Origin of the sequence: Cupriavidus sp. SHE, from assembly GCF_000812445.1 — a bacterium.
In the GTDB taxonomy this organism is placed as follows: domain Bacteria; phylum Pseudomonadota; class Gammaproteobacteria; order Burkholderiales; family Burkholderiaceae; genus Cupriavidus; species Cupriavidus metallidurans.
This window is the reverse complement of sequence record NZ_JWMB01000027.1, coordinates 57672-114568: the sequence shown is the minus strand read 5'-3', so window position 1 is coordinate 114568 and position 56897 is coordinate 57672. Positions and strand designations below refer to the sequence as shown.

Genomic DNA, 56897 nt, shown 5'->3' with positions numbered 1-56897 from the left:
AAGGCGATGCCGGCAGGCGCCTGCGTGCCGCCGAGATATGCCGGCGGGATCGTCCAGAACACCGGCAGCGCCGCCAGGCATGCCGCGGCGCCGATTGTCATGCATAGCACCGAAGGCACCAGTTCATCGCGCACGATACCCATCAGCAGGAAGCTGGCCGCTGCCACCAGGAGGCAGCCCGCGACGTGCCAGCGCCGTTCCAGGTGGCGATCCGAGCTGCGCGCCAGCAGGTACATCGTCACCAGTCCGAATACATAGGGCAGTGTGGAGATCCAGCCGATGCGTGTCACCTGGGCCTCACCAAAGCCCTGGATCAGCGTGGGCATCCAGTACGCGATGGTATTGGTGCTGGCATAGATCGAAAGAAAGGTAAGGCCGATGACGTAGATGCGTGGATCCTTGAGCAGGGCCTTGATCCCGCCGTGTTGTTGTGCGTGGACCTCTTTGCCAAGATCGCTGGCAAGCAGTGACTTCTCTGTCGGACTGAGCCACGCCGCCTGTGCCGGACTGTCGTCGAGGAAACGATAGGCGACGAGGGCGAGCAGCACCGCAGGGATGCCTTCCACCACAAACAGCGCCTGCCAGTCTCGCAGCCCCATCCATCCGTCCAGGTGCAGCATGATCGCCGCGGCCAGCGGGCCGCTGATCATTCCGGCGAAGGTGCCAGACATCAGGAACAGCGAGGTGATCCGTCCACGGCGCTGGGTCGGGAACCAGTAGGTCAGGTAGAGGATGACGCCCGGAAAGAAGCCTGCCTCGGCCACGCCGAGCAGGAAGCGCGCGACGTAGAGCGCTTCCGGCGAGCTGACCTGGCTGGTGGCGATCGTCACGAGGCCCCACAGCAGCATGATGCGTGTGATGGTCAGGCGCGCGCCGATTTTCTGCATATACAGGTTGCTTGGCACCTCGAACAGGATGTACCCGGCGAAAAAGGCCGCCGCACCGATGCCATAGGCGGCATCCGAGAGTCCGAGGTCGCTGGCCATGCGCAGTTTGGCGAACGAGATATTGATGCGGTCGATCGTGTTCAGCACGTAGGCAACGAACAGGAACGGCAGCAGCCGCCACATGATCTTGCGATAGATGGCGGCGAGCGTGTCGGCGTCCTGAGGGAGCGATGCTGTATTGCCTGCAGTGGGGGCGATTGGATGCACGGCGTACTCCTGGGCTTTGCGGGAAGAGGCCGGCAGATCCGGCCCCGGGGTCAGGCCGCGGTTTCCCGCATGGCGCGGTCGAGCATCGGCACCGCGAGTTCGCAGGCCTCGATGCCTTGCAGGCTGACGATCTTCAGCACCGCCAGGATCTGCGCGCGCGTGGCGCCGAGCCGCAGCGCGGCTTCGATATGCCGCTGGGTGCCGTGGCCGTACATGTGGGTGATCGCGGCATCGCCGGCAATGCAGAGAAACTCGATCCACAGCGGCGGCAGGATGTTGTCCTTCCACAAGCCGAAGCCCATTGCGAGGAATTTCTCAAGGTACTGGGGATCCCAGCGATAGAGCGTTTCCCAAAGAGGATTGAACATGCCGTTGGCACGCACCGCGTCGCACACCGGCGTGGCGCCGGGCGTCACGGGGTCATCGGGAATGCCAGCGCGCGCCAGTTCTTCGGCCAGCGCCGGCACGCCAACCGCGCAGGCGTGGATGCCGACCACGCTGGCCAGCTTGAACACTTCCAGGATCTCGGCGCGGGTGGCGCCCAGGCGGATAGCCTCGCGCACGTGGCGGGACACACCCGGCCTGTACAGGTGGGTGGCGGTGACATCGAGATTCAGGCGGATTAGCGCGACCAGCTTGGGGTCAAGCACATCGTCAGCTTGCGCATCGCGCGCCAGTGCGACCCACCCAGCGATCCAGCCGGGATCCCAGTCAGTCAGCGGATCGAGCTCGCTGCCGAGCACACCGGTATCGCGCAGCGCCTTGTAGTGTGGAAAAAGATTGAGTTGCATGGTTTTCGAAGTCTGAAGGCGGGCTCAGATCACCGAGCCGCCATTTGGGCTGATGACCTGGCCTACGAGGTAGTGCTCGTCACTGGCGAGGTGCAGCACGGTTGCGGCGTACTCCTCCACGGTGCCGAAGCGGCCTGCTGGGCAGCCTTGCCAGAGCCGGTTGCGGCCGTCCTCGCCGATCCTTTCCAGAAATTCGTTGAAGGCCGGCGTCGCGACGCCGCCAGGTGCCATCGCGTTGACGTGGATGTTCGCCCCGGCCACTTCCAGCGCCACGGAGCGCGTGAAGGCCACCACGGCGCCCTTGGTGGCGCTGTAGTGCGGGCTGTGCGCGCTCTTTGACGAGATCCCGGCGATCGAGGCGATATTGACGATGCGACCATAGCGTTGCGGCTGCATCAGCCGGAGCGCTTCTCGGGTGCAATAGAAGGTGCCATGCACGTTTACGCCCCAATATCGCAGCCATTCTTCGTCGGTGATCTCGCTGGTGAAGCCGAGCGACGCGCGTGGCAGCGGCGTTTGCAGGTACGTATAAAGCTGGTTGCGGCGCTCGGTGTCCACCGGGCGGTTGGGGGTCAGCGCGGCATTGTTGACGAGTATATGTACTGTGCCGAAGGTCTCGCGCGCCTGCGCAAACATGTCGGCCACTTGCTGGCTCGACGACACGTCGCAAGCGACGGAAAGGCAGCGGCGGCCCTCGGCGAGGACCGCCTCGCGCGCGGCGGCCAGCGACGCCGGGTTGATGTCGCAAATCACCAGGTCGGCGCCTGCGCGTGCCAGTGCCACGGCGATGCCCTGGCCCAGGCCCGGACCAACGCCCGTCACCAAGGCGATCTTGTTGTTCAGCTTCATGATTGGTCTCTGCCGGAAACTGTATTCGGAGGTAAGCATCACGCGCAGCGCGGAGCGCCGCGCGTGACGTGGCGGCATGGCTGTGCTCAGACGCTGCCCGGCACCGTGAAGCCGCGCTGGCCTGGTTTGCGGTTCGGCGCCATGCCCAGCTGGCGGATGGTTTCGTCGGCGCTGTCGTACCACTCGTCGATCTTGTAGATGCGGCGCGCTTCCTTACCGTTGGCTACCTCGCGGCCCAACTCGCGCGCCAGACGCACGGTCTGCTCGATTTGCTGCACCGAGGTCATGCGTTCGCCTTTGCGGCCCCACAGGTTGTCCTCGATGCCCACGCGCACATGCAGCCCCAGCGCGATCGCCATGGCGTTCATCGGCAGCACCGCGCGCATGGCGCTTTCGATCGTCAGCACCGCGCCGTCCGGCGTGCGGCGCGCGAACTCGATCATGTCAGCAGGGTGCAGGCCGGCCGCGCCGCCGCCGATGGCGACATAGTTCAGGATCAGCGGGCCGCGATACAGGCCCTTGCGGATCAGGCGCTCAACGGTCTCCAATTGGGCCACGTGACCGAGCATGAAGTGCGGCTGGATTCCGGCCCGGCTCAGGCGCTCCAGGTGCTCGATGAAGAACGACGGCTTGGAGTCGACCACCATCTCGCTGTACGCCTTGAAGTATTCAGGCTTCTCGAGGATGGTGCCTTTGACGTCGTCGGCGGTCAGCATCTCGCAGATATTCATCTGGCTGGTGTTGATCGCAATGGTCACCTGGTCCGGCTTGGGATCCAGTTCGGCCAGCATATGGCGACTGTCATAGTCCAGCCATTCGGCGGCCTTGCCTTCGCCCTCCGGCGCAAACGAGATCGAGCCGCCGACCTGCAGCACCATGTCCGGAACGGCGGCACGCAGACGGGCCAGCATCTCGTTGAACATCGACAGGCGCTTGGAGCCCTTGCCGTCTGCCTCGCGCACATGCACATGAAGCACCGTGGCGCCGGCGTTATAGCAATCGACGGCCTTCTGGATCTGAGCATCCATGCTCACCGGAATGTCGTCCGAATCGGATGGCAGAAACTGGGGGCCGTAGGGCGCGACCTGGATCACCAGCTTTTCCTGGTTCTCGGGAAGCAGGCTGTCGTCGAGAAAATGCATGAATAGTCTCCTGAAGGTGAAGCCCTTTGCAGTGGGGGCGGTGCAGGTATTCTGGACAGCTGTCCGATCCTGCGTTTATCCTTCTGTCACTATTTTTTATCTGACGATCACATCTGGTGAAAACCCGAACCTTGAAGCCCGAGAGCCGCTCCGTGCCAGTCGGCACGCTTGCGCGGGTGGTCGAAGTTCTTCAGGCGCAGGGCGACGATCCCTGGCCAATCCTGGCGCGTCATGGGATCGGGCACGCGTCGCTGCATGAACCCATGGCACCCCTGGCGCTACAGGTATGCGGCCGCATCCTGGCTGATGCGGCGGACGCGACCGGCCGGCCCCATCTCGAAGTGCTGGTCGGCGCGCGCGCCAATATGGAGAACGCCGGCCCGCTGCGCCTGCTGCTGTTGTCCTCTCGGAGCGTGCGCGATGCCGCGGAGGGCCTGCTGCGCTATGGTCGGATCTGGTACCGGGGCATCAACACGGCGCTGACCGTGCGCGACGGCTACGCCGTCTTCTCAATTGAGATCGACGGCGTCTTTGCTGGCCGTGAGGCGCTGCTGACGGCCTACCTGGCAGCCAACCTCCAGTTATTCCGCCTGGTGCTCGGCAAGCTCTGGATGCCGGCGGCTGTGTCCTTGTCGCGGCCGCCGCCGTTGGAGCTTGGCCCGTATGCGGCGCACTTCGGTTCCGATGTCCGCTTCGGCCAGCCGCGTGACGAATTCGTGTTTCCGGCCGCCACGCTCGAGCAACGATGCGGCGTCGGGGGTGTGGCAGGCGAGGCGGTGGAGTCCTCCGTGGTGCGCTACCTGGGCGAACTGGAGTCGCATGTCGCGCCGGATTTCCTTGGGCAGGTTCGGCATGCAATCCGCGACCTGATGCTGCTGGGCGAATGCACCGCACCGCGGCTGGCCGCGCTGTTCGCGGTTCACCGCTTTACGTTGCATCGCCACCTGCAGGATCACGGCACCTCGTTTGCCCAACTGCTGGACGAGGAGCGCGATACGCTGGCGCGACGGCTGCTGGCCAATACGGACATGCAGCTTGGCGATGTCGCGCGGGCATTGGGGTTCAAGACACAGGCCGGCTTTAACAAGGCCTTCATGCGCTGGCAGGGCGTCGCGCCCGGCACCTTGCGCGCCGGCCAGCGGCGCCGGCCCCGGCTCACCTTGCAGCGTGATTGATCTGGGCCAGTAGCCCTTGCCTGTCGCTTCACGACCCAATCGCACCAACTCAACGTTCTTTCAACGTTCTCAACGCAACCGTCCACTTCACCCCGCACGCAACACCAGAATGCTCCCGAGCGACCGGAGACGCACGACCTCTTCAAGCGCCAGGCCGCCGGCTTGAATGATTGCCTTCCATTCGGTCAACGTGCGTTCGCGCCCCCGGCTGCCGACGAACATCTGCATGTCGAACGATGCGCTGGAGATGTCGGCGCCTTTTTCCGGAACAACGATCTCCAGGATTGCCACGCGGGCGCCGCTTTTGCCGATGGCTTCGCGGAGCCGTCGTAACGCCTGCACGCAGGTAGGGTCGTCAAAGCCATGCAGGACGGCCGAGTACAGGTAGACATCCTTCGGACCAGCGGCAGGCAGGCTTTCAAACAGGTTCGCAGCCTGAAATTGCAGGCGTTCGAGGCCATCCGCATGGTGCTCTGCCCAGTAGCGTTGAGCTTCCTCGATGACCTGGGGCCGATCCACGATCAGTGCCGTCAACCTGGGATGGCGTCGCAGGATCGCCAGCGACTTGGTGCCCCGTGATCCGCCAACGTCGATGATGCGGTCGAACCGGGCCCAATCCAGATCCGTGGCAAAGCCGTCGCCAGCCAGTGCCTCGACGCTGTTCATGGCTTCCGAGAAAAGCTGGTCGAAATCGGCGTGATGGTCCAGGTAATCAAACAGGTCCTCGCCGTGGCTGAGTAGAAACGGTGGCGTGCCACTGCGGATGCCGGCCTCCAGTTGCTCGAACCATGGGCGGCTCATGGTTTCCGAGTTGTGCATCAGGATCATGGCCCGGACGCTTTGGGGATCGTCACTCGCCAGGCACCGGGAGAGCTTGTTGTTGCGGAAGACCATGGGGGCCGTTTCCTCGAAGATGCCCATGGCTGCAAGCAATCGCATCAGGCGTCCGAGCGCATCTTCATTGGCGCCGACGCGGCTGGCCAGCGCAGATGCCGTCAGGGTTGCCGTTCCCAGGACAGTCGCCAGGTCCAGCTTCGCCGCCACGTAGAGCGCTTTCGATTGCCAGTAGGCCGAGCCGATCTGCACCAGCCGGAAAGGTGCTGGCGTCATCCTCTCAGTGATCGATTGAAGCCAGGCGCCGAACCTCATGGCCTTGGCGAATCGGCGCACGGCACCTGCGTTCATCTGGAACGTCATGCTCATTCTCCTTGGCGAATTTGGGCAATGCGGCGGGTCGTGACGTGGTGATAGTCGTCGGCGAGGACGCCATCCAGTGCGGCCTTGATCAAGCGGATGCGGACGGATTCTGTAGCGTTCTGATCTTTCACGACCGGCTCGGGCGATTCTGACAAAGGTAGGTTATCAGCCGCAAGGGTGCGAGCAGAAGCGCTTTCGTCAATCATTTCCGGGGAGAAGATCGATATCGCGGTGGGCACGGACCTCGGGGTCGGACGTGACCTCCACGTTGATCGGGGCTTCCAGATGCGCGATGTCGAGCAGGCGGGCGGTCACGTCGGTGGCTACCCGTTGGACAGGGCTTGCGATGTGCCCGATTGCAAAGGTCGAAGAGGTAGCGGATGCTTGCGTCTGCGCCTGAAAAGGTGGAACAGGAAACAAGGGGTAAACAATGTCAGAAATCACGATTCGCGATGCCACGCCGGACGACATGGAAGCGGTTTGCGCGATCTATAACGATGCGGTGGCGAACACCACGGCGATCTGGAACGAAGTGCTGGTCGACGTGGACAATCGCAAGGACTGGCTGGCCGCGCGCCGCAAGGCGGGCTTTCCGGTGCTGGTCGCGCAGGACGAGGCGGGGGCCGTGGTGGGCTATGCGTCGTTCGGCGACTGGCGTGCTTTCGACGGCTATCGCCATACGGTGGAGCATTCGGTCTATATCCGGAACGACCAGCGGGGCCGGGGCATTGCCGGGCTGATGATGCAGGCGCTTATCGAGCGCGCGCGCGACCTGAACAAGCACATCATGGTGGGCGCCATCGAGGCTGGAAATGCCAGTTCGATCCGCCTGCACGAGAAGCTTGGCTTCGAGCAGGTCGGCCTGATGAAGGAGGTCGGCATGAAGTTCGGCAAGTGGCTCGACCTGGTATTCATGCAGCTCAATATCGATCATCGCAGCACCCCGGACGTCGCCCAGCGGTAATCCCGCAGGCTCGGATCGAACACAACCGTGAAACGGGGATCCGCTCAATTCTCGCCGGTGCTGACGATCGCCATCGCGCAGTTGTTTGGCACGTCACTCTGGTTCAGCGCCAACAGTGCCGCCGACGACCTCGTCCGGACGTGGGGGCTGACGGCAGCCAATATCGGCACGCTGACGGCGGCGGTCCAGGCCGGGTTCATTCTCGGCACCATGGCTTTCGCCTTGCTGGGGCTCGCCGACAGGTTCTCCGCGAGCCGGATCTTCGGTCTGGCGGCCCTGCTCGGGGCAGGGTTCAACGCGTGGTTCGCCTGCCTGTCCGGTGATTTCTCTGCCGCCATCGCGCTTCGGTTCGCGGTAGGGGTGTGCCTGGCGGGCATCTATCCGATCGGCATGAAGCTGATCATCAGTTGGGCGCCGGACAGGGCGGGCGCGGCGCTGGCGTTGCTGGTGGGAATGCTGACGCTGGGGACCGCGCTGCCACACGGCTTGCGTATCGCGGCTGCCCAGTGGCCCTGGCAGTACGTCATGGCGGGCTCGTCGGTGCTGGCGTGCGCGGCGGCGGTGCTGGTGCTCTGCCTGGGCAATGGGCCGCATCTGCCGGTGCGCCGGCATGGTGCGCCAAGCCCCGGCAATCCGCTGCGCGCCTTTCGCGATCGCCGGTTCAGAGCGGTGGCGGTGGGCTACTTCGGGCATATGTGGGAGCTCTACGCGTTCTGGACGGTATTGCCGATGCTTGTCGCCCGCTCGTCGCTGCCGTCCGTTTTCGGTGGACTCAGTATTTCCACGCTGGCATTCGCGATCATCGGCATCGGCGCCCTTGGCTGTATTGCGGGTGGCCTGCTGACCCGCTGGGTGGATAGCGCCGGTGTGGCGCTGGGCGCTCTGGCGATCTCCGGCGCGTGCTGCCTGCTCTTGCCATTCGCCGCCGATGCGCTCTCGCCGGGTTGGCTGCTGTTCTTCTTCCTGGTCTGGGGGGCGACCGTCATCGCGGACTCGCCACAGTTCTCGGCCCTGGCGGCCAGGGCCTGCCCGCCAACCTTGGTTGGGGGCGCGCTTGCCATTCAGAACTCGATCGGTTTCGCGCTGACCGTGGTGTCCATTGCGCTGGCGTCCACTTACCTCGGCGAACTGGGGTTGAAGACGTCCTGGATTCTGCTGCCGGGCCCGATACTGGGCATTCTGGGCTTCCTGTTACTTCGTCGCCGCCCGGCGTGAGTGGCAACCCACCCATGCGGCGGGATCAAGGGCGGACACCTGAGCGCGGTGCGACCACGTTTTCTTACCTACACTTATTTCGAGCAGCCGCCGTGTGCTGTCACGGGCACTCCAAGGAGCCGTGCTGCTAGCCGTTCCGGTCGCAGGACCAGAGCGAATCACCATCGCAGTCTTGCCACGTGGATACGACGATGCTGGCCGCTTCAGGTCATCAGGGCTCCGAGGGCAACGACCGAACCTTGCTGTACTTTGGTTGGCTGACCCTGTTCATCTATCTGGCGACGCCGGCTGGCGCGCTCGTCGATATCCAGACGTCGTATGTCCTCAAGAACGAGTTGCACGCGACGGCAACGCAGATCTCCACATTTCGGCTGGTGACGGGCATTCCCGTCTACGTGGCGTTCGTCTTTGGACTGGCGCGGGACCAATGGAACCCGCTCGGGTTACGGGATCGCGGCTACTTCCTGATATTCGCGCCGATGACCGCGCTGGCCTGCGTCTGGATGGCGTATTCGGGGTTCTCGTACACCGGGCTGTTGGCCGGGACACTGATGGCCATGCTGGCATTCCGGTTCGTCGCGGCCGCCTATCAGGGGCTGATCGCCCTGGTCGGCCAGGAAAAGCTCATGTCCGGCCGCCTGAGCGCGCTGTGGAACGTGATCGGGTCTGTTCCGGTCGTGGCGGGCGCCTTTGCTTCCGGCTATGTTTCCGACCATCTGGCGGCGGCGGAAGCGTTCTTCCTGGTGGCGATCGTCAATCTGCTGATCGTCGCGCTGGCGCTCTGGAAACCCCCGTCGGTCTTCGGCCAGATCTATGACAGGCCCCTGGCCCGCGCCACCGATTTCGTCGGGAACGTCAGGCGGCTGGTCAGACACAAGGCCGTCTATCCGGCAGTGCTGATCTGCTTTCTGTGGAACTTCGCCCCGGGCTCCGCCACGCCGCTGCAGTTCTACCTGACCAACGAATTGCACGCGTCGGACTCCGTCTACTCGTACTACAACGGCATCTTCGCTGCCGCATTTGTGCCGACGTTCCTGCTTTATGGCTATCTGTGCAAGCGGGTGGCGCTGAACAGGCTGCTGTGGTGGGGCACGATCATCGCCGTGCCGCAGATGGTCCCGCTGGCGTTCATCCATTCCGCCGACCTTGCGCTGGTGCTGGCCGCGCCAATCGGGCTGATGGGCGGCATCGCCACGGCAGCCTATCTCGACCTCGCGATGCGGTCGTGCCCGCCGGGCCTGCAAGGCACCCTGATGATGCTGGTGGATGGGGTGCTCGCGCTCTCGGGGCGCGCTGGCGATCTGCTGGGCTCCTGGATCTACAATAGCGTGCCCTCGCACGGATTCACCTATTGCGTGATTGCCACCACCGCCGTGTATGGGCTGATCCTGGCCGTGATCCCGCTGGCGCCGAAGGCGCTGATTGCCACCCGGGATGGCGAGCCAGCCTTGACGGCGCAAGCCGAGGCCTTGAACGAGAGTCGGGAGAGTCTATGAACATTACCGTTGAAACCACTGTTTCAGCGCCTGTCGGAAAGGTGTGGCACGCCTATACGACGCCGGAAGACATCAAGCAATGGAATGCCGCGTCCGACGACTGGCACACCACAGCCGCCACGGTTGACTTGCGGGAGGGGGGTGCCTTCTCTTCGCGGATGGAGGCCAAGGACGGCAGTATGGGTTTCGATTTCGCCGGTACCTACACGAAGGTCGTGGAAAACAAGCTGATCGAATACGCGTTCGGGGACCGGACCGCCAAGGTCGAGTTCCTCGAGGCACCGCAGGGGGTCACGGTGCGGGTGAGCTTCGTCGCCGAGACGGAGTACCCGGTCGAGCAGCAGCAACAAGGCTGGCAGGCCATCCTGAACAACTTCAAGCGCCACGTGGAATCGCATTGAGATGCGTCTGCAACGCCGTTGGCGTTGCTCCACGGACCTGGCACCTGCATTGACGCCCGCTTTTGCGGGCGTTTTTCCTGGCCTCGGAAGTTCTATGCTTGAGGTACGGGATGGACTGGGCGTATTGCCCGGCCAGACTCGGGCCACGACGACCAGCACGTCTGCAGTCACGGCCCAGGAAGCAGGGCGGTGACGATATGAACCGGTTCTACGCAATGGTTGCGGTGTGCGGCCTCATGGCCGCCTGCGTATCGACTGGTATCGATGTCAAGCCCGAGCAGATGCAGAGTTTCATCCTGGGCTTCTCCACCCTCGACGACGTGACCGGGCAACTCGGCAATCCAACCTCGCAGGCGACGACCAGCGACGGGGCGATCGTGCTGGTCTACGCGTATGCGACCTCGAAGCCGCATCCGGAGAGCTTTCTTCCCTTTATCGGTCCGCTGTTCGCCGGCGGCGACATCCTGTCGTCGACGGTGCTGTTCGAGTTCGATCAGAACGGCGTACTCCGGAGCGAGCGCAGGACGACTTCCAGCGGCGCCACGGGCCTGACCGTCCTGCCGCATTGAGTCAGGCGTGAACCGGGCGATTCGGTTGCCCGCTCGCCCGGCATGTGCGTCATGCGAAGCAGGACTACACTGAAGCGCATTCGGTGGGTTGATGCCTTGGGAGAGGGGATGGAATCGTTCGTTTATCAGGCCACGCCGTCGCGGGTGGTCTTCGGCGCGGGCCGGTTGGCAGCGTTGCCCGAGGAGGTGCTGCGGCTAGGCGCGCGGCGGGCTCTGGTACTGACCACGCCCGGGCATCGGGCGCTCGGCGAGCGGGTGGCCGCGTTGCTCGGGGAGTGCTCCGCAGGCGTCTACAGCGAGGCGGTGATGCATGTGCCGGTGGAGGTGGCTCACGCCGCACGCGATGAGGCCGCGCGGCTGGGTGCTGACTGCTACGTGGCGGTTGGCGGCGGGTCCACCATCGGGCTTGGCAAGGCCATCGCCCTCGTTTCGGGGCAACCCATCATCGCGGTACCGACCACCTACGCGGGATCGGAGGTAACACCGATTTACGGCCTGACCGAAGGACGCCTGAAACAGACCGGCCGCGACCCGCGCGTGCTGCCGCGCACGGTCCTCTACGATCCCGAACTGACGCTGACGTTGCCGGTGGAGATCTCCGCTGCCTCCGGCATGAATGCGATGGCGCACGCGGTGGAGGCGATATACGCCGAGGACGCCAACCCGATCATCAGCCTGATGGCCGAGGCGTCGATCCGCGCGCTGGCCGGGGCCTTGCCCACCGTGGTGCGGCGGCCGGACGACATCGACGCCCGTGGCGACGCGCTGTACGGCGCGTGGCTGGCGGGTGCCTGCCTTGGCTCGGTTGGCATGGCGATCCATCACAAGCTTTGCCATACGCTGGGCGGGACTTTCAACCTGCCCCATGCGCAGACCCATGCCATCTTGCTACCGCATACCGCGCACTACAACCACGCCGCCGCGCCGCTTGCGCTGGCACGCGTGGCGCGGGCGCTGGGTGGCGAACGCGCGCAGGATGCCGGCCCGTTGCTGTTCCGGCTGAACCAGTCGCTGGGTCTCGCCACGGCGTTGTCGGCCATCGGTATGCCCGAGGATGGGTTGGACGAGGCGGCCACGCTGACCTGCGCCAATCCCTACTACAACCCGAGGCCGGTCGAGCGCGGGCCGATCCGGGCGTTGCTGGAACGCGCCTGGCGCGGCGAGAGCCCGGCCTGAAGGCGATCGGCGCACGGCAACCAACACAAAGGAGAGACACCATGGAGGCAACGCCCCACGCAGCTGCCGAAGCCGCGCTGACCGAGCAGGTCGTCGCGCGCTTCGCCGATACGCCCGATCCTCGCCTGCGCGCGCTGATGCAAGGGCTGGTGCGTCACCTTCACGCCTATGTGCGCGAGTGCGAGCCGACGGAAGCGGAGTGGTTTGCCGCCATCCAGTTCCTGACCGATACCGGCAAGATGTGCGACGGCCTGGTCCGCCAGGAATTCATCCTGTTGTCGGACACGCTGGGTGTGTCGATGCTGGTCGATGCGATCAACCACCGGCAGTCCACGGGCGCTACCGAGACCACCGTATTTGGCCCGTTCTACATCGCCGGGATGCCCGACCGTTCGGCAGGCGAGAACATGGCTCTCACGCCGGGTATGCCTGCACTGGTCCATGGTCGCGTGTTCTCCGCTGATGGCACGCCGCTGCGTGGCGCGGTGCTCGACATCTGGCAGACCGCGGAGAACGGCATGTATTCGGGCCAGGACACTGCGCAGCCTACGGGCAACCTGCGCGGCCGTTATCGCACCGACGACGAGGGCTACTACGCCATCCGCACCATCGTGCCGGTGAGCTATCCGATTCCGACCGACGGGCCGGTCGGCCACATGCTCACGTCTACCAGACGGCATCCGTGGCGGCCGGCGCACCTGCATTTCATGATCGACGCGCCGGGCCATCGCCGGCTGGTCACGCACCTGTTCAATCAGGGCGATCCGTATCTGGACTCGGACGCCGTGTTCGGCGTCAAGCCATCACTGCAGGTGGCTTACGAGGAGCGGCCTGCCGACCATCCGCTGGCGCGGCGCTTCGGCTTTGATGGGCCGTTTCGCGAAGCACGCTACGACTTCGTGCTCGATCCGGCCCCCAAGGCAGAGGACTGATGGAAGAGGACTGAGGGCCGAGGCTGGCGTCCTTACTCCAGCTTCACGCCCGCGTCACGCACCACCTTGTTCCATCGCGCCAGTTCGGCGTCGATGTGCGCGCCCAAGGCGGCCGGCGTGGACCCCACCGGCTCGTAGCCATTGGCGGCGAGTTGCGAACGGAGTTCCGGCTGGGTCAGCACGGCGGCAATCTCGCTGCTGAGTTTGTCGACGACGGCGCGCGGGGTGCCGGCCGGGGCCAGGATGGCATACCAGCCATTGATGTCGAAGCCGGGCACGCCAGCCTCGGCCAGCGTCGGCACATCGGGCGCCATCGCGGCACGTTTGGCGCTGGTCACGGCCAGCGCGGTCATGCGGCCGGCGCGGATCTGCGGCATCGAGGTCGAGATGCTGTCGAACGTAAGCTGAATATCGCCGGCAAGCATGGCGTTGACCACCTGGGCGCTACCCTTGTACGGCACGTGGGTCATCTTGACGCCCGCCATCGAATCGAACAGTTCGCCCGCCAGATGCCCGGTGTTGCCGTTGCCGGCGGAGCCGAAGGTAATGGTGCCGGGCGCGGCCTTGGCGGCGGCGATCAGATCGGGCACGTTGCGCGCCTTGAGCGACGGGCTGCCGGCCAGGATCAACGGCAGGTTGGCCACCAGCGAGACCGGCGCGAAGTCCTTGCGCGTGTCGTACGGCAGCTTGGGATACAGGCTCGGATTGATCGCGTGCGCGGCCAGCACCATGATCAGCGTGTAGCCGTCGGGTTTGCTGCGGGCCAGCGCCTGCGTGGCGATCGTGCCGCCCGCGCCGGGGCGATAGTCAAGGACGATTGGCTGGCCCAGCCGTTCCTGCAACTTTGCGCCGAGCGGGCGCGCAAGCAGGTCGGCGCTGCCGCCGGGCGGGTAGGGAATGAGCAACTGAATCGGGCGGGATGGCCACGCATCCGCTGCGTGAGCGCCAAGCGGCAGGGCGGCGATGGCGGTGGTGGCCAGCAGCACGCGTAGCGCGATGCTGGCGGTCAGGCTCATCTTTCCGGTTGTCATCCTGGTCATGCTTGTCCCCTTTTTTTTTCTGGTGGTGATCCTGCCCGATCCGTCGACGCTTTCAGCGCCCTGGCCTTAGCACGCGGCAGTCGGTCGCCAGCGTGAGTGGTGCGGCCGATAGCGCCTGCACCGCTTCGAACGACACGCCCTCGACCAGGCCGGTCACCAGCAATGGCTTGCCGGGCCGAACGTCGATCACGGCCAGGTCGGTATAGATGCGGTCAACGACGCCGATGCCCGTCAACGGATAGCTGCAGCGTTCGACGATCTTCGGTTGTCCGTCGCGCGTCACGTGTTCCATCATCACGAACAGCCTGGCCGCGCCCACCACCAGGTCCATCGCGCCGCCGACCGCGGGAATCGCATCGGGCTCGCCGGTCGACCAGTTGGCCAGATCGCCGTTGGCCGCGACCTGGAATCCTCCCAGCACCGTGATATCGATATGCCCGCCGCGCATCATGGTGAACGACACCGCGTGGTCCGATATCGACGCACCGGCGATCAGGCTGATCGGCTCCTTGCTGGCGTTGATCAGGTCCGGGTCGGTCTCGCCTTCGCGGATGACCGGACCCATGCCGAGAATGCCGTTCTCGCTGTGCAGCACGATCTCGCGGTCGTCGGGCAACTGGTCGGAAACGAGCGTGGGCATCCCGATGCCGAGATTGACGACGCTGCCATCGGGAATGTCATGGGCGACGATGCGCGCCATCTGGGCGCGGCTCAGTCGCGGCAGCGTGCCGAGGCGGGGCAGGGTGTCATGCATGGCTGTCTCCCGATGTTGCCAGGACCACTGTCTGGACGAAGATTCCCGGCGTCATCACGTGTTGCGGCGTCATCTCGCCCAGCGGGACGATCTCGTCGACCTGCACGATGGTGTGCCGCGCGGCGGTGCACATCACCGGCCCGAAATTGCGACCCGCGTAGCGGTAGGTCAGATTGCCCCAACGATCGGCACGGTGTGCCTTGACCAGCGCGAAGTCGCCGTGCAGCGGTTGTTCCAGCACGTAGCCGGTGCCATCGATGACACGGCTTTCCTTGCCTTCGGCCAGCGCGGTGCCATACGCCGTGGGCGTGAAGAACGGCCCAAGCCCGGCGCCTGCGGCGCGCATCCGCTCCACCAGCGTGCCCTGCGGCACGCACTCGAGCGCGACCTTGCCGGCGCGATACGCGTCAATGAACGCCTCGGCATTGTTCGAACGCGGGTGCGAGCAGATGACCTTGCGCACGCGGCCCGCGCGGATCAGCGCGGCAATGCCAGCATCGCCGTTGCCGGCGTTGTTGTTGACGATGGTGAGGTCGCGCGCGCCGTGCGCCAGCAAGGCATCGAGCAGTTCGTCGGGAATGCCCGAACCGCCGAAGCCGCTGACCAGCACCGTGGCGCCGTCGCCAATGCCCGCCACTGCGGCGGCGAGCGAGGGCGCGATCTTGTCGATCATGAGAACTCCTTTGCCGATAAAACTGCGATACGGTGATGCGGCTACTGCTGCGGAATGCCCGTGTCCTTGACGACCCGCGCCCAGCGCTGGCGCTCCTGTTCGATGAACTGGCCGAAGTGCTCGGGCGTGTCGCCGCCCGCCTGTCCGCCCAGTTCGGCCAGCCGCGACTTGATCTGCGGCTCGGCCAGCGCTGTTGCCGCGGCCTTGTACAGTTGCGCGATCACCGCCGGCGGTGTGCCGGCGCGTGCCACCAGGCCGAACCACGCCGTCACCTGGAAATCGTCGAAGCCGGCTTCCTTCATCGTCGGCACGTCAGGTAGCTCGGCCACCCGCGTCCCGCTGGTCACGGCCAGCGCGCGCAGCTTGCCAGCCTGGATCTGCGGCAGCGAACTGGGCAGGTTGTCGACCATCATCGTCACCTGGCCCGCAACCAGATCGGCCACGGCTGGCGCTGCGCCTTTGTAGGGCACGTGGATGATGTCGATGCCGGCGCGCTTCTTGAATAGCTCGCCCGACAGGTGCACCGACTGGCCCGAGCCCGACGACCCGAACGACAGCTTGCCCGGCTCGGACTTCGCCAGCGCCACCAGTTCCGCCACGTTGCGCGCGGGCACCTTGGCATTGACCACCAGCACGTTTGGCACGGAGACCACCATCGTGATCGGCGCGAAATCCTGGGGTTTGTAGGGCAACTGGCGATACAGCGCGTAGTTGATCGCGTTCGGCCCGATGTTGCCCATCATCAGCGTGTAGCCGTCGGCCGGCGCCAGGAGCAGCGCTTGCGAGCCGATGATGCCGGCGCCGCCGGCACGGTTGTCCACCACCACCGGCTGGCCCAGGATCTCGCTCATGCGTTTGCCTACCAGGCGGGCCGCGATATCGGTGGTGCCGCCTGCGGCGGCCGGCACGATCAACCGGATTGGACGCTCTGGCCAGGCGGCCTGCGCGGTACCGGCCATGCCAAATGACAATGCGGATGCCGCAACCCATGCGGCGGCCAGACGCGCCCCGCCCATCTTGATGGTCATGCCTGTCTCCTTGTCCGGCGCTCGCGCACATGGCTGGGCTGACGGTGCCGTTCTGTTTCTTGTCGTTCTGTGTTGATACGCGGAAGCGCGGATCGCGACCTAAGATAGGCCGCTGACCGGAGCAATGGAATTCACGATTCACAAATCGGGCCTTCGGGATCGCGGAAGGGGCGCAGTCCCGTGTGTCTCCGGGGGGCGTCTGCTGATGTACTGCGTGGTACATTGACGCGCTGCGGTACGGCGTTCCATGCCGGGGCCGCGCCAACCAAGAGCCCAGCGAATGCCGAAAGCCAAAACCACCGCCGCGGACCGCTCATCCAGCGAGCAAGCCGTTCAACTGCTGGATGCCGCCACAGAACACGTGCTGGCTCACGGTCTGGGAGACCTGTCGCTGCGCAATGTCGCGGATGCGCTGGGCACCAGCCATCGAATGCTGATCTACTACTTTGGCTCTGCCGATGGCTTCTGGCAGGCGCTGCTGTTTCGCGTGCGACATACCGAGCAGCAGGCGCGCATGCGCGCGTTCTCGGGCGGCATGGATACCGGCGCGGCGATGGAAGCCGCATGGGACCGCTATTCCGCGCCGGGCTATCTGCCAGTGATGCAGTTGCTGTTCGAGATCTACGGCAGGGCGATCCGCGATCGCGATCGCTTCAGCGGTTTCCTGGAGGACGTCGTCGGTAGCTGGACTTCGATGCTGGCCGAGCGTCTGCAGCAAAGCATGAACATTAGCGAGGAAGAAGCCCGACTCTACGCGCGGGTAGAAGTCGCCACGATGCGAGGGCTGCTACTGGACCTGATCACGACCGGGGACCGCAAAGGCACCACCGCCGCGCTCAAGTACTTCGCGAGCAAGATGGCGACGCCTGGCAAGGGGCGGAAGGGCGCATAGCGGGCGCCCATCGGAGATTCCTGCGGCAACTGTCTGTCAAATCGCGATGTCCCCATTGTCGCCAATGCTTACGGCATGACACCGTCTGGCACATCCCCCGTGACACTTTCATCCGAATCGCCCAGCTTTAGCACCAGGCCATCGCTTGCGTTTGAAATCGGTCCCAACACCGCCGTGACCTCCGCATATCCCTGCGCCAGGTTGGCCTGAATGGCCGTCTTGGAGAAGTCGTAGTCACGCGACGATGGCTCGTCGGATCGGCGAGTGAAGACGGGATCGCGGAAGCTCGTGATATCGCCGGCTGCCCAGACGTTCGGCACATTCGTCTGCAGCAACTCGTCTACGGCAACGTCGCCTTTCTCGAGCGCGATCCCGCTACCCTTGAGGAAGCGCGTTGCCGGGTCCACTCCCGCGCACACGACAACAACATCACACGGCGGCCTCCTGCCTGAGCGTGTTTCGACTTCCGCCGCCTTGCGTTGCCCATGCAGGGCCACTACCACGCACCAACCCGATCCAATGCCCACGTTTTCACGTAAACCCCAATTTCCGGCATGAGTGTACCACATGGTACATTCATCGTCATCGCAACCGATCGTGGCGGCGAGAGAACTCATCGGGAAGCAACATGGATCTGCGAAAACTAATGGGAAGGATGGCCAGCATGGCTGTGGCGATGGTGCTGCCACTGATCGGACAGGCACAGACATTTCCGACGAAACCCGTCCGGCTGGTGGTGCCGCAGGCCGGCGGCACGGGGAATGACGTACTGGCGCGCGCGCTGGCCGAGAAGCTCGGCCAGGCGTGGAAGCAACCGGTGGTCGTGGAGAACAAGCCGGGCGCGAATGGGACGCTGGCGATTTCCTACGTACTGGGGCAGCCGGCCGATGGATACACGCTGTTCTTCGCGGGTGTTTCCAACCTCAGCTTCAACCCGTACCTCTATCCCAAGCTGCCCTATCAGCCGGCCAAGGACCTGACCGGCGTGGCAATGCTGGCGAACTCGCCATTCGTGTTCGTGGCATCGCCGTCGCTGCATGTTCAGACCTTGCAGGACTTCGTGCGCCTTGCCAAGGCGCGACCCGGCGAGATCAGCTTCGCGTCGGGCGGTATCGGCAACTCCACGCATCTGGCGATGGAGCTGGTGGCGGAGCGCACTGGCATCACGATGCAGCATGTGCCGTTCAATGGCACGGGTGGCTCGACGAGCCTGATGAACGGGCAGACGCCGGTGATGATGAACGTGGTGGCCGGCGTGCAACCGTTTATCGCGGGCAAGAAGCTGGTGCCGCTGGCGGTCACTGGCGATCGGCGACTGGCGGCATTGCCCTCGGTGCCTACCTTCAAGGAACTCGGCTATGACGTGCAGGTGCCGGGCTGGTATGCCATCGTCGCCCGCGCCGGCACGCCGCCAGCCGTGGTGCAGCAGATCAATGCCGATATCAACCACATCCAGGACGATCCGCAGTTCAAGGAGAAGCTGGGCTTCCAGTTCCTTGATGCGATCAAGGGCCCGCCTTCGGAGGTGGAGCGCTACATGAAGCGCGACGCCGACGCCTGGGGCCCCGTCATCCGCCGTCTCAACATTTCTCTCTGATTACCCTGACCGCTCTGATAAGAAGACCATGCCACATCTGACCAAAGCCGTGCATGACTATCGCCTGGCCGCGATGCATCGCCTGATGGACCGCCTGCGCGTGGATGCGCTGGTATTCGGCTCGCCGGACTTTTTCCAGTACGCGACCAATTTCCAGCTCGACGTGTGGCCATGGGAGCGCCCCGTGTTCGTCGTCGTGCCGCGCAACGGCGAGACGTTCGCCGTGATGAACGAGCTATCGACCAACCACATGCGGTTTGCCACGGAGAAGGGCACGGTATGGCTCTCGGACGTGACGTACTACGCCGAGCACCCCCGTGTGGCCAACCGGCTGGCGCTGCCGTCGCAGTTGCCTGAAGTCGTGGCCGCATTGCTGGCCACGAAGGGCCTCGGGATGTCGCGCATCGCCGTCGACGTTCAGCATCCGATCCTGACCGGCGCGCAGCGCTATCTTCCCGAGATGACGTTGCGTCCGGCAATGGCCGAGATGCGCAGCCTGCGCTGGGTCAAGCACGCCGAGGAACTGCAGATCATGCGTGACCTCGCGGCCTTGACGGACTGGGTTCAGGACCGCTACCGCGAGAACATTCGTCCCGGCCGGCTGGTGCAGGAGCTCGATCACGCCATGGCGGCGTTGATGGTGGAAGAGGCTGCGCGCCGCTTCGCAGGAGAGGACTTCGAGATCATGAAATGCTGGACGCTCACCGGCCCCGCTTCGGCGTCCCCGCATGGCGACGGCGCGGCGTGCGGCTCGCGCATTGCGAAGGGCGACACCATCGTCAACCTTGTATTGCCGAGATTGAACGGCCTCTATGTGGAGAACGAGCGCACATGGTTCTGCGGTCAGCCCAGCGATGAGCAGGCTAGGTTTTATAGCGTTGCGGCGCGGGCCACGGATGCCGCCGTGGCCGAGGCAGTGGTGGGGCGACGTGTCTGCGACATGGATGCCGCCGCGCAGGCGGTGATCGAAAGCGGGGGGTGTGGCGATTACGTGTTCCACCGGACGGGCCATGCCGTGGGCCTGATGCTGCACGAGTATCCCGAGGATATGGCGTTCAACACCCGGCCGCTGCTCGCCGGCGAAGTCTATTCGTCCGAGCCGGGACTGTATGTGTACGGCCTGGGTGGCTTCCGTCTGGACGATACCGTCGTCGTTGGCGAGGTGCCGGAAGTCATCGTCAAAACGCCGAAGACGCTGAGCTACGCCACTGTGAGCCTGTAATGGGCGTGGGCGCTGGCCAGGCGGCCCGGTCAGTGCCCTTCTGCACGCGATGCCGACCGCGGTTACACTACGCAACTTCAACCCATCACCGAGGTATTCGTCCCATGCGCCATTGATGCCGCCGTCTGCATGACGGCTAGTCTCCACTGGTTCCCCACGAGCAGGGGGAGGTACTGGCATCTCTGGAATACGCATGACGAATCCTTACATCGCGCTGGAAGGCGTGTCGTTTGTCCTGCCGGACGGCAGAACACTTTTCTCCGATCTCGACGAGCAGTTTGACCAGCAGCCCACCGGGCTGGTCGGGCGCAATGGCGCTGGCAAGACCGTGCTGGCGCGGATTCTGGCCGGGCAGTTGCCGCCGGCCACGGGGCGTTGTGTGCGCTCTGGCAGCGTGTGCTACCTGGCCCAGCAGGTGACGCCCGCCCCGGAGGCTTGCGTGGCCTCTCTGGCAGGCGTGCAGGATGCGCTTGACGCGCTCGCGCGTATCGAAGCCGGCAGCATCGCCACTGAGGACTTCAATGTACTGGGTGACCGATGGGATATCGGTCAGCGGCTGCGGCAGGAACTGGAGCGCAACGGTCTCGGTCATCTGGACGCGGCGACACCAGCCAGCGCGCTGAGTGGCGGCGAAGCGATGCGCGTCGCGCTGATTGGCGCATGGTTGTCGGAGGCTGACTTCCTGATCCTGGACGAGCCGAGCAACCACCTGGACCGGGCCGGCCGGCAGGCGTTGATCGAGCAACTGCGACGTTGGCCGCGCGGGCTGATCGTCGTCAGTCACGACCGGCAGTTGCTGGCGTCGATGGCGCGCATCGCCGAGCTTTCCGCGCTGGGGCTGCGCAGCTATGGTGGCGATTATTCGTTCTATGCCAGCAGCAAAGCCCACGACCGGCGCAATGCGCTCGATCAGCTCGAGCAGAGCAAGCGCGAACGCAAGCGCAAGGAGCAGGCCATGCGCGAGCAGACCGAGCGGCAGGCCAGGCGCAAGGCGCGCGGCGACCGGCACGGCCAGGACGGCAATCAGGCAAAGATCCTGCTCGATCGGCAGAAGGCGCGTAGCGAGACGTCAGCGGGCAAGCTGCGCCAGCAGCAGGTCGCGGCCCGGGAGCAACTCGACGAACGTGTGCGGGAGGCCGCGCGACAGGTGGAAATCGACGCGCCAATCGTTTTCGCCGCGACGCCAGTGGGCGCTGGCACGCAGCGTTTGGCCGAACTGGATGCCGTAGCGTTGCCATTCGTGCCGGCCGCCACGCGCGATATCAGCCTGACGCTGACCCGGCAACAACGCGTGGGCGTCATCGGGCCGAAGGGATGTGGCAAGTCCACGCTGCTCAAGGTGCTGGCCGGCCAACTACAGCCATTGGCAGGCACATTCAAGGTTGCGGCGGCTTGCGTCTATCTCGACCAGCGGCTGGCCGATCTGGACCCGGCGCTCACGGTGCTCGAACACATGCATATCGCCAATCGAATTGCGCCGGAAGCCGACCTGCGCACGCGACTGGCGCAACTTGGTCTGGACGCACGCAAGATCATGGCGCCAAGTGGCGCGCTCAGCGGCGGAGAGCGCCTGAAGGCGGCGCTGGCCTGCGTGCTCTACGCGGATCCCGCACCGCAGCTGCTGTTGCTGGACGAGCCCGGCAATCACCTTGATCTTCCTTCGCTGGAATCGCTGGAAAGCATGCTGCGCGGTTACCAGGGCGCGCTGATCGTCGTGTCGCACGACGATGGGTTCATGGAAAACCTCGGCCTGACGGATCGTCTGCTGGCAACCGGTCAAGGTTGGCGTCTCGAGCCCTGGTGAGGCAGGTGGCGTTGGGGATGGGCGGCCATGACGACTGCCCATCGCCTGCACCGTGAAGGCACCGTGCCTTAGCGCCGGTCCACGTCGAGCACTGCCTGCGCGAACGCGGCGGGCGCTTCCTGCGGCAGGTTATGGCCGATCCCGCCGGTCACGTTGCGGTGTTCGTACCGTCCCGTGAATTTGCTGGCATAGGCGCTTGGCTCGGGATGCGGCGCACCGTTGGCGTCGCCTTCCATGGTGATGGTGGGCACGCTGATGGTGGGCGCGGTGGCGAGCCGTTTCTCGATATCGTCGAACCGGGCTTCTCCGGTGGCCAGCCCTTGCCGCCAGCGATAGTTGTGCACCGTGATGTCGACATGGTCGGGGTTGTCGAACGCGGCGGCGCTGCGTTCGAACGTGGCGTCATCGAAATCCCACTTCGGTGATGCCAGTTTCCAGATGAGCTTGGCGAACTGGTGGGTGTACTTCTGATAGCCGGCGCGGCCACGGTCCGTGGCGAAGTAGAACTGGTACCACCACTGAAGCTCCGCCTCGGGCGGCAGGGGCACCTTGCCGCCGGCCTGGCTGCCGATCAGGTACCCGCTGACCGATACCAGTCCCCGGCAGCGGTCTGGCCACAGCGCGGCCATGATGTCGGCGGTGCGAGCGCCCCAGTCGAAGCCGGCCACCACGGCGTTCTGGATGCCGAGCGCATCCAGCAGCGCGATCATGTCGGCGGCAATCGCCGAGGGCTGACCATTTCGCATGGTGTCGGATGACAGAAAGCTGGTGGAGCCGTAGCCGCGCAGGTAGGGAATGATCACGCGATAGCCGCGCGCCGCCAGTAGCGGCGCCACGTCGACGAAGCTGTAGATGTCGTACGGCCAGCCGTGCAGCAACAGCGCGACGGGTCCGTTGGTCGGGCCGGCCTCCGCATAGCCGACGTTCAACACGCCGGCCTTGATCTGCTTGATCGGCGCAAAGGTCGTATGAGTGCCCGGCCGGGGCAGTGGCTGGGGCAGTGGCGTTGCCTTCGACTGGCTGGTCTGGGCCCGGGCCGTCTGCGCCCCCCCGAATTGCGCCGCGGCCAGCGTCGCCGCCACAACTCCCATAAAGCCCCGTCGAGGCAAATTGACGATCTCCGGCATCTCTCGCTCCTGTGTGTGTGATCAACCTGTGCATGACTCTACGTGGCGCAAGTAACCGGCATGTAGCGGCGGGCGGGGGGATTTGTATCGCAATGTATATGCCCCGGGGATTCCGGACAGACCGATACACGCCTGCACCAGCTACGGCGTCCACGGCGGCCACGGCGGGCCGACCGGGGGAGATGGGCAAAACGGTCGCACTTGTCATCGTCAATCTTGGTGATGCGCCCCCGGCCGTTGCCACGTACGCTCGCCGGCACAAAACAAGACAACAGCCGGAAGGGAAGATCGAGCCATGACAAAGACCAGGAGATTCGCCGCAGCCACGCTATTCGGCATCCTTGCCGTGACCATCGCCGCGTGCGGGGGCGGCGGCGACGCAGCGGGGACGGGCAGCGCCACCGACGCCACGCCCGCCGCATCGTGCACGGTTGCCAAGCCGCAGTGCACGGTGTCGAGTTCCCCCGCGACTTCGGCGGACAACCCGGTGCCGGCGGGGACGAACGTTGTACTGACCGCGAAATGCGATACCTCTGTGACGCAGGCGGACTGGTTCACGAACGCCAAGACCTTCGCGAGTGGCATGAACGTCACGGTGAATCCCAGCGCGACCACCAGCTATGGCTTCACCTACAAGAATTGCGCCGGTGGCGACGCGACGGGCCTGTGGGTGTATGTCGGCAGTGGGTCGAGCAGTGGAGGCAGTGCGGGAACGTCGACCGGCACGGGCGGAAGCGCCACGGTCGACAGCGGCGCGTCCGGGTCTGGCGGCCTCAAGTCCGGCGTCAGTGCAATGAACTGCGTGCGGATGGGCCACAACGCATCGGGTAGCACGACGATCACCAATACGTGCGGCGGGACGATTTCCTATACGTTCTGCAACCTCTACGCCGCTCCGGCCGGCGACACGGGTACGCTGTTCGTTTGCAAGGGCCAGCGCGCCACCTACAGCCCGAGCGGCTACGTTTACGAGCAGGGCTCCGATGGCCTGGGCGCCGGCAACACCCAGGTCATCCTGGGGACCCGCGTCAACAATCAGGTCACGTGGGTCATCGCCTGCGCAACCGGGCTGCCCCACATCACGAATTTCGACACGAGCACCATCGGCCCGAACTCGAAGGCCACGGGGATCTGCGTGCTCTGAATCGGATCGAGAGTGTTTTTCAATACAGACAGCACGGAAGGGGAAATATGAAGCTCACGCCCATTGCGCTTTGCATCGCGGTGCTTGCCTTGTCGGCATGCGGTGGTGGTGGCGATTCTTCAACGGGGGGGACCACGACCACGACTACGCCACCGGGCACCACCGCGCCCACCAAGCAGGTCGTCAGCGGCGTTGCGGCGACCGGCGCAGCGATGCAAGGCGCCACGGTGACGCTGACGGACGCCTCGGGCAAGTCGGCAAGCTGCCCGGCCGACGCCACCACTGGCTCGTTCCAGTGCGATGTGACCGGCCTGACCGCACCGTTCGTGCTGGCCGCCATGGGCAACGTAGCCGACTCGCAGGCCACGCTGATCAGCCTGAGCGCCACGGCTGGCACCCAGACGATCAACATCACGCCGCTCACCAACGCGATTGCGGCGACGATCATCGGCGACAACCCGACCAAGTTGCTGGCCGATACCAGTCTCCTGCAGTCCAAGGTCACGGCATCGTCGATCAGCACCACGGTGAAGGCGTACTCGGATGCGCTGGCCGCTCTGCTGGCCGCCACCGGCAACACCGGCGTGGATCTGATCTCCGGTCCGCTGACGGCCGGTGCGCCCGGGCTGGACCGTCTGCTCGATCAGGTGAAGGTCAACGTGCTGCCCAATGGCGGCGTGCAACTGACATCGGTGGCGGGCGCATCGAGCGATACGCCGACAATGCTCCAGCTTGCGCCCGGTGTTGCCCCGACGGCGGCCGACACGGCAAGCCTGCCAAGCGTGGCCACGATTGGCGGCGCACCGGTTTCGAGCCTGCCCAGCGCCAGCGATCTTGCCGGGCTGCAGGCGGCGTTCAACCAGTGCTTCGCGGCGTCGACGACAGCTTCTGCCCGGTTGAGCGGAAGCGTGGCCGCCTGTGCGCAGATCATCGTCGACGATGTCACGCCGGGCGCGCTGATGGCGGGCGTGCCCAGCAGCTACCTTAGCAACGGCGCGAATGCCGAGCAGGACCTGGGCTCCAGTATCGTTGGGGACGACGGCATGACTGGCGCTGTCTTCAGCTTGCCGGAGATCATCCGGGTCCAGGCGGCCGACAAGGTCTGGATCAAGGTGTCCTGGACACGCGCCGACGGCATCCGCGATGGCATGCAGCAGATCGCCCAGATCGCGTTGCAGCCGTCGGCTCGGGCGACCAGCGACAATGGCTGGCGTCTGGTCGGCAACCAGCGTCATGTGCTGAGCAAGGTCACGGGCAATGCGCAGCGCTGGGACTGGTTGAACGCCCCCAAAGCGACCACCGGCACCAATGCCTTCGTCAGTTCGCTGAGTTTGCAGGTAGGTATCACGGACGACCAGAACGTGCCGGTCGATTTCGCCGTGGTGACAGGCCCGGGGCTGCGTGCAGGGGTGCTGCTCAAGCCGAGCACCGGTGCGTGCGACACGCTCAATATCCACGCGCAGCTTGCGCCGGGTGACATGCAAGGTGTGGACGCCAGCGCGATTCCGGGCAAGTACTCGAGCAAGCTGAACAGCTGCCGCAACAGCTACCGTCTGGCCGGCGTTGCCCAGGATCCGGCCGCGCAGGCGCAGTTCAAATGGCCGGGCAGCAATGCCGCGTTTTCGAATCCGCAGTTGAGCGCCACGGAACTCGCGAACGTGGTGCCGTTCGGTGTCTACACCTTCGCGATCTACCAGAAAGGCAATGCGGCGGCGCCGGTCTACACTTACGCGGTGCGTTTGCGTACACCGCCACCATCGCCGGATGCGCTGCGCCAGTATGCGTGGCAGGACGTCAGCAAGACCGCGCGTGATGCCCTGACGCCGGGCTCGGGATCGGAGTTCGCTGGCGGGGCCACATTCCCGATGAGCTGGACCTCTGCATCGGGTGTGCCGTTCGTGAAAAAGACCAACGTACAGATTCGATCAACCATCGGTGGCGCCCCGCAGGTATTCGTAAGCGGCAATGCGCGTGCCAAGCCGGCGGCCGCCAATACGGTGGTCAACGTGTTGGTGCCGGGCGATCAGGGGGCCGCGTTTCCGGCGGTTGCCGGGGCGACTGGCACGAGCGATATGTCGTTCGCGAACCTTAGCTGGTCTGACACGTTCGATCTGAGTTTCAGTACCAGCGTGGAGTACGACCACTAAGTACGACCACCAGGCCGATCCCGGCGCGCCAGTCGCCGGCCACGGACCCCGCGTCTCGCAGTCGAGGCGCGGGGTTTCTTGCGTCGGCAGTCCGGGCATTTCCATGCCCGGCTTTACCCCACGCGAGGAGCGAATACCAATAGCCCGGCATTTGCGATAATGCTGGCAATTGTCTAATCATGTATAGGTGCGCGAATCGATCAACGCTTCGCGCTTTATCCTTGCCCGGAGCTGGAGAACCCCAAGAATGCCGCGTCAAACGCCTGAGCTGACGATGGACAGCAGTGCCGAGGACGCGCCAATGCCGCTCTATCTGCGCCTGAAGCAGATGATCACCCGACAGATCGATACGGGCGCGTGGCCGGCGCATCATCGTGTGCCGTCCGAAAACGAACTGGTGGAACAGTTCGGCGCCAGCCGGATGACGATCAACCGCGCGTTGCGCGAACTCACCGCCGAGGGCCGGCTCGTGCGAATGCAGGGCGTGGGCACATTCGTGGCGGAGCCGAAGATGCAGTCTTCGCTGCTCGAGGTCAACAACATCGCGGACGAGATCGCGGAGCGCGGGCATCGTCATCATTCCGAGGTGATCCTGGTGCGCGAGGAGCCCGCCGGCCCCGAGCGCGCGGTGGCGATGGATCTGCGCGAAGGCGAGAAGATCTTCCATTCCATCATCGTTCACTACCAGGACAACGTGCCGGTGCAGATCGAGGATCGCTACGTCAATCCGGGCCTCGCTCCCGACTACCTGAAGCAGGACTTCAGCGTCGACACGCCGAATGCCTATCTGCAAAGCCTTGCTCCCCTGACGGCAGGCGAGCATATCGTCGAGGCCGTTGTTGCTACCGCCGACGAGGCAAAGCTCCTGCAGATTCCGCGCGCCGAACCATGCCTGCTGATCCGGCGCCGCACGTGGTCGGGCAAGCGCGTCGTGACGTTCGCCCGCCTGCTGCATCCGGGGTCGCGTCACCGCCTGGAAGGGCGGTTCGGCCCCGGCGCCTGACGCCCCCCCTTCGTTTTTTCCTTGCTCCGCTGAGCCCCTGACCTTGCCGTGCCACTGTGCGGCAAGGTCCACTCCCGTTCCCTCCCGTCCCCTTTGCCGCGCTATCTGCTCCCCCTGAAAACGGGGTAAACCCCAGTACAAATCAACTTGTCTATACAATACTGTACAACCACATCGGATGGCGCTGTGGCGTCATCGCCGTCGTGAACAAACCGTGGATGAGGAACAACCGTGAGCACCCCCAATCGTTACCGTGACGTAGAGATCCGCGCGCGGCGTGGCAATCAGCTTCAGGCCAAGAGCTGGCTGACCGAGGCGCCGCTGCGCATGCTGATGAACAACCTCGACCCGGAAGTGGCGGAGAACCCCAAGGAGTTGGTGGTCTATGGCGGCATCGGCCGCGCCGCGCGCAACTGGGAGTGCTACGACAAGATCGTCGAGTCGCTTGTGACGCTGGGCGACGACGAAACACTGCTGGTGCAGTCGGGCAAGCCGGTGGGCGTGTTCAAGACGCATGCCGATGCGCCGCGCGTGCTGATCGCCAACTCCAACCTGGTGCCGCACTGGGCTAGCTGGGAGCACTTCAACGAGCTGGATGCCAAGGGTCTGGCGATGTACGGTCAGATGACGGCAGGTTCCTGGATCTATATCGGCAGCCAGGGCATCGTGCAGGGCACCTACGAGACCTTCGTCGAGGCTGGCCGCCAGCACTATGACGGCAACCTGACCGGACGCTGGGTGCTGACCGCGGGCCTGGGCGGCATGGGCGGTGCCCAGCCGCTGGCCGCGACGCTGGCCGGCGCATGCTCGCTGAACATCGAATGCCAGCAAAGCCGTATCGACTTCCGTCTGCGTACGCGCTACGTCGACGAGCAAGCCACGGATCTGGACGACGCGCTGGCCCGTATCGCGAAGTACACCGCGGAAGGCAAGGCCATTTCCATCGCGCTGTGCGGCAATGCCGCCGAGATTCTGCCGGAACTCGTGCGTCGCGGCGTGCGCCCGGACATGGTGACCGACCAGACCAGCGCCCACGATCCGCTCAATGGTTACCTGCCGATCGGCTGGACCTGGGACAAGTACCGCGACCTCGCGCAGACGAAGCCGGCCGAGGTGGTGAAGGCCGCCAAGCAGTCGATGGCCAAGCACGTCGAGGCGATGCTGGCCTTCCAGAGGATGGGCGTGCCCACCTTCGACTACGGCAACAACATCCGCCAGATGGCCAAGGAAGAGGGCGTGTCGAACGCCTTCGATTTCCCGGGCTTCGTGCCGGCCTATATCCGTCCGCTGTTTTGCCGCGGCATTGGCCCGTTCCGCTGGGCCGCGTTGTCCGGTGATCCGCAGGACATCTACAAGACCGATGCCAAGGTCAAGGAACTGATCCCCGACGACGCGCACCTGCACCGCTGGCTGGACATGGCGAAGGAGCGCATCAGCTTCCAGGGCCTGCCGGCGCGGATCTGCTGGGTTGGCCTGGGCCTGCGTGCCAAGCTGGGCCTGGCCTTCAACGAAATGGTGCGTTCGGGCGAACTGTCCGCGCCCGTGGTGATCGGCCGTGACCATCTGGACTCGGGCTCGGTGTCGAGCCCGAACCGCGAAACCGAATCCATGAAGGACGGCTCGGACGCCGTGTCTGACTGGCCGCTGCTCAACGCGCTGCTGAATACCGCCAGTGGCGCAACCTGGGTGTCGCTGCACCACGGCGGCGGCGTTGGCATGGGCTTCTCCCAGCACTCTGGCGTGGTGATTGTCTGCGATGGCACCGATGCCGCCGCCGCCCGTATCGCCCGCGTGCTGAACAACGATCCGGCGACCGGCGTGATGCGCCACGCCGATGCCGGCTACGAGATCGCCATCGATTGCGCCCGCGAAAACGGCCTGAACCTGCCGATGCTCGGCACCTCCAAGTAACTCCGGATTTGAACCATGTCGTACCAAGAAAATCAGCCAGTCTTCGCCCTGCATCTGCAACCCGGTGAGCTCACGCTCGCGCAACTGCGTGCCGTGCATCAGCAGCCCGTCAAGATCACGCTCGACGAGCGCGCCTTCCCCGCCATCGACCGCAGCGTGGCGTGCGTCGAAAACATCATCGCCGAGGGCCGCACGGCCTACGGCATCAACACCGGCTTCGGCCTGCTGGCGCAGACCCGCATTGCCCGCGAGGACCTGGAGAACCTGCAGCGTTCGCTGGTGCTTTCCCACGCGGCAGGCGTGGGCGAGCCGATCGACGACGCGCTGGTGCGCCTGATCATGGTGCTCAAGATCAACAGCCTGGCGCGTGGCCTGTCTGGCATCCGCCGCAAGGTGATCAACGCGCTGATCGCGCTGGTGAACGCCGAGGTGTACCCGTGCATCCCGTTGAAGGGCTCCGTCGGCGCGTCGGGCGATCTGGCGCCGCTGGCCCATATGTCGTTGCTGCTGCTGGGCGAAGGCCGGGCACGCCATCGCGGCGAATGGCTGTCCGCTCGCGAAGCGCTGGCCATTGCCGATTTGCAGCCGCTCACGCTCGCCGCCAAGGAAGGGCTGGCGCTGCTGAACGGCACGCAGGTTTCCACCGCGTATGCGCTGCAGGGCTTGTTCCAGGCGGAAGACCTGTACGCGGCGGCCAGCGTGTGCGGCGCGCTGACCGTCGAGGCAACGCTCGGCTCGCGCGCTCCGTTCGATCCGCGCATTCACGCTGCCCGTGGCCAGCGCGGCCAGATCGACGCGGCGGCGGTCTATCGTCACCTGCTGGGGGAGACCAGCCAGCTCGGCCAATCGCACGCGCATTGCGACAAGGTGCAGGACCCGTACTCGCTGCGCTGCCAGCCCCAGGTCATGGGCGCCTGCCTGACGCAGATCCGCAATGCCGCGGATGTGCTGGGCGTCGAAGCGAACTCGGTTTCCGACAATCCGCTGGTATTCGCGCAGGAAGGCGATATCATCTCGGGCGGCAATTTCCACGCGGAACCGGTGGCAATGGCCGCGGACAACCTCGCGCTGGCCCTGGCCGAGATCGGCTCGCTCTCCGAGCGGCGTGTGTCGCTGATGATGGACCAGCACCTGTCGCAGTTGCCGCCGTTCCTGGTCGCCAATGGCGGCGTGAACTCCGGCTTCATGATCGCGCAGGTCACGGCCGCCGCGCTGGCATCGGACAACAAGGCGCTTGCGCATCCGGCCAGTGTCGATAGCCTGCCTACCTCGGCGAACCAGGAAGACCATGTGTCGATGGCACCCAACGCTGGCAAGCGTCTCTGGGAGATGGCCAGCAACGTCAAGGGCATCGTGGCGATCGAATGGCTGGCGGCCTGCCAGGGCATGGACTTCCGTGAAGGCGGCAAGACCACCGAAGCGCTGGAGCGCGCGCGCGGCCTGCTGCGTCAGTCGGTGCCGTTCTACGACAAGGACCGGTACTTCGCGCCGGATATCGAAGACGCCAGCGTGCTGATCGCCGAGCGTCACCTGACGGCCCTGCTGCCTGCAGGCATCCTGCCGAGCGTCTGACGGACGCTTGCGCCGGCGCCAAGCGGGCGAAGATCCGCGCGCCATGGGCCTTCGGTCCCAATCTAGACATCCTTCTGGAGACAGCTTGAAAAACCTGCAACGCAATCTGAGCGCGCGGCATATCCGCTTTCTCGCGCTCGGCTCGGCCATCGGCACGGGCCTGTTCTACGGTTCGGCATCGGCGATCCAGCTGGCCGGCCCGGCCGTCATCCTGGCGTACATCGTGGGCGGCGCGGCGGTCTACATGGTCATGCGCGCGCTGGGCGAGATGGCCGTGCGCGAGCCGGTGACCGGCTCGTTCGGCCGCTACGCCAGCGAGTACCTGGGGCCGCTCGCGGGGTTTCTTACCGGATGGACCTACATCCTCGAGATGATCATCGTCTGTCTGGCGGACGTGACCGCATTCGGTATCTACATGGGATTCTGGTTCCCCGAAGTGCCGCAATGGATATGGGTGCTCGGCATCGTCATGCTGATCTGCGGGCTGAACCTGTGCAATGTGAAGGTGTTCGGTGAGCTTGAGTTCTGGCTGGCGCTGGTGAAGATCCTGGCCATTGCGGCGATGATCATCGGCGGCACGCTGATCCTGTTCCTCGGCGTGAAGATGAATGGCGAGCATTCGCCGGGCCTGACCAATCTGTGGGCGCATGGCGGCTTCCTGCCGCACGGCGCGGGAGGGTTGATCGCGTCTCTGGCGGTGGTGATGTTTGCCTACGGCGGCATCGAGATCATCGGCATCACTGGCGGTGAAGCCCAGAATCCGGAGAAGGTGATTCCGCGCGCGATCAACGCCGTGCCGGCCCGCATCCTGCTGTTCTACGTGCTGACGATGACCGTGCTGATGGCGATCTTCCCGTGGACCGGCATCGGTAGCCAGGGCAGCCCGTTCGTGCAGATCTTCTCCGGGCTGGGGATCAAGTCGGCAGCGGCGGTGCTCAACCTGATCGTCATCTCGGCCGCCATCTCGGCAATCAACAGCAATATCTTTGGTGCTGGCCGCATGATGTACGGCATGGCGGAGCAGGGCCAGGCGCCGCGCCTGTTCGCCACTACCTCGCGTCATGGCGTGCCCTGGGTGACGGTGCTGGCGATGGCCGCTGCCTTGCTCGGCGGTGTGGTGCTGAACTACCTGATCCCCGAACAGGTGTTCGTGATCATTGCGTCGATCGCGACCTTCGCCACCGTGTGGGTCTGGCTGATGATCCTGCTGTCGCAGGTTGCCATGCGACGCCGCCTGTCGGCCGAAGAGGTCCGCGCCCTCAAGTTCAAGGTACCGCTGTGGCCGGTCGGTCCGGCGCTGGCGATCGCCTTCATGCTATTCGTGATCGGCGTGCTGGGGTATGTCGAGGACACGCGCGTGGCACTGTACGTTGGCGCGGGCTGGGTCGTGCTGCTGTCGCTGGCCTGGTTCCTGCGGGCCAAGCCGAAGGCGGACGCGCTGCTCGCCCGGGAAACCCGTGTTTCGTGAAACGGACGCGTGGCAAATGACGGCATTGACGCAAGCCGAGGCCCCTGATGCGGTCTGGCAGGGGCGCGCCGATACCGGCGAGCGCGGGGATACGCGGCGGCTGTTCAATATCGTCCAGCCGCTGGCCGTAGCGGCTACCGACGATCTGGCCGGCGCTGCCGTGCTGGTTGGCTTCGCGTGCGACGCAGGCGTCAGGCGTAACCAAGGCCGTGTTGGTGCGGCCGATGGCCCGCGCGGCATTCGACGCGCCCTGGCCAGCCTGCCGGTTCATGACGTGGCCGCGCTCTACGATGCAGGCGACGTACGCTGCGAGGGCGACGCGCTCGAAGATGCGCAGCGGGCGCTTGGTGAAGTCGTCAGGGCGCAACTGGACCGTGGCGCGCTGCCCATCGTGCTCGGTGGCGGGCACGAAGTGGCCTGGGGCACCTGGCAGGGCCTCAGGGCACATCTGGATGCGGCGGGCGACGCGGGCCGCGTCCTGATCCTCAACCTCGATGCGCATTTCGATTTGCGGACTGCGCGGCCCGGCAGTTCCGGCACGCCGTTCGACCAGATTGCGGAGGCGTGCCGTGCCGCAGGGCAGCCGTTTGACTATGCGTGTCTCGGCGTCAGCCGGCTCGGCAACACTGCATCGCTGTTTGCCCACGCGCAGGCGCTGGGCGTGCGCTACGTTGAAGACACGGAGATGCAGGAACGCCATCTCGACCACAGGCTGGCCGAGATCGACGCGATGCTGGCGCAGGCCGCGCATGTCTACCTGACGATCGATCTCGACGTCCTTCCGGCAGCCGTCATGCCCGGTGTCTCCGCGCCTGCGGCGTATGGCGTGCCGATCAGCGTGATCGAGGCCATCGTCACGCACGTGCGCGGTAGCGGCAAGCTGCGCGCAGCAGACCTTGCGGAGTTCAATCCGCAGTTCGACCGTGACGGCCAGAGCGCCCGCGTTGCCGCGCGGCTGGTGTATCGGCTGATCCGTTGATCCGTTGATCGGTTGCATGGCTGGCGTGTGCCGCGCCGAGTACCAGGCGTGGTGCGATGCTTGCGTCGCAAAGTCTGTGGAGCGCAGACAACATCGGTGAAACTTCTGTCCCTTCGTCGTGTCGGTTACTTCGTAACCGGCATCACGCCTCCCCTGATGAAGGACGCCGATGAATCTCCCTCTTCTTCTCGATCACCCCTGGTTTGGCACGTGGACGGCGGCCTTGGTTGCGGTCGTTGTCGTGCTGCTGGCACATCGCATCGGCAGCCTGCTGCTACTGCGGATCACGCGTTCCGCCCAGATACTCCATCCCATGGTCGTCAAGGTGCGGGTCCCGTCGAAGGCGGTTCTGCTGCTGCTCGCGTTGCAGACTGTCTGGCAGGCCGCCCCGGACGAACTGCGCTGGATCGACAATGTGCGGCATGTCAATGGCCTGCTGTTGATCGCCGCCATGACATGGCTCGTTGCGCGGGTCATTGCCGGCTTCGCGCAGGGCGTGCTGGACCGGCACCCCGTGGATGTCGAGGACAACATGAATGCCCGCCGCATCCATACCCAGACACGCGTGCTCTCGCGCATTGCGATGGCGTTGGTGGTGGTGATCGGGGCGGCGATGTTGCTGATGACGTTTCCCGGCGCGCGGCAGGTCGGCGCCAGCCTGCTGGCCTCGGCAGGTGTGGTCGGGCTGGTCGCCGGCCTGGCTGGCAAGACGGTGTTCAGCAATATGATCGCGGGGTTGCAGCTTGCCTTGACGCAGCCGATCCGGCTCGACGATGTGCTGATCGTCGAAGGCGAGTGGGGCCGAGTCGAGGAAATCACGGCGACGTACGTGGTGCTGCGGATCTGGGACGAGCGCCGCCTGATCATCCCGCTGCAGTACTTCATCGAAAAGCCATTTCAGAACTGGACCCGCAACAACTCCCAGCTATTGGGCTCGGTGTTCTTCCATGTCGACTACGGGATGCCGCTGGCGCCGCTGCGCAAGGAGCTGGAGCGCATCGTGAACAACGCGCCCCAGTGGGATCGGCGATTTTTCAACCTGGTGGTGACCGACGCAACGGAACGCACGATGCAGATTCGCGTGCTGTGCACCGCCGCATCCTCGGGTCTGGCGTGGGATCTTCGCTGCGTCGTGCGCGAGGGGCTGATCGACTTCATGCAGCGCGAATATCCGCAGTTTCTGCCGCGGATGCGCATTGATGGCGAGGCGGGACGAACGGGAGGCAATGGCGGGCAGGACTAGGTGCCTGCCACCGGTCGGTTCTCCGTATTGATGCCGTATTCCAGTTCGATCAGACGTTGACGCTTCCAGGCCTGCGGGCCCGGCCGGTCAGGCCGGGCTTCGCCGCCAGGAGGCTACTTGCCCGCTGGCTTCATCAGGCTTTTCGCTTCCGCGATGCTCTGCTCGGCACGCTTGGTGATCACGGCCAGTGCCTCGGCTTGCGATTTCTGTGCCATTTCCGCCAGTTCGCGCATGTTGTTGAAGGCTGTCTGCAAGCCTTGCTGCACGAGTTCGCCCTGCTTGGTCATGGCCTCTGCGGGATTGCCACTCGTGGCCATCTTCTGGGCCGTGGCCTGAATCTCCTGCATGCTCTTGCTCAGGATTTCGGTCTGCTTCTGCACGAGTGCCTGCATGCCCTCGTAGGCGATCCTGTTGGCCTCCGCGAGGGCTTCGATATCCTTGCGCCGCGCTTCGATGATCGAAGTCATGTCGACGCCGGGGAGCTTGTACTGTTCCAGCAGTTTGGTGATATCGGTGAACGGATTGGGCGCGGTAGCCATGACAAATCTCCTTGTTGGGGTAGAGCAAGCAGAAGTCGAGCGGCGCCGGCTCACGGGTGAAGTCGCCCGATCGCCACGCGGCAGGCTAAGTGTAATGCGTGCCGCAAGGGAACTGGGGAATGAATAAGGGGGGTATCGCGAGGGCGAGCCGAGCGGCTGACACGGCACTCGGGTCCGCGTATCGTCCGGGCCGGGCAAGCGGCCTGATTGCCCGGCCCGATCCCGTTGCATAATGCCCACCGGCGCGACTGCCGCCAACACTATGGAAATACGACATGACGATGAAGACCGAAGAGCAGGTGCAAGCCGAGATTGCCGCCCTGAAGGCGCTGCAGCCGCAACTGCCGGAGCGCGCCCGCAAGGCCGTTGACGCCGCGTTGATGGTGTTGGAGAAGGGGCTGTCGCACGACAACGTCTACGACATGTTCGAGGAAGGCACCGAGGAGTTCGAGGACGCCTTTGCCGCGCGCATGTGGCGCGAAGGCGCCCCCGGTAGCGAATCGCTGTCAGTGCTGTATCGCGAGCTGATCTGACAGGTCGCGGGCTTCTGCCAGGCAGATCAAGGATTGAGGATTCTTTCCGGCTGCCAGGCTGTAATAGGAGACAATGGCGCACATTCAATGACCGCCGGGCCGACTGGTCACCCATGCGCTTATGTCCGAAGCAGACGTCGAAATGAGTTTCGCTGTTGATCCGGTTCGGGTCGAGTTCTCGGATCCGGGGCTCGAGCGGGAGTTTCAGCAACACCATCTGCGGACCACGCGGGCGTCGTTGCGGGTCACCCTGGTGTTCTGTTCGCTGTTTTATCTGGCCTTTTCCCTGACCGATCTGGCCGCGCTGGGCTATGGGACGTCGTTGCTCGTGCTGCTGCTGGGGCGAATCGCCGTTGCGCTGACTGCCTGCGGCGGTCTCTATCTGATTCGCCGGAAAACTGAGTCGGTGCTGGCCCACCGGGCCGTGGCCAGCGCGGCGGAGGTCGTCGGGATGGCGATCTTCATGCTGGTCGTCTGGTTCCGTCCCGGCGAGTTGCCCTGGCACGCGATGTCGCTCTGCATCATGCTGATCGTCATCTACGTCTTCATCCCGAATCGGCTCATCACCGCGATTGGCATCGCCCTTGGCGCGACGGCGGCCTTCATCGCGCTGGCCGTGATGAGGGGGGAGTCGAGGTTCTCCGACGAAGTCACGATGGCGATGCTTCTGCTGCTGACCAACAGCTTCGGCATCATCGCCGCACGCCGCTATCACCGACTGTGGCGCGACGAGTATCGGGCGCTCAGTACATTGAAGGCGCTATCCATCCGCGACCATCTCACAGCCTGCTTCAACCGCCGCCATCTGCACACGACGCTGCTGCCGCAGGTGCTGGAGCGGGCTCGCGCCGAGCGTCGCTGGCTGACGCTGATGGTTTGCGATATCGACCATTTCAAACGCGTCAACGACAATCACGGCCACCAGGGTGGCGATGCTGTGCTGATGCACGTCGCCATGCTGCTGCAGGACCGCATCCACGAGCCACGGGACAGCGTCGTTCGTTACGGCGGGGAAGAGTTTCTGCTCGTCATGCCGCAGATGGACTTCGAGTCGGCCGCCAGTCTGGCCGAGGATATGCGCGCCGCGGTGGCGGACAGCGAGGTGCCAGGCCCCGATGGCAAGCGTATGCGCGCCACGGTCAGCATCGGGGTGCTCTCCGTCGATTTTTCGGCCAGCGATACCGAGGTCACCGAAAGCGCGTTGATTGCCGCTGCCGATATGCTGCTCTATGAAGCCAAACGGGCCGGACGGAACAGCATCCGGACCCGGCTTTGGGCGGATATGGTGTCCACCCACGCTGTCTTGAGTATGCGAACGGCCTGATTGACCGCCTAACGCGTGGGCCGCCGGCGAGGCCCGCATCCATCCACTTCAGTCCCCTTCAGTCCGCTTCACCCTCCAGATAGACGCGCGCCAGGCCCTTCTTGATGGCGTCGACGATCTGCTCGCGGCGTAGCGCGATATGCGAGGTCAGGTGGGCCTCCGCCCGATGCCAGTCGCGCGCCTTCAATGCGTCCACGATGTCGGCGTGCTCGCTCTGGGTGGAATCGCGCCCCACGTTCTCCATGTCGATCCAGCGGATGAAGCGAATGCGTTCGTTCAGGCTGGCCAGCATCCGGCGCAACTCCGCATTGCCGGACAACTCCGCGATACGCAAATGAAAGCCCTCGTCCAGTTCAACGAGTTGCTGTGCCGGCGTATCGGGCGAGACCGAGCGGCTGTGCTCCAGGTATCGGGCCAATTCCTCGACCCCCTCCGCTGACGCACGCTCGAACGCAAGCCGCAGGCATTCGCGTTCGACGGCGACGCGCGCCTCATACAGGTCCTGCATCTCGCGGATGTCGAGCGGCCGGCGGACGTAGCCACGGCTCGACTCCTCCAGGAAGCCATGCGTGGCCAGCCGTGCCAGTGCCTCGCGCACCGGCGTGCGGCTCACGCCGAGTTGCTCGGCCAGTTCGATTTCGTTGAGACGCTCGCCCGGTTTCAGCGCGTAGGAGATGGCCATGTCGCGCAGCGTCTGGAACACGTCGGAACCGCGCTTGCGCCGAGTCGTGGAAATAGGCGAATTCATGCTTGTTTCTGCCCGATGGGATTCTTGAATCGCACGGATCATACCGCGCGCGCTACCAGATGCCCTTGTCTGCACCCGGCATCGGCAATTGCTGTCCGAATTCTTGCATACGTTTCAGTATACTTAAAAGTATTCTTTCGAGTATGCTCCATCGGACGCCGGCGCTTCCTTCACCCGGCCGATCAATGGAGATCAAGCGGATGACCAAGATGAACGGCGCCGAAGCGATGGTGCGTATGCTCCAGCTCAACGGTGTGAAGCACATTTTTGGCTTGTGTGGCGATACCAGCCTGCCTTTTTACGATGCTCTGGCCCGCCTGGACCACGGCATGGACCACGTGCTGGCGCGCGACGAGCGCAGCGCCGCATACATGGCGGATGCCTACGCCCGCGTCACGGGCAAGGTCGGCGTGTGCGAGGGTCCGAGTGGCGGTGGTGCCACCTATCTGTTGCCGGGCCTGGTGGAGGCCAACGAATCGTCGGTGCCGGTGCTGGGCATTACGTCCGATGTATCCGTCAACTCGCGCGGCAAATACCCTCTGACCGAGCTGGACCAGGAAGCCCTGTATCGACCACTGACCAAGTGGAACACCACGATCGACCGTGCCGATCAGATTCCGGACGCCGTGCGCGCAGCCTTCCGCGCCATGACGACCGGCAAGCCGGGCTCGGCGCATCTGTGCCTCCCCTACGACGTTCAGAAACATGACGTGGACCCGGCCGGGATCTGGGCCCAGGCCGGTCACGATCGTTTCCCTGCGCTGCGCTACGCGCCGGACCCCGACGAGGTCGATCGCGCCGCGCGCCGTCTGACCGAAGCGCGCGCGCCGCTGATCATCTGCGGCGGTGGCGTGGTGATTTCGGGCGCCTGCGCTGAGCTGGACACGCTCGCGACTTCGCTCAACGCGCCGGTGTGCACCACGGTCAGCGGCCAGGGCAGCCTGGCCGATACGCACCCGCTCAACGCCGGCGTGGTAGGCGCCAATGGCGGCATCCCGGCCACCCGCGATCTGGTGGCCAATGCCGATGTCGTGCTGTTCATCGGTTGCCGCGCCGGCTCCACCACCACCGAGCACTGGCGCTTCCCCGGCCGCAACGTGCCGATCTTGCATATCGACATCGATCCAATGGTGATCGCGGCCAACTACAACACCGACGTCGGCATGGTGGGCGATGCCTTGCTGGCCCTGCGCATGTTGAACGCCGCGGTGCGTGACCGATTGCCGACGCGCCGCGCCGATACCGCCGACGGGCGCGCGCTGGTGGAAGTCGCGCGCGCGGCCAAGCGTGAGAGCTTCGCACCGCTGGCGGCCTCGCTGGAGCGGCCGATCAAGCCCGAGCGCGTGGTCGATACGCTCAACCGCCTCTTGCCCGAGGACGCCATCGTGGTCGCGGACCCTGGCACACCTTGCCCGTATTTCTCCGCCTATCACGAGAGCCGACGCGCCGGCCGGCAGTTCATCACCAATCGCGCGCATGGCGCGCTGGGTTTCTCGCTGGCGGCCGGTATCGGCGCTTCGCTGGGTCGCCCTGGCACCACGGTTGTCTCCGTGATGGGCGATGGCAGTTTCGGCTTTACCTGCGGCGAGATGGAAACGCTGGTACGCCGCCGCATCCCGCTGAAGATGATCGTGTTCTCGAACTCGGTGTTCGGCTGGATCAAGGCGAGCCAGAAGGCCGGCTATGACCGCCGCTACTTCTCCGTGGATTTCAGCCGCACCGATCACGCGCGCGTGGCCGAGGCCTTTGGCGTGCGCGCGTGGCGCGTGGAAGATCCCGCGATGCTCGATGCGGCCATTCGCGCCGCGCTGGAGCATGACGGTCCCGCGCTGGTGGACGTCATCACGCAGGAGTTGCAGGACGCCGCGGCACCGGTCAGCCAGTGGATGGGCTGAGTCGATATCTGCTTTGCATCTGGATGACAGGAGGGCCGTACCATGCTGTTCCCTTGTTTCTCCTCGCGCCGGCAAACCACGCCGGCCGCTTCTGGCGGGATGCCGCGCGCGCAACGCGGCAGGCTTGCCGTCATCGCCGCGCTGTCCGCGCTGTGTCTGCCCGGTGGCATGTTGCCGACTTCCGCCTGGGCGGATAGTGGAACGCCATTGAAGCTCGTCGTCACCTTCCCGCCCGGGGGCAGCACGGATATCGCCGCGCGCATCGTGCAGCCCAAGCTGGCGGAGGTGTTGGGGCGTCCCGTGGTGGTGGAGAACCGTCCCGGCGCCGCGAGTCAGGTCGCGACGCAGTACGTGGCGCGCTCCGCGCCGGACGGCAACACCCTGCTGATCAGCTTCGATACCCATGCGATCAATCCCATTGCGAAGTCCCGGCTGCCGTATGACACCTTCAAGGATTTCTCCGGTGTCACGCTGGCGCTGCGTTTCCCACTGGTGATCGGTGCCAATCCATCGGTGCCCGGCAAGGACCTGCGCGGATTCCTGGATGCCGCGCGGCGCGCGCCCAATCAGTACAGCTACGCGTCCACCGGTCTTGGTTCGATGAACCATCTCGTCGCGGAGGACTTGAAGCGTCAGGCCGGGGTGGAACTGCTGCACGTGCCTTACGCCGGCGGGGGGCCGGCTGTGCAGGCCGTGCTGGGGAACGTGTCGAGCCTGACGCTGCTGAGCTACGCCGCGCTCAAGGGCCAGATCGCGGCGGGGCGCATCAAGCCCCTCGCTGTCACCGGCGCCAACCGACTTCCTGATCTGCCTGATGTGCCGACGGTGGCGGAGTCCGGATTCCCGGGCTTCGAGGCGTACTCGTGGATTGGCGTGTTCGCACCGTCCGGTACGCCGCCGGCCGTGGCGCGCAAGCTGACCAGCGACTTCCAGGCCGCCCTCAATGATCCGGAGACCCACCGCAAGCTGACGCAGGCTGGGTTCGAGGTGATGGCCACCGACGGTCCGGCGCTCGATCGTTACGCGCGCGAGCAGTATGAACGCTGGAAGGCCTTCGTCGCGAAGACCGGGCTGAAGCTGGAGGAGTAGGAGAGGAGGGGAGTAGGAGAGTAGGGGAGCGGGGACGCTCCGGCTCGCCAGGCGGTTTCCATGCCACAATCCTGCGCACACGCCAACGCACAAAAGGAGACGGCACGGTGACACCCGCCAACGCAAACTTCGTGGAAGCTGTCCAGGCGAGCTTTCAATCCCAGAACGTCATGCATCTGATCCGCGCCACGCTGCCCGTGGTGGAGGCGGGCAGAACCGAGATTCACGTGCCGCACTGGGACGGCATCGAACAGCAGCATGGTTACGTTCACGGTGGCGTGGTCGGCACCATTGCCGACTCGGCAGGCGGTTACGCCGCGATGTCGCTTGTACCGGCGGGCGCGTCGGTCCTGACGGTCGAGTACAAGCTGAATCTTCTGGCGCCCGCCAATGGCGACAAGCTGATTGCCCGGGGCAGTGTCGTCCGCGCGGGACGCACGCTGATCGTGACGCAGGCCGAAGTATTTGCCGTTGAAGGGCCGAAGGAGACGCTTTGCGCGCTGATGCAGCAGACCATCATGGTCATGCAGGGCAAGGCGGAGAAATAGCGCCCGTATCCATACTCGACATTGCCAGATTGCATCCCTGATCGAAGCTGATAGTGGTCTGCGACAGTGGCCCGTTTTCGCGCTGACGGTCCAGTCGGCTCGCATGGCGCCGTGACGGACGCACCCCTTCTCGCAGAATAGGAAAACGTCCTACATCGCTGCCTGCGGATACCGAGTAGAACTTATTCATACCCACTTCTACCGGATCATGCATGTCGACATCTATCGTGAAGGTGCTGGTCACCCAGGACAACCACTGGGCCGTGGAATCCGATGGCCAGCTGAATGCATACGCGTCTCGTGGCGCCGCGATTGCCGCGGGGGTACACAAGGCCATTAAAGAACGTGCAATGTTGATGATCTATGAGCGCGAAGCCCACGCAAGCGAGCCGATCGAACCGATCGAGTCAAGCGACGTGGGTGTGCTTGGCAGGGTGCCGGCATAGCACCATAGAAGTCAACGGAGACGCAGCATGTCAGGCGACATTCATGTGCTCCCTCACGGCAGTGAGTGGGCCATCGCAATCGAAGGGACGGGAACCCGCACGCGATATCAGACACGAGAGGCAGCCATCGACATCGCCACGCAACTGGCGAAGCGAACGAGGGCTGAGTTGCTGATACACGGGCGCGACGGCCAGATCCACGAACGGAGCACGTTCGGTCACGGATCGCCTGACACCAGGGGATAACGAAAGTCCGAGGACTCCTTCTTTCGAACAAGCCCCCTTTTCGGCCGCGACCGCGATGGTCGCGGCGACTTTTTTTCACCGGGATGGCAAGCCATCCCGGTCGTCGGCGCGGCTCGATCGCGCTATTTGCGCAAGTCGGTGACCGTGATTCTTCCGTCCACGTTGTCGAACGTTGCCGACACCTTGTCGCCTTCCTTCAGGTTCGCCAGCATCGCCGGGTCCTTGACCGGGAATGCCATCGTCATCGGCGGCATGCCCAGGTTCATGATCGGGCCGTGCTTGAGCGTGATCTTGCCGGCTGCGGGATCGACTTTCCGGACTTCGGCGGAGACGGGCTGTGGCGTCGTCATTGCCTTGGCGGCGGGCTTCATGTCCATGCCGGCACCGCCGTCCATCCCGGCCGCGAACGTCGGAGGCATCAGGCCAACGGCGAGCGCGAAGACGGCAGCGTGGAGAGAGGTGCGGGAGGTGAGAGAGGTCAGAGAAGTGAGAGAGGTTTTCATGCTTGCTCCTTGATGGGCGTGTGAGTGAATGATGGGGAAGTCTTCGTTTCGCGACGGCGGATCAACAGGTACACGGCGGGCACCACGAACAGCGACAGCAGAGGCGCCGTGACCATGCCGCCAACCATCGGCGCGGCAATGCGCTGCATGACTTCGGAGCCGGTGCCGTGTGACCACATGATCGGGATCAGGCCTGCCAGGATGACGGCGACAGTCATCGCCTTGGGCCGCACGCGCTGCACGGCGCCTTCCTGGATGGCGGCAAGCAGGGCATCGATGTCGGTGATGCCGCGTGCCTGGCTATCCTCCCAGGCGTGCTTGAGATAAAGCAGCATGATCACGCCGAACTCCGCGGCCACACCGGCCAGCGCGATGAAACCGACCACGCCGGCTACCGACAGGTTGTAGCCGAGCAGATAAAGCAGCCAGAGGCCGCCGATCAGCGCCAGCGGCAGCGTGCCCATGATCAGCAGTGCCTCGTCGAGCCGACCGAAGACCAGATAGAGCAGCACGAAGATGATCAGTAGCGTGAATGGCACCACCACCTTCATCTTCGCGGCGGCACGCTCCAGATACTCGAACTGACCGGACCAGCTCAGCGAATAGCCCGCAGGCATCGGCACTGCCTTGCTCACGGCCGCCTGCATGTCGCGCACCGCGGAGCGCAGGTCGCGTCCACGGATGTCGACGTAGATCCACCCTGACAGCCGTGCGTTCTCGCTGCGCAGCATCGGCGGACCCTGTTCCACTCGGATGCGGGCGACGTCGGAAAGCACGATCTGCTGGCCGCGGTCAGTCACGATGGGCAGGCTCCGCAGTTGCTCGACAGAATCCCGATAGTCGCGCGGGTAGCGCACGTTGATGGGATAGCGGGCCAGCCCGTCGACCACTTCGCCGATGTTGTCGCCACCGATCGCCGAGGAGACGATGGCCTGCACGTCGCCGATATTGAGCCCGTACCGGCCAGCGGCCGCGCGGTCGATGTCAACGTCGATATAGCGCCCGCCGGTCAGGCGTTCCGCCAGAGCCGAGGTGACACCGGGAACGGTCTTCACGGTTTCTTCGATGCGAGTGGCAAGCCGGTCGATCTCCTTCAGGTCGGTGCCTGCCACCTTGATGCCAACCGGGCTCTTGATCCCGGTGGCCAGCATGTCGATGCGGTTGCGGATCGGCGGCACCCAGATGTTGGAGAGTCCCGGAATCTTCACCACGCGATCAAGCTCCTCGACGAGTTTGTCGGGTGTCATGCCCGGGCGCCACTGGTCGCGTGGCTTGAACTGGATCGTGGTTTCGAACATCTCCAGCGGGGCAGGGTCGGTGGCCGAATCGGCACGGCCGGCCTTGCCCTGCACCGTGGCGACTTCCGGCACCGACTTGATCAGCCGATCGGTCTGCTGCAGCAATTGCGCCGCCTTGCCAGCGGAAAGGCCGGGCAAAGCCGAGGGCATGTAGAGCAGATCGCCTTCGTCGAGCGGGGGCATGAACTCGCCGCCAATCCGCATGATCGGCCAGGCAGTGGCCACCAGCGCGACAACCGCCAGTGCGATGGTCGCGCGCGGATAGGCCAGCACGCGGGTCAGGATTGGCTGGTAGGCGCGAATGAGCCAGCGGTTCAGCGGGTTGGCCTGCTCGGCGGGAATGCGGCCGCGAATCAGGTAACCCATCAGCACCGGCACCAGTGTCACCGAGAGGCCTGCCGCAGCCGCCATCGAGTAGGTCTTTGTGAAGGCCAGCGGCGAGAACATCTTGCCTTCCTGTGCTTCCAGCGTGAACACCGGGATGAAAGACAGCGTGATGATCAACAGCGAGAAAAACAGCGCGGGACCGACTTCGGCTGCGGATGCGCCAATCACGCGCCAGCGGTCTTCGCCGGAGAGTGGCCGCCCGGGGTGATCGGCATGCCAGCGTTCCAGATGCTTGTGCGCGTTCTCGATCATTACCACTGCGGCGTCGACCATGGCGCCGACTGCAATGGCGATGCCGCCGAGCGACATGATGTTGGCGTTGACGCCCTGATACCGCATGACGAGGAAGGCGGCCAGCACGCCGAGCGGCAGCGACACGATGGCTACCAGCGCCGAGCGCAGGTGGAACAGGAAGATCAGGCAGACCAGCGCGACGACCACGAACTCTTCGGCCAGCTTGTACGACAGATTGTTCACCGCGCGATGAATCAGCGCGGAGCGGTCGTAGGTCGTGACAATCTCGACGCCGGCGGGCAGGCTCTTCTTCAGCACTGCAAGTTTGGCCTTGACGGCATCGATCGTCTCCAGCGCGTTCTTGCCCGAGCGCATCACGATGACGCCGCCCGTCACTTCGCCTTCGCCGTTGAGGTCGGAGATGCCACGTCGCATCTCGGGCCCGAGCTGGATCGTCGCGACGTCACCAAGGCGCACCGGAACACCGGCCGTACTGGTCTCGATAGGAATCTGCCGGAAATCGTCGAGTGTCTTCAGGTAGCCAGATGCCCTGACCATATACTCGGCTTCGCCTAGCTCCAGCACCGAGCCGCCTGCCTCCTGGTTGGCGCCACGAATCGCGGCGATCACCTTCGATTGCGGGAGGTTGTAGGCGCGTAGGCGGTCAGGCTTCAGCACCACCTGGTATTGCCGCACCATGCCGCCCAGCGAGGCCACCTCGGAGACGTTCGGCAGCGACTTCAGCTCGAAGCGCAGGAACCAGTCCTGCAAGGCGCGCAACTGGCTCAGGTCATGCTTGCCGGTGCGATCGACCAGCGCGTACTCATAGACCCATCCCACACCGGTGGCGTCGGGCCCCAGTGCGGGCCTGGCGGCCGCCGGCAGACGCGACTGCACCTGATTCAGGTACTCCAGCACGCGGGAGCGGGCCCAGTATGGGTCGGTCCCGTCCTCGAACAGCACGTAGACAAAGGAATCGCCGAAGAAGGAATAGCCGCGCACGGTCTTGGCCCCCGGCACGGACAACATCGTCGTGGTGAGCGGGTAGGTGACCTGGTTCTCGACGATCTGCGGCGCCTGGCCCGGGAACGGGGTGCGGATGATGACCTGCGTATCGGAAAGATCCGGCAACGCGTCGAGCGGCGTGGTGCGGACTGCCCATAGCCCCCAGACCGTCAGCATGACCGTGGCCAGCAGCACCAGGAAGCGGTTGCGGATCGACGCGAGGATGATGCGTGCAATCATCGCTGACCTCCTTCGGCACCTGCGGGCTGCACCGACGACAGCATGGCCGTGCCGTCTTCGGTCAGATGAAAGCGGAAGCGGATGCGGTCACCCGGTTTCAGTCCCTTGAGCTGGGCGGCATCATGTGCGGCGAAATCCATCGTCATGGCGCCCCACTGCGCCGAGGGCACTGCGCCATGGGAGATCGTCAGGCTGTCGGCGTTCACGGCTTCGATGCGGCCCGTGGCTTCGTGCTCCTGTGTTGCCGCCGATGGTGCAGATGTTGCCGACGGCGCAGAAGCTGTGACCGGGGTTTCCATCCGCTCCGACGTGCCGCGCAGGCTGGCTTCGGAATCGACCAGGAACTGGCCGGACGTTACGACGCGCTGTCCGGCGCGCAGTCCGGCGGTCACCTCGGTCATGCCGTCGACCTCGCGTCCGGTGCGGATCTCGGTAGAGGCATAGCCCCGCTGGCCGGCATCGACCACAACGAGAGTCCGTTGCCCCGTGCGGATCACCGCCTCGGTCGGGATCTGCAGCACGTCTTGCCGGTCGTCGTTCTCAAAGCGGACGCTGGCGAACATGCCGGGCACAAGGCGACGCTGCTTGTTCGGCAGCACGATGCGGACCTTGATGGTGCGCGTGGCAGGGTCAACGTCGGGCAGAATCGCGTCGACCTTGCCTTGCACGGGATCCGGCGCGGCGGTGGCAGACACCGTCACGGTCTGGCCCGGTGCGATGCTGCGCGCCTGGGCTTCCGGCACTTCGGCAATCACCCAGACCTGAGCGAGATCGGCCAGGCGGAACAGCGTCATGCCTGGGCTGATCGTCATCCCTTCGCGTACCGCGATTTCGGTGACCAGGCCATCCAGCGGACTGGCGATGCTCTGCGCCGATTGAAGCTTGCCGGTGCGGATGACCGCATCGGCCTGGCTCTGTGTCATGCCCGACTGGAGCATCCGCGCTTTGGCGGCGCTTGCCAGATCGTTCTGAAGGCTGGCGGGCAAGCGCGTCACCGCCAGGTACTCTTCTTGCGCGGCGACCCAGTCTGGCGCGTAGAAAGTGACCAGCGTCTGGCCCTGCCGTACCGGATCTAGGGTGGCGCGCACACTGACGTGCTGCACGAAGGCGGTGGTGCGAGCCTGGATCACGCGGATGCTGCGCTCGTCGATCGCCACGTTGCCGGGCGCCTTAACCACTGCGCCCATATGGGCGGATTGCACTTCCGCCGTGCGGATGCCAAGGTTCTGTGCGACGCGGCTGTCGATGCTGACGCCGCCCTTATTCACGCCATTCCCTGCGTCATCGCCGTCGGCATAGACCGGCACCAGCGGCATATCCATGAAGGGTGACTTGCCGGGTTTGTCGAATCGCTGGCCGGGGACCATGGGGTCGTGCCAGTAGAGAATTTTCCTGTCGCCTTGCGTGGCGGACGTTGCCGGCATGGTGTGCGATGCGCCAAGGCGATAGCCGCTGTAGCCGGCCACGCCAATCAGGACCAGGCAAGTCGCCGTGATGGTCAGTCGTGCGTTCATGGAAGATCCTTGTTGGCGGGTTCGGTTTGTGCGGTAGGCAGCGGTGTCAGGAAGGTGAGTTCGGCCCAGAGTCGGGTCGTGCGTTGTTCCAGCGATAGCCGCTCCAGCGAGGTATCGATGACACGGTGATTGGCATCGGCCACGGCCTGCAGGGACCCGGCATTGGCGCGATAGGCCGTCAACGCGGCCTCCGCCTGGGCATTGGTAAGCGGCAGCGTGGCGTTGTCGTAGCGTTTCAGGCGTTCCAGGTTGCGGCGCAACTCGGCGAGCCTGGCGCCGACCACGGCATCGGTGTCGCGCCGGATCATCTCCGCTTTCGCACGTGCCGCCGTGGCCTGCGCGAGCCGGGCAGCGACTTCGCGGTCCTGCCGGTTGGCGCGATCCCAGGGCAAGGGGATGCTCACATTGATCGAGGCGAGGTTTGAATAGGCCGAGCCGCGCTGGCTGTACATCAGTTCCAGGGAGACGTCAGGCTTGCGGGCCTCGTCCGCCACGCGGATCTCGGACTCCGCGAGCGCGACGTCGCGCTGGGCCGCGGCAACTTCGGGGACACCGTCAAAATGGTTCTGGGCAAGTTGCGCGACGCGATCCGGCACTGCCAGCGTGGGGGGATCGCCCAGGGGGCGGCTCGCATCGGTGCCGATCCAGCGGGTGAGATTCACGTTGGCGGTGTCAAGTGCCGCCTGGTTTTCGTTTTCGCGGTCGCGCAGCTTTTGCACTTCGAGTTGGGCGGACAACACGTCGGCGCGGGTGCCACGGCCGCTACGGTAGGCGGCATTGGCCGCTTCCAGCGTCAGGCTCAGGGGTTGCTCATGACTGGCAAGGAGTGCCGCGGCCCGTTCGGCGTACCAGCGGTCGATCCATGCGGCCACGGCGCTGCGCTGGACATTGGTCATGCCGACCATGCGTTGGGCGTCGGCCGAGGCGGCCTCGGCCTCGAAGCGTGCCGCACGGGCCCGGCGTTTGTCCGAGCGCGTGAACTCCTGCATCACGCTGACCGACCGCATGGTCATGCTTTCGCGGGTTAGCGAGAACTTGTCGGGGCCATCGGTTGGGACATTGTTCAGTCCAACCTTCAGGACGGGATCGGGCAACTGCCCGGCCGCCACGGCCATCTGCACGGCAGCCTCTACGGCCCCGCGCGTGTTTTCTGCGTCGTGCGCATGTGTCGTGGCGAGTGCAGCGGCCTCTTCAAGCGACAGGGAAGGGACGGCGTGTGGTGACGCGGCGAGCGACACCGACATGCCGATGGCGGACGCGCAAAGCAGCGCCAGCCTCAGGCGAAGCGGGAATGACATAAAGCCTCCGGAAACAACGGCCACCGCGCCCGAGGTTTCGGGGGCGGAACGGAATTGGCGTTGCTTCGGAGGCTACGTACGGAAACAGCAGTGAAGAATGGCGTGCGGCGGAGGCGGGGCGCGTGGCTGGCTCTGCGCGCGCTCCGCAAGCATTGGCGCGTTGTCCAGCACGGGGGGCTCGACGACGATGCTGACGAGGAACGGGATGAATGCCGGAATCTGCGGCGTGGCGTGGTCCGCGTGCTTCGCGTTGGCCTGGCAATGGCTCATGCAAAGCGCTTTCTGGCCGTCGTTCTGCGCGGCATCCTGCTCGGCCATGTCGGCGCAGGACATCGTCGCTTCCATCGACGGATGTTCATCCGTCGAGTTCATCCCCATCGTGCAGGCATAGGCGGCGGTCGCCAGTTGCACCGACAGGAACAAGATCAGAAGGAATCCGGCAATCCATGAATGCCGGCGGGCCAGATGACGCACGATCTACGAGGATGTCAAAACAGCGCCAAGCATAACGGCTTTTTCGTTGAAAGCAATAGCGGGATTTGATTGGCATCCAGGATGCTTGAACGTTCCCACGGCAGGAACGTTCAAGCGGCATGTGACTGGAGCATGTGTTGCGTCAATGCTCGCGACACCCGGCGGTGTACCGGAATGCCAATCGTGAGATTGGCGCAGTGCCGCGATCAGCCGCTGTGCCTCGGCGCCTGATTGAAGAGGGGTCAATAGCTGCGCGAACAGATTGTCAGGTGGTGATTCATGGGCCGAAAGATTGAGTTCCGGATCCGATATCCACGACAGAGGTAATTCAAAAGATGGATGCGAAATTAGGCCCTCTGGCGGAGTGCCGCCGTGCTCACTTCATGCAAATAATTAAAAAAAAGAAAGGAGAACGGGATGAAATCAAAACTTGCTGCTTTGTCGATGGCCCTGGCGGTCGGACTCGTATCTGGCTGCGGAGGCGGTGGTGGGGATGGTACAACGCAGGCGTCGGGCGGCAGTTCCGGCACCGCGAGCCCAGCAGCGCCGGGCACCACGCCATCGACGCCAGTAACGCCACCAACCACTACCAACCCGCCCGCGACGGTGACGGAGTTGCAGACCACCAAGGCGCTGCTCAAGTCGGCACTGGCGGATGGCGGGGCGCCAACCACCATGACGTCGCCGCCGATCATTACGGCTGGCACGGCCAACATGCCGTCGACGATCAAGGACAGCACGCTGGTGCCGCCTAACGATCCGTCGCTGCGCTACATTGGCGCCATGGAAACGGCCGGCACCGCTATCCCGGATAATCAACTCGTCAAGAACACGGCAGTGAACTACGGCGGATTGGGCCGCGATTCCAACGTCTACTACATCGAGTTCGTCACCGACGCGCCAACGTTCGAGATCCTGGTAAAGGGCAACTACCAGATATCGGCGCACCGGATTCTGGTGGATGGGCAGTATGCCTCCACCACACCGGTTGCGTACCCGGACGACGGCAACCTGTACCTCACGCGCGTCGACTTCCAGGGGGCGAGGAAGTCCCGAAAGATCCGTATCGAGACGCCAAACATGCGATTCGGCGGACTGCGGATCGCCCCCGGGGATTCCGTCACGGCACCACCGGTGGTGCCGAAGGTGCGGGCTGTCATACTGGGAGACTCCATTACGGAGGGGATGGCCGGACTAGGCTACAGCTTCGACAACTATGCGGCCAAGCTTGGCTATCTGGTGGGCTGGAACGACATGTATCAGTCCGGCGTAGGCTCCACCGGCTATCTGGCCGCCCCAGCGCCGAAACTCAAGTTCCGCGACCGTGTCGCCACCGATGTCTATCCGTTCAAGCCGCACGTGGTCGTCATCGCCGGCGGGCTTAATGATGCCTGCACATCGACGGACGAATTCAAGGCGGAAGCCACCGCCCTGTTCGATGACGTGCAGAAGAACCTGCCCAACACCGTGGTGTTCGTTGTGGGGCCGTGGTCGCCCGGTTGCGAGCTTCAGGCGCATCAGGACGCCATCAAGGCGGCCGTTGGCACCCGCGCCAACTTCTACTTCATCGACAACATGGGGGAGCAGTGGCAGACCGGCACGGGGAACGTCGCCAACCCGAAGGGGGATGGCAATAGCGATATCTACATCTCCGCCGACGGGGTGCATCCGACTGCCGCGGGTCATATCTACCTGGCGGGCAAGATGGCAGACGCGGTGAGGAAGGTGGTGAACACGTTCTGACGCTTGCGACTGTCACGAGAGAAAGCCCCGGCCGCAAATGAACGGCCGGGGCTTTTTCATTGGTGCCGACGCCTGCGCACGACGGGTAGTCGTGGCTGGTGCCGGCACGCTTCGGATCAACAGCGTGCTGATTACTGCAGATTACCGGCCACGGCGATGGTCTGGCCCGTGATGTAGTTCGAATCCGGCGAGCAGAACAGGTAGACGCCGCCAGCGGCTTCTTCCGGCGTGCCGCCCCGGCCGAGCGGGTTGCGCTGGGCGTGCGACTTGAGCATTTCCGGATTCAGGCCGACGCGAATCTCGCGGCCTTCGATGTTCACGGTGGCGCCCGCATTCGCGTCGGCCGAGGTCATGCGCGTATGGATCAGGCCGAATGCCACGGCGTTCACGTTGACGTTGAAGCGACCCCACTCGCGTGCGATGGCGCGTGTCATGCCAATCACACCGGCCTTCGCGCCCGAGTAGTTGATCTGCCCGGCATTGCCGTTCAGCGCCGACGTCGACGAGATGTTGACGATCTTGCGATAGACCTCGCGGCCCGCTTCCTTGTCAGCAGCGTGCAGCGCCTTGATGTGCGGATACGCGGCCCGCAGGATGCGGAACGGGGCCGTCATGTGGCAGTCGAGAATCGCGTGCCATTGCTCGTCGCTCATCTTCTGCACCACGTCGTCCCAGGTGAACCCGGCGTTGTTGACGATGATGTCGATGCCCTTGAACTCGGACATCGCCGTGCCGATAAAGCGGTCGGCAAAGTCGGGTGCCGTCACGTTGCCTACGCAGGCCACGGCTTCCACGCCCATCTTGCGCAACGCTTCCACGGTGGCGTGGGCGGGCTCCGCATCCAGATCATTGATGACCAGGCGCGCGCCTTCGCGCGCCAGGCGTTGTGCGATGGCGTGGCCGATGCCGCGGCCGGAACCGGTGACCAGTGCCACGTTGCCTTCGAGTGCTCCCATGTCTTGACTCCTTTGGTGATGATGGGTGGCTTGAACAGCTTGTTACAGGGCGACGACTGCGTCGCCCAGGATCCTCGTTTCGTCGTACTGGTTCGCGGTGCGCAGTTCGACCTTCACGCGGTGCTCGCCGTCGGCTTCGAACTTCTCGACCACGTGGCCTGTGCAAGTGATGCGATGGCCCAGATGGGTGATTCCGACGAAGCGCACGCCGAAGTCGCGGATCTGGCGCTGGTCAACCCACAGGGTCAGCAACCGGCCCAGGTACGCCATCGACAGCATCCCGTGGGCGAACACGTCCGGCATGCCTGCCTTGCGGGCGTAGTCGATGTCGATATGGATCGCGTTGTGGTCGTTCGACGCGCCGGCGAACAGCGCCAGCGTGGTGCGGTTGATCGGCTCCAGCGTCAGGGGCGGCAGCGTGTCGCCCACCTGGATCTGTTCGAAATTCGGCATACTCATGGAACCCCTCCGCTTATCCATTGCGCTGTACCAGCACGCTGCGCAGGTCCGCCACGTGCTCGTTGTCCTGGTTGGTGACACGGGTCTCGCGCACCACGAAGTCCAGGGCGCCATTCCGCTTGTCGTAGATGTCGGTGATGGTGGTGCGGAAGTGCAGCACATCGCCGGCGTAGGCCATGCGGTGATACGTGAACGATTGCTCGCCGTGCAGGATGCGCTCGGTGCGAATGCCCAGTTCCTCGCGCCAGCCGCTCGGCGGGTTCACCAATTCCAGCGAGAACAGGAACGTTGGCGGCAACGGCAGGCCGCGATGGCCGGCGTCGCGTGCGGCGGCCTCGTCCGTGTAGATCGCGCGCGTCTCGCCGGTGGCCTTGGCGAAGAAGCGCAACTGGCTCGTGGGCGCCGACGTGCGGAAGTCCGCGATGACCTTGCCGATATGCTTCTTGTCGATCATTGGGGGCTCCTTCAGTCGTGCTTCTGGTAGAGCGTCACCACGCAGGCGCCGCCCAGGCCAAGGTTGTGCGTGAGCGCGTTGCGCGCGCCGGCCACCTGGCGCTGATCGGCGTTGCCGCGCAGCTGCTGGACCATCTCGTAGCATTGCGCCAGACCCGTGGCGCCGAGCGGATGACCCTTGGAAAGCAGGCCGCCGGACGGGTTCACGACCCACTTGCCGCCGTAGGTGTTGTCGCCGTCATTGACCAGCTTCTCAGCGCAGCCTTCGTCGCACAGGCCGAGACCTTCGTAGGTCAGCAGTTCGTTCTGCGCAAAGCAGTCGTGCAGCTCGATTACATCGACGTCCTGCGGACCGATACCGGCTTGCTCGTAGACCTGGCGCGCGCCTTCACGCGTCATGTCGAAGCCCACCAGACGGATCATGTCGCTCTCGTAGCTGCTGGCGCGATCGGTCGTCAGCGACTGGGCGGCGATCAGTACATCAGTGCGCAACCCATGCTTGCGGGCGAAGTCTTCCGATACGACGATGGCAGCGGCCGCGCCACAGGTCGGCGGGCAGGCCATCAGGCGGGTCAGCACGCCATCCCACAGCATCGGGGCGTTCATCACGTCCTCGGTGCTGACCACGGTGCGGAATACCGCCAGCGGATTGTTCGCGGCGTGGCGGCTGGCCTTGGCACGGATTTTCGCGAACGTTTCCAGCTTTGTGCCGTACTTGCGCATGTGCGTCTGGCCGGCGCCGGCGAACTGGCGGATGGCGTTGCTCATGCCTTCGGTCTTGCCGACCAACTTGTCGGTCAGGTTGAGCGCGCGCTCGAGCGCGCTGGCGCGGTCGGTCCAGACCGACTTCAGCGCGCCCGGGCCCATGTACTCGAATCCAAGCGCCAGCGCGCATTCCACGGTGCCGCTTGCCACGGCCTGGCGGGCCAGGAACAGTGCCGACGAACCCGTGGCGCAGTTGTTGTTGACGTTGATCACCGGAATACCGCTCATGCCAACGTCGTAAAGCGCCTTCTGGCCGCAGGTGGAATCGCCGTAGACGTAGCCGACGTAGGCCTGCTGAACGAGGTTGTAGTCGACGCCGGCATCGGCCAGCGCCTGGCGCGTGGCGGTGGCGCCCATCACGTCATAGGTGTCGCTGGTGCCCGGCTTCTTGAACGGGATCATGCCGGCGCCGGCAACAAAGACCTTGCGAGTCATGGAGAGTCTCCTGTCAGGTATATGGCTGTAGGGTTGTCTTGGGGGGTAGGGGTTCAGAGCTTGCGGGAGATGAGGTCGCGCATCACTTCGCTGGTGCCGCCGTAGATGCGCGTGACACGCGAATCGGCGAACGCGCGCGCCACCGGGTACTCGAGCATGTAGCCGTAGCCGCCGTGCAGCTGCACCATTTCGTCGAGCGCCTTGCCCAGCGCCTCGGTGGCGTAGAGTTTCGCGATGGCGGCTTCTTCAAGGGAGAGGCGGCGGCGGATATGCTCGCTGAGGTAGTAATCCACCATCACGCGCACGGCAACGGCCTGTGCCTTGATGTCGGCGAGCTTGAACTTGGTGTTCTGGAAATCCCACACGGTCTGGTTGAAGGCCTTGCGCTCCTTCACGTAGGCGATCGTGTGTTCGAGGCACGCCTCGAGCTTGGCGGCGGCGCTGACTGCAATCGACAGGCGCTCCTGCGGCAGTTCGCCCATCAGGTAGGCAAAGCCCTTGCCTTCCTCGCCCAGCAGGTTCGACACCGGCACGCGCACGTTGTCGAAGAACAGCTCGGCCGTGTCCTGGGCGTGCTGGCCCACTTTCTCCAGCTTGCGGCCCCGGCGGAAACCCTCTCGGTCGGCTTCCACCATGATCAGGCTCACGCCGCGCGAGCCGGCCGCCGGATCGGTCTTGCAGACCATGATGATCAGGTCGCAGTTCAGGCCGTTCGAGATAAACGTCTTGCTGCCATTGATCACGTACTCGTCGCCATCGCGAATGGCGGTGGTACGTACGGCCTTCAGGTCGCTGCCGGTGCCCGGCTCGGTCATGCCGATGGCGAGAATGGCCTCGCCCGAACACACCTTTGGCAGCCAGCGTTGCTTTTGCTCTTCGTTGGCGATGCGTGCGATGTACGGGGCGATGATGTCCGAATGCACGCCGAAGCCCGGGCCGCTGACACCGACGCGCGCCAGCTCTTCGTTGAACACGGCCGAGTGGCCGAAGTCACCGCCACCGCCACCGTACTCTGTGGGCAATGTCACGCACAGCAGGCCTTCGCGACCGGCCTTGAGCCAGGTTTCGCGATCCACCTTGCCGGCCTTGTCCCAGGCGGCTTGCTTGGGCAGGCACTCGCGCTCCAGGAAGCGGCGGACGGTTTCGCGGAACATCTCGTGATCTTCGCGGTAAACGTTACGTTGAACTTGCATGACAGTCTCCTCTTGAGTTGTTGTCGTGCGGGCGGGCTTATCGCACGCAGGCAATGTGGCTTTCGGGTTCGGGATGGAACAGGGCTTCGACCAGATGGGCGCGGCGTGCCCGCGTGGCGGCCTGATTCACGTAGCCCTTGTCGGCGATTTCGTTCGCGTCCATCGATGGCGGCTCCGCCATCAGCATCACGCGACGCACGGACAGACTGGCGCTCTTGCCACTCGCCGGCGCGTGCAGCCGAGTGCGAATCGCTTCGACGACGATGGGGTGCCGGACCAGCGCCTCGGCATCGAGCGCCGCCAGTTCGGGCGCAAGGCTCCGGCAGGCTGCGACGTTGGGCCAGGCCAGCGCCGCCAGGTAGTCATGGTCGTGGCCGCAGATCACCGCATCGTTGAGCAGCGGCGCGCATTGTTCGACAAGCGTAAGGCGCACCGCGCCGGTACGGACCCAGGTGCCGTTGGTGAGTTTGAAGTCCTCGGCCACTCGGCCGGCGAACGACAGGCCGCGCGCAGGATCGGAGGGGTCCTGCAGACGCACCGCGTCTCCCATCTTGAAGAAGCCTTCTTCATCGAACGCGGCAGCGGTCAGGTCGGGGCGCTGCAGGTAGCCCTTGAACACGTTGGGGCCCTTGATGCGGATCTCATAGCGGCCATCACCGCCTTCGAGCGGGACGAGCTTCGCGGAAACGCCGGGCGCGGGCACGCCGATGTTCCCAGTGGTCTCGCTTGGCCACGTGCAGTACAGGCCCACGCCGCTCGACTCGGTGCAAGCGAGGCCCGAGCAGAATGCCACGCGCTCGCCGATGGTGCGTTCGGACAGCGCGTGGATGCGGTCCCAGACATCGCGCGGCAGGCTGGCGCCGCCGTAGGAAAAGTTCACCGCCTCGGAGAACAGGTTGCGTGCGACTTCCGGATCGCGCTCGGCCGCGGCCACCAGCATCGTCCAGCCGGCCGGCACGGCAGTGAACACGGTTGCAGCGACATCGCGCATATTGCGCACGGTGCGCTCGAAATGGCCCGGCAGCGGGCGTCCATCGTCGATATAGTGGCTGCCGCCCAGCGTGACCACGCGCGTCATGTTCAGCACGCCACCCAGGCCGTGGTGCCATGGCAGCCAGTCGAGGTAGCGGGACGGGCGTTCCAGCAGCGGCCGAAAGCTCTCCAGGTAGTAAGCGGCGACGGCGCGGAGATTGCCGTGTGACAGCGCCACGGCCTTGGGCACACCGGTGGAGCCGGACGTGAACAGCACGCGGCCCAGGTCGTCTTCGCGGATGGCATCGTGCGCGGCCTGCACCGCCGCGCGGCGTGCCGGCGTCACGGCGGTGGCGACTAGGGAGGCCCAGTCCCGCTGGCCGTCGCGCGCGCCGTGCACCGCGATGACGGGCACATCAGGCTTGCCGATGACGTCGAGGGCGCGGGCGAAGGCGCCGGCATCCTGCACGAAGATCGCACCCGGCGGTACCAGGCTCACCACGTCGCGGAGTCGTGCGAAATCCTTGCTCACCAGCGAATATGCGGGTGAAACCGGCGCCACGGGCACGCCGATGTGCTCGGCTGCCAGCACCAGTATGGCGTGTTCGATCGAGTTGCCGGAGAGGATCATCAGTGGACGGTCAGCGCCCAGGTCCATCTCCAGCAGGGCGGCGCCGACGGCCTGGATTTGCTGCCAGATCTCGGCCCAGGTGATCATGCGCCACGGGGCGTCCGGACTGGTCGATTCGCGTTCGGCGAACGCGCAGGTATCGCCGCGTTGAACCGCCCAGTGGGCTGCAAACTCGCCGAGTCCGCGCTGGGCGGGGTCGGCCGGGGGGTTGGCGCAGCGCAGGACGATGGTGCCGTCGGTACGCTGCTCGACGAGCGTGGTGCGCGGCGGGAATACCGTTGGCCGGAACTTGGGCGCGGTGTCG

General features: G+C 64.8%; 53 protein-coding genes (2 of these 53 cut by a window edge). 28 read left to right on the top strand and 25 right to left on the bottom strand.

All coding sequences use genetic code 11. The annotated features are described in order from the left end of the window. The 4 genes from RN01_RS15490 to RN01_RS15475 form a co-directional block, all read right to left on the bottom strand. Positions 1 to 1154, bottom strand: partial view of an MFS transporter gene (locus tag RN01_RS15490; protein WP_024570980.1) — the 5' portion only. 202 nt of this gene lie to the left of the window's left edge; only the first 1154 of its 1356 coding nucleotides appear in the window; it begins with the start codon at positions 1152 to 1154; its stop codon lies beyond the left edge, outside the window. A gap of 50 nt (positions 1155 to 1204) precedes the next feature. Beyond that, positions 1205 to 1945 carry a carboxymuconolactone decarboxylase family protein gene (locus RN01_RS15485; RefSeq protein WP_017514098.1) on the bottom strand — a complete coding sequence of 247 codons (741 nt, stop codon included), beginning with the start codon at positions 1943 to 1945 and terminating at the stop codon, positions 1205 to 1207. Between the two features lie 24 nt (positions 1946 to 1969). Continuing rightward, the gene (locus RN01_RS15480) at positions 1970 to 2794 is read right to left on the bottom strand and encodes an SDR family NAD(P)-dependent oxidoreductase (RefSeq protein ID WP_017514097.1); all 825 of its coding nucleotides are present in this window, start codon (positions 2792 to 2794) and stop codon (positions 1970 to 1972) included. Positions 2795 to 2880: 86 nt separating this feature from the next. Next, on the bottom strand, positions 2881 to 3936 hold the full coding sequence (locus RN01_RS15475) for a 3-keto-5-aminohexanoate cleavage protein (RefSeq protein ID WP_024570981.1): 1056 nt from the start codon (positions 3934 to 3936) through the stop codon (positions 2881 to 2883). Between the two features lie 116 nt (positions 3937 to 4052). On the opposite strand from RN01_RS15475, the gene RN01_RS15470 reads away from it, so the two are divergent. Next, on the top strand, positions 4053 to 5111 hold the full coding sequence (locus RN01_RS15470; protein ID WP_024570982.1) for an AraC family transcriptional regulator: 1059 nt from the start codon (positions 4053 to 4055) through the stop codon (positions 5109 to 5111). Between the two features lie 87 nt (positions 5112 to 5198). Here RN01_RS15470 and RN01_RS15465 read toward each other — a convergent pair whose 3' ends face one another. After that, positions 5199 to 6308: a methyltransferase gene (locus RN01_RS15465; RefSeq protein WP_024570983.1), complete on the bottom strand. Its 1110-nt coding sequence runs from the start codon at positions 6306 to 6308 to the stop codon at positions 5199 to 5201. A 2-nt stretch (positions 6309 to 6310) separates the two neighbouring features. Next, positions 6311 to 6439 (bottom strand): hypothetical protein, encoded by a 129-nt coding sequence (locus RN01_RS34900; RefSeq protein WP_255354623.1) that lies wholly within the window; start codon positions 6437 to 6439, stop codon positions 6311 to 6313. Positions 6440 to 6738: 299 nt separating this feature from the next. On the opposite strand from RN01_RS34900, the gene RN01_RS15460 reads away from it, so the two are divergent. The 7 genes from RN01_RS15460 to RN01_RS15430 all read left to right on the top strand — a co-directional run bounded on the left by RN01_RS15460 (position 6739) and on the right by RN01_RS15430 (position 13061). Next, positions 6739 to 7272: a GNAT family N-acetyltransferase gene (locus RN01_RS15460; protein WP_008652002.1), complete on the top strand. Its 534-nt coding sequence runs from the start codon at positions 6739 to 6741 to the stop codon at positions 7270 to 7272. Between the two features lie 27 nt (positions 7273 to 7299). Beyond that, positions 7300 to 8487 carry an MFS transporter gene (locus RN01_RS15455; RefSeq protein ID WP_029700562.1) on the top strand — a complete coding sequence of 396 codons (1188 nt, stop codon included), beginning with the start codon at positions 7300 to 7302 and terminating at the stop codon, positions 8485 to 8487. A 191-nt stretch (positions 8488 to 8678) separates the two neighbouring features. Beyond that, on the top strand, positions 8679 to 9983 hold the full coding sequence (locus tag RN01_RS15450; protein ID WP_008652000.1) for an MFS transporter: 1305 nt from the start codon (positions 8679 to 8681) through the stop codon (positions 9981 to 9983). Continuing rightward, complete coding sequence (locus tag RN01_RS15445; RefSeq protein ID WP_017515048.1) at positions 9980 to 10384, top strand: SRPBCC family protein; 405 nt, start codon at positions 9980 to 9982, stop codon at positions 10382 to 10384. Before RN01_RS15450 ends, RN01_RS15445 begins: the two co-directional genes overlap by 4 nt. Positions 10385 to 10581: 197 nt before the next feature. Further along, positions 10582 to 10953, top strand: a complete 372-nt coding sequence (locus tag RN01_RS15440; RefSeq protein ID WP_008651998.1) for a hypothetical protein — start codon at positions 10582 to 10584, stop codon at positions 10951 to 10953. A 108-nt stretch (positions 10954 to 11061) separates the two neighbouring features. Then, positions 11062 to 12129, top strand: coding sequence for a maleylacetate reductase (locus RN01_RS15435; RefSeq protein ID WP_024570986.1), 1068 nt, complete (start codon positions 11062 to 11064; stop codon positions 12127 to 12129). Between the two features lie 41 nt (positions 12130 to 12170). Then, a complete protein-coding gene (locus tag RN01_RS15430) occupies positions 12171 to 13061 on the top strand; it encodes an intradiol ring-cleavage dioxygenase (protein WP_024570987.1) in 891 nt (296 codons plus the stop codon). Between the two features lie 32 nt (positions 13062 to 13093). Here RN01_RS15430 and RN01_RS15425 read toward each other — a convergent pair whose 3' ends face one another. The 4 genes from RN01_RS15425 to RN01_RS15410 form a co-directional block, all read right to left on the bottom strand. Next, positions 13094 to 14092: a tripartite tricarboxylate transporter substrate binding protein gene (locus RN01_RS15425; RefSeq protein WP_024570988.1), complete on the bottom strand. Its 999-nt coding sequence runs from the start codon at positions 14090 to 14092 to the stop codon at positions 13094 to 13096. 61 nt (positions 14093 to 14153) lie between these two features. After that, on the bottom strand, positions 14154 to 14855 hold the full coding sequence (locus RN01_RS15420) for a 3-oxoacid CoA-transferase subunit B (RefSeq protein ID WP_017515538.1): 702 nt from the start codon (positions 14853 to 14855) through the stop codon (positions 14154 to 14156). After that, positions 14848 to 15528 (bottom strand): 3-oxoacid CoA-transferase subunit A, encoded by a 681-nt coding sequence (locus RN01_RS15415; protein ID WP_024570989.1) that lies wholly within the window; start codon positions 15526 to 15528, stop codon positions 14848 to 14850. Before RN01_RS15415 ends, RN01_RS15420 begins: the two co-directional genes overlap by 8 nt. Positions 15529 to 15569: 41 nt before the next feature. Further along, complete coding sequence (locus RN01_RS15410; protein ID WP_011519470.1) at positions 15570 to 16556, bottom strand: tripartite tricarboxylate transporter substrate binding protein; 987 nt, start codon at positions 16554 to 16556, stop codon at positions 15570 to 15572. A gap of 280 nt (positions 16557 to 16836) precedes the next feature. Here RN01_RS15410 and RN01_RS15405 point away from each other — a divergent pair, with 280 nt between their 5' ends. Further along, complete coding sequence (locus tag RN01_RS15405) at positions 16837 to 17448, top strand: TetR/AcrR family transcriptional regulator (protein ID WP_017512283.1); 612 nt, start codon at positions 16837 to 16839, stop codon at positions 17446 to 17448. 68 nt (positions 17449 to 17516) lie between these two features. On the opposite strand, the gene RN01_RS15400 is transcribed toward RN01_RS15405, so the two are convergent. Next, positions 17517 to 18017 (bottom strand): FAD-dependent oxidoreductase, encoded by a 501-nt coding sequence (locus RN01_RS15400; RefSeq protein WP_223277466.1) that lies wholly within the window; start codon positions 18015 to 18017, stop codon positions 17517 to 17519. Positions 18018 to 18112: 95 nt separating this feature from the next. Here RN01_RS15400 and RN01_RS15395 point away from each other — a divergent pair, with 95 nt between their 5' ends. The 3 genes from RN01_RS15395 (at position 18113) to RN01_RS15385 (ending at position 22071) form a co-directional block, all read left to right on the top strand. After that, positions 18113 to 19045 (top strand): tripartite tricarboxylate transporter substrate binding protein, encoded by a 933-nt coding sequence (locus RN01_RS15395; RefSeq protein WP_223277367.1) that lies wholly within the window; start codon positions 18113 to 18115, stop codon positions 19043 to 19045. A 28-nt stretch (positions 19046 to 19073) separates the two neighbouring features. After that, positions 19074 to 20267 carry a Xaa-Pro peptidase family protein gene (locus RN01_RS15390; protein WP_017512286.1) on the top strand — a complete coding sequence of 398 codons (1194 nt, stop codon included), beginning with the start codon at positions 19074 to 19076 and terminating at the stop codon, positions 20265 to 20267. A 193-nt stretch (positions 20268 to 20460) separates the two neighbouring features. Then, a complete protein-coding gene (locus tag RN01_RS15385; RefSeq protein WP_017512287.1) occupies positions 20461 to 22071 on the top strand; it encodes an ABC-F family ATP-binding cassette domain-containing protein in 1611 nt (536 codons plus the stop codon). 68 nt (positions 22072 to 22139) lie between these two features. Here RN01_RS15385 and RN01_RS15380 read toward each other — a convergent pair whose 3' ends face one another. Next, positions 22140 to 23198 carry an alpha/beta fold hydrolase gene (locus RN01_RS15380; protein ID WP_024570990.1) on the bottom strand — a complete coding sequence of 353 codons (1059 nt, stop codon included), beginning with the start codon at positions 23196 to 23198 and terminating at the stop codon, positions 22140 to 22142. A gap of 295 nt (positions 23199 to 23493) precedes the next feature. Between RN01_RS15380 and RN01_RS15375 the strand changes: the two genes are divergently transcribed. The 8 genes from RN01_RS15375 (at position 23494) to RN01_RS15340 (ending at position 34665) form a co-directional block, all read left to right on the top strand. After that, a complete protein-coding gene (locus tag RN01_RS15375) occupies positions 23494 to 24342 on the top strand; it encodes a hypothetical protein (RefSeq protein WP_017512289.1) in 849 nt (282 codons plus the stop codon). Positions 24343 to 24389: 47 nt separating this feature from the next. Then, positions 24390 to 26489, top strand: a complete 2100-nt coding sequence (locus RN01_RS15370) for a hypothetical protein (RefSeq protein ID WP_017512290.1) — start codon at positions 24390 to 24392, stop codon at positions 26487 to 26489. Positions 26490 to 26736: 247 nt separating this feature from the next. Then, positions 26737 to 27492 carry a histidine utilization repressor gene (gene hutC, locus RN01_RS15365; protein WP_008651975.1) on the top strand — a complete coding sequence of 252 codons (756 nt, stop codon included), beginning with the start codon at positions 26737 to 26739 and terminating at the stop codon, positions 27490 to 27492. Positions 27493 to 27723: 231 nt separating this feature from the next. Further along, positions 27724 to 29403 carry a urocanate hydratase gene (hutU, locus tag RN01_RS15360; protein ID WP_017515466.1) on the top strand — a complete coding sequence of 560 codons (1680 nt, stop codon included), beginning with the start codon at positions 27724 to 27726 and terminating at the stop codon, positions 29401 to 29403. Positions 29404 to 29418: 15 nt separating this feature from the next. Beyond that, positions 29419 to 30975, top strand: a complete 1557-nt coding sequence (gene hutH / locus RN01_RS15355; RefSeq protein ID WP_008651972.1) for a histidine ammonia-lyase — start codon at positions 29419 to 29421, stop codon at positions 30973 to 30975. A gap of 85 nt (positions 30976 to 31060) precedes the next feature. Continuing rightward, positions 31061 to 32443, top strand: a complete 1383-nt coding sequence (locus RN01_RS15350) for an amino acid permease (protein WP_017514162.1) — start codon at positions 31061 to 31063, stop codon at positions 32441 to 32443. A gap of 16 nt (positions 32444 to 32459) precedes the next feature. Beyond that, positions 32460 to 33422, top strand: coding sequence for a formimidoylglutamase (gene hutG, locus RN01_RS15345; protein WP_017514163.1), 963 nt, complete (start codon positions 32460 to 32462; stop codon positions 33420 to 33422). 169 nt (positions 33423 to 33591) lie between these two features. Further along, complete coding sequence (locus RN01_RS15340; protein WP_017514164.1) at positions 33592 to 34665, top strand: mechanosensitive ion channel family protein; 1074 nt, start codon at positions 33592 to 33594, stop codon at positions 34663 to 34665. Positions 34666 to 34778: 113 nt separating this feature from the next. Here RN01_RS15340 and RN01_RS15335 read toward each other — a convergent pair whose 3' ends face one another. After that, positions 34779 to 35204: a phasin family protein gene (locus RN01_RS15335; RefSeq protein WP_017514165.1), complete on the bottom strand. Its 426-nt coding sequence runs from the start codon at positions 35202 to 35204 to the stop codon at positions 34779 to 34781. Between the two features lie 275 nt (positions 35205 to 35479). On the opposite strand from RN01_RS15335, the gene RN01_RS15330 reads away from it, so the two are divergent. Together RN01_RS15330 and RN01_RS15325 are read left to right on the top strand one after the other, a co-directional pair. After that, on the top strand, positions 35480 to 35737 hold the full coding sequence (locus tag RN01_RS15330) for a hypothetical protein (RefSeq protein WP_008651960.1): 258 nt from the start codon (positions 35480 to 35482) through the stop codon (positions 35735 to 35737). Positions 35738 to 35879: 142 nt separating this feature from the next. Next, positions 35880 to 37061: a diguanylate cyclase gene (locus RN01_RS15325; RefSeq protein ID WP_024570991.1), complete on the top strand. Its 1182-nt coding sequence runs from the start codon at positions 35880 to 35882 to the stop codon at positions 37059 to 37061. 58 nt (positions 37062 to 37119) lie between these two features. Here the strand turns inward: RN01_RS15325 and RN01_RS15320 are convergent, their stop codons facing one another. Next, on the bottom strand, positions 37120 to 37809 hold the full coding sequence (locus RN01_RS15320; protein ID WP_017515105.1) for a GntR family transcriptional regulator: 690 nt from the start codon (positions 37807 to 37809) through the stop codon (positions 37120 to 37122). 200 nt (positions 37810 to 38009) lie between these two features. Between RN01_RS15320 and RN01_RS15315 the strand changes: the two genes are divergently transcribed. The 5 genes from RN01_RS15315 to RN01_RS15295 all read left to right on the top strand — a co-directional run bounded on the left by RN01_RS15315 (position 38010) and on the right by RN01_RS15295 (position 42033). Then, positions 38010 to 39704, top strand: coding sequence for a thiamine pyrophosphate-binding protein (locus RN01_RS15315; protein WP_017515104.1), 1695 nt, complete (start codon positions 38010 to 38012; stop codon positions 39702 to 39704). 42 nt (positions 39705 to 39746) lie between these two features. Continuing rightward, positions 39747 to 40793 (top strand): tripartite tricarboxylate transporter substrate binding protein, encoded by a 1047-nt coding sequence (locus RN01_RS15310; protein ID WP_035837084.1) that lies wholly within the window; start codon positions 39747 to 39749, stop codon positions 40791 to 40793. Positions 40794 to 40900: 107 nt separating this feature from the next. After that, positions 40901 to 41341, top strand: a complete 441-nt coding sequence (locus tag RN01_RS15305) for a PaaI family thioesterase (RefSeq protein ID WP_011519450.1) — start codon at positions 40901 to 40903, stop codon at positions 41339 to 41341. A 212-nt stretch (positions 41342 to 41553) separates the two neighbouring features. Next, entirely contained in the window at positions 41554 to 41787 is a 234-nt protein-coding gene (locus RN01_RS15300; RefSeq protein WP_017512629.1) for a hypothetical protein, read from the top strand. A 27-nt stretch (positions 41788 to 41814) separates the two neighbouring features. Continuing rightward, the gene (locus RN01_RS15295) at positions 41815 to 42033 is read left to right on the top strand and encodes a DUF2188 domain-containing protein (RefSeq protein ID WP_008647358.1); all 219 of its coding nucleotides are present in this window, start codon (positions 41815 to 41817) and stop codon (positions 42031 to 42033) included. Between the two features lie 122 nt (positions 42034 to 42155). Here the strand turns inward: RN01_RS15295 and RN01_RS15290 are convergent, their stop codons facing one another. The 5 genes from RN01_RS15290 to RN01_RS15270 form a co-directional block, all read right to left on the bottom strand. Then, entirely contained in the window at positions 42156 to 42536 is a 381-nt protein-coding gene (locus tag RN01_RS15290) for a copper-binding protein (RefSeq protein ID WP_024570993.1), read from the bottom strand. After that, positions 42533 to 45700, bottom strand: coding sequence for an efflux RND transporter permease subunit (locus RN01_RS15285; RefSeq protein WP_017512627.1), 3168 nt, complete (start codon positions 45698 to 45700; stop codon positions 42533 to 42535). Before RN01_RS15285 ends, RN01_RS15290 begins: the two co-directional genes overlap by 4 nt. Next, positions 45697 to 47214 (bottom strand): efflux RND transporter periplasmic adaptor subunit, encoded by a 1518-nt coding sequence (locus RN01_RS15280; protein WP_017512626.1) that lies wholly within the window; start codon positions 47212 to 47214, stop codon positions 45697 to 45699. The genes RN01_RS15285 and RN01_RS15280 overlap by 4 nt, the downstream gene beginning before the upstream one ends. Further along, positions 47211 to 48512, bottom strand: a complete 1302-nt coding sequence (locus RN01_RS15275; RefSeq protein WP_017512625.1) for a TolC family protein — start codon at positions 48510 to 48512, stop codon at positions 47211 to 47213. Before RN01_RS15275 ends, RN01_RS15280 begins: the two co-directional genes overlap by 4 nt. Before the next feature lie 72 nt (positions 48513 to 48584). Then, on the bottom strand, positions 48585 to 48986 hold the full coding sequence (locus RN01_RS15270) for a hypothetical protein (RefSeq protein WP_017512624.1): 402 nt from the start codon (positions 48984 to 48986) through the stop codon (positions 48585 to 48587). 417 nt (positions 48987 to 49403) lie between these two features. Between RN01_RS15270 and RN01_RS15265 the strand changes: the two genes are divergently transcribed. Next, a complete protein-coding gene (locus RN01_RS15265; protein ID WP_024570994.1) occupies positions 49404 to 50729 on the top strand; it encodes an SGNH/GDSL hydrolase family protein in 1326 nt (441 codons plus the stop codon). Between the two features lie 131 nt (positions 50730 to 50860). Here the strand turns inward: RN01_RS15265 and RN01_RS15260 are convergent, their stop codons facing one another. The 6 genes in view from RN01_RS15260 to RN01_RS15235 are tightly spaced (at most 53 nt apart) and all read right to left on the bottom strand, a layout consistent with a single transcriptional unit that may run on beyond the window. Further along, entirely contained in the window at positions 50861 to 51685 is an 825-nt protein-coding gene (locus RN01_RS15260; RefSeq protein WP_017512622.1) for an SDR family NAD(P)-dependent oxidoreductase, read from the bottom strand. A gap of 42 nt (positions 51686 to 51727) precedes the next feature. Then, entirely contained in the window at positions 51728 to 52144 is a 417-nt protein-coding gene (locus RN01_RS15255) for a MaoC family dehydratase (protein ID WP_024570995.1), read from the bottom strand. A 13-nt stretch (positions 52145 to 52157) separates the two neighbouring features. Beyond that, on the bottom strand, positions 52158 to 52598 hold the full coding sequence (locus tag RN01_RS15250; RefSeq protein WP_024570996.1) for a MaoC family dehydratase N-terminal domain-containing protein: 441 nt from the start codon (positions 52596 to 52598) through the stop codon (positions 52158 to 52160). A gap of 11 nt (positions 52599 to 52609) precedes the next feature. Further along, positions 52610 to 53797, bottom strand: coding sequence for a lipid-transfer protein (locus tag RN01_RS15245; RefSeq protein ID WP_017513987.1), 1188 nt, complete (start codon positions 53795 to 53797; stop codon positions 52610 to 52612). A 53-nt stretch (positions 53798 to 53850) separates the two neighbouring features. Then, a complete protein-coding gene (locus tag RN01_RS15240; protein ID WP_017513986.1) occupies positions 53851 to 54990 on the bottom strand; it encodes an acyl-CoA dehydrogenase family protein in 1140 nt (379 codons plus the stop codon). Between the two features lie 37 nt (positions 54991 to 55027). Beyond that, positions 55028 to 56897: the 3' portion of a feruloyl-CoA synthase gene (locus RN01_RS15235; protein ID WP_017513985.1), read on the bottom strand. The gene runs 26 nt beyond the window's last position; 1870 of the gene's 1896 nt are visible here — the last part of the coding sequence; its start codon lies beyond the right edge, outside the window; it ends in the stop codon at positions 55028 to 55030.

Bases quoted from the DNA above. Each gene is read 5' to 3' on its own strand.
- RN01_RS15430 (WP_024570987.1), top strand. From the start codon at position 12,171: ATGGAGGCAACGCCCCACGCAGCTGCCGAAGCCGCGCTGACCGAGCAG.
- RN01_RS15400 (WP_223277466.1), bottom strand. From the start codon at position 18,017: ATGTGGTACACTCATGCCGGAAATTGGGGTTTACGTGAAAACGTGGGC.
- RN01_RS15295 (WP_008647358.1), top strand. From the start codon at position 41,815: ATGTCAGGCGACATTCATGTGCTCCCTCACGGCAGTGAGTGGGCCATC.
- RN01_RS15310 (WP_035837084.1), top strand. From the start codon at position 39,747: ATGCTGTTCCCTTGTTTCTCCTCGCGCCGGCAAACCACGCCGGCCGCT.
- RN01_RS15465 (WP_024570983.1), bottom strand. From the start codon at position 6,308: ATGACGTTCCAGATGAACGCAGGTGCCGTGCGCCGATTCGCCAAGGCC.
- RN01_RS15450 (WP_008652000.1), top strand. From the start codon at position 8,679: ATGCTGGCCGCTTCAGGTCATCAGGGCTCCGAGGGCAACGACCGAACC.
- RN01_RS15290 (WP_024570993.1), bottom strand. From the start codon at position 42,536: ATGAAAACCTCTCTCACTTCTCTGACCTCTCTCACCTCCCGCACCTCT.
- RN01_RS15240 (WP_017513986.1), bottom strand. From the start codon at position 54,990: ATGCAAGTTCAACGTAACGTTTACCGCGAAGATCACGAGATGTTCCGC.
- RN01_RS15435 (WP_024570986.1), top strand. From the start codon at position 11,062: ATGGAATCGTTCGTTTATCAGGCCACGCCGTCGCGGGTGGTCTTCGGC.
- RN01_RS15385 (WP_017512287.1), top strand. From the start codon at position 20,461: ATGACGAATCCTTACATCGCGCTGGAAGGCGTGTCGTTTGTCCTGCCG.
- RN01_RS15260 (WP_017512622.1), bottom strand. From the start codon at position 51,685: ATGGGAGCACTCGAAGGCAACGTGGCACTGGTCACCGGTTCCGGCCGC.
- RN01_RS15335 (WP_017514165.1), bottom strand. From the start codon at position 35,204: ATGGCTACCGCGCCCAATCCGTTCACCGATATCACCAAACTGCTGGAA.
- RN01_RS15395 (WP_223277367.1), top strand. From the start codon at position 18,113: ATGGCTGTGGCGATGGTGCTGCCACTGATCGGACAGGCACAGACATTT.
- RN01_RS15265 (WP_024570994.1), top strand. From the start codon at position 49,404: ATGAAATCAAAACTTGCTGCTTTGTCGATGGCCCTGGCGGTCGGACTC.
- RN01_RS15255 (WP_024570995.1), bottom strand. From the start codon at position 52,144: ATGAGTATGCCGAATTTCGAACAGATCCAGGTGGGCGACACGCTGCCG.
- RN01_RS15445 (WP_017515048.1), top strand. From the start codon at position 9,980: ATGAACATTACCGTTGAAACCACTGTTTCAGCGCCTGTCGGAAAGGTG.
- RN01_RS15370 (WP_017512290.1), top strand. From the start codon at position 24,390: ATGAAGCTCACGCCCATTGCGCTTTGCATCGCGGTGCTTGCCTTGTCG.
- RN01_RS15375 (WP_017512289.1), top strand. From the start codon at position 23,494: ATGACAAAGACCAGGAGATTCGCCGCAGCCACGCTATTCGGCATCCTT.
- RN01_RS15480 (WP_017514097.1), bottom strand. From the start codon at position 2,794: ATGAAGCTGAACAACAAGATCGCCTTGGTGACGGGCGTTGGTCCGGGC.
- hutG (WP_017514163.1), top strand. From the start codon at position 32,460: ATGACGGCATTGACGCAAGCCGAGGCCCCTGATGCGGTCTGGCAGGGG.
- RN01_RS15390 (WP_017512286.1), top strand. From the start codon at position 19,074: ATGCCACATCTGACCAAAGCCGTGCATGACTATCGCCTGGCCGCGATG.
- RN01_RS15245 (WP_017513987.1), bottom strand. From the start codon at position 53,797: ATGACTCGCAAGGTCTTTGTTGCCGGCGCCGGCATGATCCCGTTCAAG.
- RN01_RS15285 (WP_017512627.1), bottom strand. From the start codon at position 45,700: ATGATTGCACGCATCATCCTCGCGTCGATCCGCAACCGCTTCCTGGTG.
- RN01_RS15325 (WP_024570991.1), top strand. From the start codon at position 35,880: ATGAGTTTCGCTGTTGATCCGGTTCGGGTCGAGTTCTCGGATCCGGGG.
- RN01_RS15330 (WP_008651960.1), top strand. From the start codon at position 35,480: ATGACGATGAAGACCGAAGAGCAGGTGCAAGCCGAGATTGCCGCCCTG.
- RN01_RS15380 (WP_024570990.1), bottom strand. From the start codon at position 23,198: ATGCCGGAGATCGTCAATTTGCCTCGACGGGGCTTTATGGGAGTTGTG.
- RN01_RS15250 (WP_024570996.1), bottom strand. From the start codon at position 52,598: ATGATCGACAAGAAGCATATCGGCAAGGTCATCGCGGACTTCCGCACG.
- RN01_RS15475 (WP_024570981.1), bottom strand. From the start codon at position 3,936: ATGCATTTTCTCGACGACAGCCTGCTTCCCGAGAACCAGGAAAAGCTG.
- RN01_RS15275 (WP_017512625.1), bottom strand. From the start codon at position 48,512: ATGTCATTCCCGCTTCGCCTGAGGCTGGCGCTGCTTTGCGCGTCCGCC.
- hutH (WP_008651972.1), top strand. From the start codon at position 29,419: ATGTCGTACCAAGAAAATCAGCCAGTCTTCGCCCTGCATCTGCAACCC.
- hutC (WP_008651975.1), top strand. From the start codon at position 26,737: ATGCCGCGTCAAACGCCTGAGCTGACGATGGACAGCAGTGCCGAGGAC.
- RN01_RS15280 (WP_017512626.1), bottom strand. From the start codon at position 47,214: ATGAACGCACGACTGACCATCACGGCGACTTGCCTGGTCCTGATTGGC.
- RN01_RS15485 (WP_017514098.1), bottom strand. From the start codon at position 1,945: ATGCAACTCAATCTTTTTCCACACTACAAGGCGCTGCGCGATACCGGT.
- RN01_RS15315 (WP_017515104.1), top strand. From the start codon at position 38,010: ATGACCAAGATGAACGGCGCCGAAGCGATGGTGCGTATGCTCCAGCTC.
- RN01_RS15320 (WP_017515105.1), bottom strand. From the start codon at position 37,809: ATGAATTCGCCTATTTCCACGACTCGGCGCAAGCGCGGTTCCGACGTG.
- RN01_RS15420 (WP_017515538.1), bottom strand. From the start codon at position 14,855: ATGCATGACACCCTGCCCCGCCTCGGCACGCTGCCGCGACTGAGCCGC.
- RN01_RS15410 (WP_011519470.1), bottom strand. From the start codon at position 16,556: ATGACCATCAAGATGGGCGGGGCGCGTCTGGCCGCCGCATGGGTTGCG.
- RN01_RS15425 (WP_024570988.1), bottom strand. From the start codon at position 14,092: ATGACAACCGGAAAGATGAGCCTGACCGCCAGCATCGCGCTACGCGTG.
- RN01_RS15460 (WP_008652002.1), top strand. From the start codon at position 6,739: ATGTCAGAAATCACGATTCGCGATGCCACGCCGGACGACATGGAAGCG.
- RN01_RS15440 (WP_008651998.1), top strand. From the start codon at position 10,582: ATGAACCGGTTCTACGCAATGGTTGCGGTGTGCGGCCTCATGGCCGCC.
- RN01_RS15405 (WP_017512283.1), top strand. From the start codon at position 16,837: ATGCCGAAAGCCAAAACCACCGCCGCGGACCGCTCATCCAGCGAGCAA.
- RN01_RS15340 (WP_017514164.1), top strand. From the start codon at position 33,592: ATGAATCTCCCTCTTCTTCTCGATCACCCCTGGTTTGGCACGTGGACG.
- RN01_RS15300 (WP_017512629.1), top strand. From the start codon at position 41,554: ATGTCGACATCTATCGTGAAGGTGCTGGTCACCCAGGACAACCACTGG.
- RN01_RS15415 (WP_024570989.1), bottom strand. From the start codon at position 15,528: ATGATCGACAAGATCGCGCCCTCGCTCGCCGCCGCAGTGGCGGGCATT.